55 protein-coding genes, 2 tRNA genes and 1 pseudogene (1 of these 58 running past the window's edge) are annotated in these 54,143 nt (G+C 64.3%); 40 read left to right on the top strand and 18 right to left on the bottom strand.

All coding sequences use genetic code 11. The annotated features are described in order from the left end of the window. The 4 genes from NZ849_RS04785 to NZ849_RS04770 form a co-directional block, all read left to right on the top strand. A protein-coding gene (locus NZ849_RS04785; protein ID WP_295404811.1) for a methyl-accepting chemotaxis protein crosses the window boundary here: on the top strand, positions 1-400 show its 3' end. It extends 1,919 nt beyond the left edge of the window; 400 of the gene's 2,319 nt are visible here — the last part of the coding sequence; the start codon falls outside the window, past its left edge; the stop codon is at positions 398-400. 9 nt (positions 401-409) lie between these two features. Continuing rightward, positions 410-3,142 (top strand): response regulator, encoded by a 2,733-nt coding sequence (locus tag NZ849_RS04780; protein WP_295404809.1) that lies wholly within the window; start codon positions 410-412, stop codon positions 3,140-3,142. Between the two features lie 20 nt (positions 3,143-3,162). Next, positions 3,163-3,888, top strand: coding sequence for a DUF4388 domain-containing protein (locus tag NZ849_RS04775; RefSeq protein WP_295404807.1), 726 nt, complete (start codon positions 3,163-3,165; stop codon positions 3,886-3,888). 98 nt (positions 3,889-3,986) lie between these two features. Further along, the gene (locus NZ849_RS04770; protein ID WP_295404806.1) at positions 3,987-4,781 is read left to right on the top strand and encodes a hybrid sensor histidine kinase/response regulator; all 795 of its coding nucleotides are present in this window, start codon (positions 3,987-3,989) and stop codon (positions 4,779-4,781) included. Here the strand turns inward: NZ849_RS04770 and NZ849_RS04765 are convergent. Continuing rightward, positions 4,768-5,253 carry an NUDIX hydrolase gene (locus NZ849_RS04765; RefSeq protein WP_295404802.1) on the bottom strand — a complete coding sequence of 162 codons (486 nt, stop codon included), beginning with the start codon at positions 5,251-5,253 and terminating at the stop codon, positions 4,768-4,770. The two genes, NZ849_RS04770 and NZ849_RS04765, sit on opposite strands and share 14 nt — an antisense overlap. 186 nt (positions 5,254-5,439) lie before the next feature. On the opposite strand from NZ849_RS04765, the gene NZ849_RS04760 reads away from it, so the two are divergent. The 3 genes from NZ849_RS04760 (at position 5,440) to NZ849_RS04750 (ending at position 9,337) form a co-directional block, all read left to right on the top strand. Further along, entirely contained in the window at positions 5,440-7,254 is a 1,815-nt protein-coding gene (locus NZ849_RS04760; protein WP_295404798.1) for a menaquinone biosynthesis decarboxylase, read from the top strand. An 86-nt stretch (positions 7,255-7,340) separates the two neighbouring features. Next, positions 7,341-8,486 (top strand): aminofutalosine synthase MqnE, encoded by a 1,146-nt coding sequence (gene mqnE / locus NZ849_RS04755; protein WP_295404795.1) that lies wholly within the window; start codon positions 7,341-7,343, stop codon positions 8,484-8,486. A 35-nt stretch (positions 8,487-8,521) separates the two neighbouring features. Further along, entirely contained in the window at positions 8,522-9,337 is an 816-nt protein-coding gene (locus NZ849_RS04750) for a menaquinone biosynthetic enzyme MqnA/MqnD family protein (RefSeq protein WP_295404792.1), read from the top strand. 107 nt (positions 9,338-9,444) lie between these two features. Here the strand turns inward: NZ849_RS04750 and NZ849_RS04745 are convergent, their stop codons facing one another. Together NZ849_RS04745 and NZ849_RS04740 are read right to left on the bottom strand one after the other, a co-directional pair. Next, on the bottom strand, positions 9,445-10,581 hold the full coding sequence (locus NZ849_RS04745; RefSeq protein WP_295404789.1) for an AI-2E family transporter: 1,137 nt from the start codon (positions 10,579-10,581) through the stop codon (positions 9,445-9,447). Between the two features lie 3 nt (positions 10,582-10,584). Beyond that, entirely contained in the window at positions 10,585-11,697 is a 1,113-nt protein-coding gene (locus NZ849_RS04740) for an AI-2E family transporter (RefSeq protein ID WP_295404786.1), read from the bottom strand. Between the two features lie 56 nt (positions 11,698-11,753). Here NZ849_RS04740 and NZ849_RS04735 point away from each other — a divergent pair, with 56 nt between their 5' ends. Next, on the top strand, positions 11,754-12,740 hold the full coding sequence (locus NZ849_RS04735) for a S41 family peptidase (protein WP_295404783.1): 987 nt from the start codon (positions 11,754-11,756) through the stop codon (positions 12,738-12,740). Here NZ849_RS04735 and NZ849_RS04730 read toward each other — a convergent pair. The 3 genes from NZ849_RS04730 to NZ849_RS04720 form a co-directional block, all read right to left on the bottom strand. Beyond that, a complete protein-coding gene (locus tag NZ849_RS04730; RefSeq protein ID WP_295404780.1) occupies positions 12,737-13,531 on the bottom strand; it encodes a class I SAM-dependent methyltransferase in 795 nt (264 codons plus the stop codon). The two genes, NZ849_RS04735 and NZ849_RS04730, sit on opposite strands and share 4 nt — an antisense overlap. 86 nt (positions 13,532-13,617) lie before the next feature. Beyond that, positions 13,618-14,391, bottom strand: a complete 774-nt coding sequence (locus tag NZ849_RS04725) for an SAM-dependent chlorinase/fluorinase (protein ID WP_295404778.1) — start codon at positions 14,389-14,391, stop codon at positions 13,618-13,620. Between the two features lie 14 nt (positions 14,392-14,405). Then, the gene (locus tag NZ849_RS04720) at positions 14,406-15,902 is read right to left on the bottom strand and encodes a tetratricopeptide repeat protein (RefSeq protein ID WP_295404776.1); all 1,497 of its coding nucleotides are present in this window, start codon (positions 15,900-15,902) and stop codon (positions 14,406-14,408) included. Between the two features lie 104 nt (positions 15,903-16,006). Here NZ849_RS04720 and NZ849_RS04715 point away from each other — a divergent pair, with 104 nt between their 5' ends. From NZ849_RS04715 to queA, 3 genes are all read left to right on the top strand, one after another. Next, positions 16,007-16,675, top strand: a complete 669-nt coding sequence (locus NZ849_RS04715; RefSeq protein ID WP_295404876.1) for a hypothetical protein — start codon at positions 16,007-16,009, stop codon at positions 16,673-16,675. Positions 16,676-16,741: 66 nt separating this feature from the next. Beyond that, the gene (locus NZ849_RS04710; protein ID WP_295404774.1) at positions 16,742-17,335 is read left to right on the top strand and encodes an NYN domain-containing protein; all 594 of its coding nucleotides are present in this window, start codon (positions 16,742-16,744) and stop codon (positions 17,333-17,335) included. Further along, positions 17,316-18,326, top strand: coding sequence for a tRNA preQ1(34) S-adenosylmethionine ribosyltransferase-isomerase QueA (queA, locus tag NZ849_RS04705; RefSeq protein WP_295404771.1), 1,011 nt, complete (start codon positions 17,316-17,318; stop codon positions 18,324-18,326). The genes NZ849_RS04710 and queA overlap by 20 nt, the downstream gene beginning before the upstream one ends. A 1-nt stretch (position 18,327) precedes the next feature. Here queA and cysE read toward each other — a convergent pair whose 3' ends face one another. Then, the gene (gene cysE, locus NZ849_RS04700) at positions 18,328-18,870 is read right to left on the bottom strand and encodes a serine O-acetyltransferase (RefSeq protein ID WP_295404768.1); all 543 of its coding nucleotides are present in this window, start codon (positions 18,868-18,870) and stop codon (positions 18,328-18,330) included. 57 nt (positions 18,871-18,927) lie between these two features. After that, the gene (locus NZ849_RS04695; RefSeq protein ID WP_295404766.1) at positions 18,928-19,665 is read right to left on the bottom strand and encodes a YebC/PmpR family DNA-binding transcriptional regulator; all 738 of its coding nucleotides are present in this window, start codon (positions 19,663-19,665) and stop codon (positions 18,928-18,930) included. Between the two features lie 56 nt (positions 19,666-19,721). Between NZ849_RS04695 and NZ849_RS04690 the strand changes: the two genes are divergently transcribed. The 6 genes from NZ849_RS04690 to NZ849_RS04665 all read left to right on the top strand — a co-directional run bounded on the left by NZ849_RS04690 (position 19,722) and on the right by NZ849_RS04665 (position 25,898). Further along, on the top strand, positions 19,722-20,726 hold the full coding sequence (locus NZ849_RS04690; protein ID WP_295404764.1) for an isocitrate/isopropylmalate dehydrogenase family protein: 1,005 nt from the start codon (positions 19,722-19,724) through the stop codon (positions 20,724-20,726). Between the two features lie 209 nt (positions 20,727-20,935). Next, positions 20,936-22,072 (top strand): type IV pilus assembly protein PilM, encoded by a 1,137-nt coding sequence (gene pilM, locus NZ849_RS04685; protein WP_295404760.1) that lies wholly within the window; start codon positions 20,936-20,938, stop codon positions 22,070-22,072. Next, positions 22,065-22,727 (top strand): flagellar protein FliT, encoded by a 663-nt coding sequence (locus NZ849_RS04680; RefSeq protein ID WP_295404757.1) that lies wholly within the window; start codon positions 22,065-22,067, stop codon positions 22,725-22,727. The genes pilM and NZ849_RS04680 overlap by 8 nt, the downstream gene beginning before the upstream one ends. Further along, positions 22,699-23,331: a type 4a pilus biogenesis protein PilO gene (locus tag NZ849_RS04675; protein ID WP_295404754.1), complete on the top strand. Its 633-nt coding sequence runs from the start codon at positions 22,699-22,701 to the stop codon at positions 23,329-23,331. The genes NZ849_RS04680 and NZ849_RS04675 overlap by 29 nt, the downstream gene beginning before the upstream one ends. Next, positions 23,328-24,362 carry a hypothetical protein gene (locus NZ849_RS04670; RefSeq protein WP_295404751.1) on the top strand — a complete coding sequence of 345 codons (1,035 nt, stop codon included), beginning with the start codon at positions 23,328-23,330 and terminating at the stop codon, positions 24,360-24,362. The genes NZ849_RS04675 and NZ849_RS04670 overlap by 4 nt, the downstream gene beginning before the upstream one ends. A 9-nt stretch (positions 24,363-24,371) precedes the next feature. Next, the gene (locus tag NZ849_RS04665) at positions 24,372-25,898 is read left to right on the top strand and encodes a secretin N-terminal domain-containing protein (RefSeq protein ID WP_295404748.1); all 1,527 of its coding nucleotides are present in this window, start codon (positions 24,372-24,374) and stop codon (positions 25,896-25,898) included. A gap of 46 nt (positions 25,899-25,944) precedes the next feature. Here NZ849_RS04665 and NZ849_RS04660 read toward each other — a convergent pair whose 3' ends face one another. Then, complete coding sequence (locus tag NZ849_RS04660) at positions 25,945-26,829, bottom strand: SIS domain-containing protein (protein WP_295404745.1); 885 nt, start codon at positions 26,827-26,829, stop codon at positions 25,945-25,947. Positions 26,830-26,876: 47 nt separating this feature from the next. On the opposite strand from NZ849_RS04660, the gene NZ849_RS04655 reads away from it, so the two are divergent. Further along, complete coding sequence (locus NZ849_RS04655; RefSeq protein WP_295404743.1) at positions 26,877-28,064, top strand: MFS transporter; 1,188 nt, start codon at positions 26,877-26,879, stop codon at positions 28,062-28,064. Between the two features lie 76 nt (positions 28,065-28,140). Then, on the top strand, positions 28,141-29,259 hold the full coding sequence (gene ychF / locus NZ849_RS04650) for a redox-regulated ATPase YchF (protein WP_295404740.1): 1,119 nt from the start codon (positions 28,141-28,143) through the stop codon (positions 29,257-29,259). 7 nt (positions 29,260-29,266) lie between these two features. On the opposite strand, the gene NZ849_RS04645 is transcribed toward ychF, so the two are convergent. After that, on the bottom strand, positions 29,267-29,803 hold the full coding sequence (locus NZ849_RS04645) for a thiamine biosynthesis protein ThiJ (RefSeq protein WP_295404737.1): 537 nt from the start codon (positions 29,801-29,803) through the stop codon (positions 29,267-29,269). A 61-nt stretch (positions 29,804-29,864) separates the two neighbouring features. Here NZ849_RS04645 and NZ849_RS04640 point away from each other — a divergent pair, with 61 nt between their 5' ends. Together NZ849_RS04640 and NZ849_RS04635 are read left to right on the top strand one after the other, a co-directional pair. Beyond that, positions 29,865-30,575, top strand: a complete 711-nt coding sequence (locus NZ849_RS04640; RefSeq protein WP_295404734.1) for a hypothetical protein — start codon at positions 29,865-29,867, stop codon at positions 30,573-30,575. 55 nt (positions 30,576-30,630) lie between these two features. Continuing rightward, the gene (locus NZ849_RS04635) at positions 30,631-31,923 is read left to right on the top strand and encodes a S41 family peptidase (RefSeq protein ID WP_295404732.1); all 1,293 of its coding nucleotides are present in this window, start codon (positions 30,631-30,633) and stop codon (positions 31,921-31,923) included. A gap of 109 nt (positions 31,924-32,032) precedes the next feature. Here the strand turns inward: NZ849_RS04635 and NZ849_RS04630 are convergent, their stop codons facing one another. Continuing rightward, a complete protein-coding gene (locus NZ849_RS04630; protein ID WP_295404730.1) occupies positions 32,033-32,437 on the bottom strand; it encodes a thioesterase family protein in 405 nt (134 codons plus the stop codon). A 58-nt stretch (positions 32,438-32,495) separates the two neighbouring features. Between NZ849_RS04630 and hisG the strand changes: the two genes are divergently transcribed. Then, positions 32,496-33,137 carry an ATP phosphoribosyltransferase gene (gene hisG / locus NZ849_RS04625; RefSeq protein WP_295404727.1) on the top strand — a complete coding sequence of 214 codons (642 nt, stop codon included), beginning with the start codon at positions 32,496-32,498 and terminating at the stop codon, positions 33,135-33,137. Here the strand turns inward: hisG and NZ849_RS04620 are convergent. Further along, the gene (locus NZ849_RS04620; RefSeq protein ID WP_295404724.1) at positions 33,134-34,102 is read right to left on the bottom strand and encodes an NADPH:quinone oxidoreductase family protein; all 969 of its coding nucleotides are present in this window, start codon (positions 34,100-34,102) and stop codon (positions 33,134-33,136) included. The genes hisG and NZ849_RS04620 overlap by 4 nt on opposite strands. 32 nt (positions 34,103-34,134) lie before the next feature. Between NZ849_RS04620 and trmH the strand changes: the two genes are divergently transcribed. Beyond that, positions 34,135-34,761, top strand: a complete 627-nt coding sequence (gene trmH / locus NZ849_RS04615) for a tRNA (guanosine(18)-2'-O)-methyltransferase TrmH (protein WP_295404721.1) — start codon at positions 34,135-34,137, stop codon at positions 34,759-34,761. 341 nt (positions 34,762-35,102) lie between these two features. Here trmH and NZ849_RS04610 read toward each other — a convergent pair whose 3' ends face one another. Genes NZ849_RS04610 through NZ849_RS04600 form a run of 3 tightly spaced genes read right to left on the bottom strand, consistent with a single transcriptional unit; the run spans position 35,103 to position 38,142 of the window. Further along, positions 35,103-36,329, bottom strand: a complete 1,227-nt coding sequence (locus NZ849_RS04610) for a 2,3-bisphosphoglycerate-independent phosphoglycerate mutase (RefSeq protein WP_295404718.1) — start codon at positions 36,327-36,329, stop codon at positions 35,103-35,105. A gap of 60 nt (positions 36,330-36,389) precedes the next feature. Then, on the bottom strand, positions 36,390-37,208 hold the full coding sequence (locus NZ849_RS04605) for a Fumble domain-containing protein (protein ID WP_295404715.1): 819 nt from the start codon (positions 37,206-37,208) through the stop codon (positions 36,390-36,392). A gap of 37 nt (positions 37,209-37,245) precedes the next feature. After that, positions 37,246-38,142, bottom strand: coding sequence for a DMT family transporter (locus NZ849_RS04600; protein WP_295404712.1), 897 nt, complete (start codon positions 38,140-38,142; stop codon positions 37,246-37,248). A gap of 129 nt (positions 38,143-38,271) precedes the next feature. On the opposite strand from NZ849_RS04600, the gene NZ849_RS04595 reads away from it, so the two are divergent. The 5 genes from NZ849_RS04595 to NZ849_RS04575 all read left to right on the top strand — a co-directional run bounded on the left by NZ849_RS04595 (position 38,272) and on the right by NZ849_RS04575 (position 41,693). After that, positions 38,272-39,399, top strand: a complete 1,128-nt coding sequence (locus NZ849_RS04595) for a Re/Si-specific NAD(P)(+) transhydrogenase subunit alpha (protein WP_295404709.1) — start codon at positions 38,272-38,274, stop codon at positions 39,397-39,399. Further along, a complete protein-coding gene (locus NZ849_RS04590) occupies positions 39,399-39,692 on the top strand; it encodes an NAD(P) transhydrogenase subunit alpha (protein ID WP_119360146.1) in 294 nt (97 codons plus the stop codon). The genes NZ849_RS04595 and NZ849_RS04590 overlap by 1 nt, the downstream gene beginning before the upstream one ends. 40 nt (positions 39,693-39,732) lie before the next feature. Beyond that, on the top strand, positions 39,733-41,091 hold the full coding sequence (locus NZ849_RS04585; RefSeq protein ID WP_295404703.1) for an NAD(P)(+) transhydrogenase (Re/Si-specific) subunit beta: 1,359 nt from the start codon (positions 39,733-39,735) through the stop codon (positions 41,089-41,091). 108 nt (positions 41,092-41,199) lie between these two features. Then, the gene (locus NZ849_RS04580) at positions 41,200-41,580 is read left to right on the top strand and encodes a hypothetical protein (RefSeq protein WP_295404700.1); all 381 of its coding nucleotides are present in this window, start codon (positions 41,200-41,202) and stop codon (positions 41,578-41,580) included. A gap of 37 nt (positions 41,581-41,617) precedes the next feature. Continuing rightward, a tRNA-Ala gene (locus NZ849_RS04575) sits at positions 41,618-41,693 on the top strand. 483 nt (positions 41,694-42,176) lie between these two features. Here the strand turns inward: NZ849_RS04575 and NZ849_RS04570 are convergent. After that, the gene (locus NZ849_RS04570) at positions 42,177-42,749 is read right to left on the bottom strand and encodes a thioredoxin family protein (protein WP_295404697.1); all 573 of its coding nucleotides are present in this window, start codon (positions 42,747-42,749) and stop codon (positions 42,177-42,179) included. Positions 42,750-42,841: 92 nt separating this feature from the next. Here NZ849_RS04570 and glmU point away from each other — a divergent pair, with 92 nt between their 5' ends. The 10 genes from glmU to rpsI all read left to right on the top strand — a co-directional run bounded on the left by glmU (position 42,842) and on the right by rpsI (position 51,235). Next, positions 42,842-44,233: a bifunctional UDP-N-acetylglucosamine diphosphorylase/glucosamine-1-phosphate N-acetyltransferase GlmU gene (glmU, locus tag NZ849_RS04565; RefSeq protein ID WP_295404694.1), complete on the top strand. Its 1,392-nt coding sequence runs from the start codon at positions 42,842-42,844 to the stop codon at positions 44,231-44,233. 51 nt (positions 44,234-44,284) lie between these two features. Beyond that, positions 44,285-44,530, top strand: a complete 246-nt coding sequence (locus tag NZ849_RS04560) for a twin-arginine translocase TatA/TatE family subunit (protein WP_295404691.1) — start codon at positions 44,285-44,287, stop codon at positions 44,528-44,530. 3 nt (positions 44,531-44,533) lie between these two features. Next, the gene (gene tatC / locus NZ849_RS04555) at positions 44,534-45,286 is read left to right on the top strand and encodes a twin-arginine translocase subunit TatC (RefSeq protein ID WP_295404688.1); all 753 of its coding nucleotides are present in this window, start codon (positions 44,534-44,536) and stop codon (positions 45,284-45,286) included. Positions 45,287-45,324: 38 nt separating this feature from the next. After that, positions 45,325-46,404 (top strand): bifunctional 3-deoxy-7-phosphoheptulonate synthase/chorismate mutase, encoded by a 1,080-nt coding sequence (locus tag NZ849_RS04550; protein ID WP_295404685.1) that lies wholly within the window; start codon positions 45,325-45,327, stop codon positions 46,402-46,404. Positions 46,405-46,424: 20 nt separating this feature from the next. Then, positions 46,425-47,390, top strand: coding sequence for a 4Fe-4S dicluster domain-containing protein (locus tag NZ849_RS04545; protein WP_295404684.1), 966 nt, complete (start codon positions 46,425-46,427; stop codon positions 47,388-47,390). A gap of 49 nt (positions 47,391-47,439) precedes the next feature. After that, positions 47,440-47,513, top strand: a tRNA-Gln gene (locus NZ849_RS04540). A 79-nt stretch (positions 47,514-47,592) separates the two neighbouring features. Further along, positions 47,593-47,985 (top strand): response regulator, encoded by a 393-nt coding sequence (locus tag NZ849_RS04535; RefSeq protein WP_295404681.1) that lies wholly within the window; start codon positions 47,593-47,595, stop codon positions 47,983-47,985. A 49-nt stretch (positions 47,986-48,034) separates the two neighbouring features. Beyond that, positions 48,035-50,281, top strand: coding sequence for a transglycosylase domain-containing protein (locus NZ849_RS04530; protein ID WP_295404678.1), 2,247 nt, complete (start codon positions 48,035-48,037; stop codon positions 50,279-50,281). A 127-nt stretch (positions 50,282-50,408) separates the two neighbouring features. Beyond that, positions 50,409-50,849 carry a 50S ribosomal protein L13 gene (gene rplM, locus NZ849_RS04525; protein ID WP_295404675.1) on the top strand — a complete coding sequence of 147 codons (441 nt, stop codon included), beginning with the start codon at positions 50,409-50,411 and terminating at the stop codon, positions 50,847-50,849. Further along, positions 50,849-51,235: a 30S ribosomal protein S9 gene (rpsI, locus tag NZ849_RS04520; protein WP_295404672.1), complete on the top strand. Its 387-nt coding sequence runs from the start codon at positions 50,849-50,851 to the stop codon at positions 51,233-51,235. Before rplM ends, rpsI begins: the two co-directional genes overlap by 1 nt. Positions 51,236-51,360: 125 nt before the next feature. Here rpsI and murA read toward each other — a convergent pair whose 3' ends face one another. Then, positions 51,361-52,644, bottom strand: a complete 1,284-nt coding sequence (gene murA / locus NZ849_RS04515) for a UDP-N-acetylglucosamine 1-carboxyvinyltransferase (protein WP_295404669.1) — start codon at positions 52,642-52,644, stop codon at positions 51,361-51,363. Positions 52,645-52,806: 162 nt separating this feature from the next. On the opposite strand from murA, the gene NZ849_RS04510 reads away from it, so the two are divergent. Further along, positions 52,807-53,025 (top strand): transcriptional regulator, encoded by a 219-nt coding sequence (locus NZ849_RS04510; RefSeq protein WP_295404666.1) that lies wholly within the window; start codon positions 52,807-52,809, stop codon positions 53,023-53,025. Positions 53,026-53,088: 63 nt separating this feature from the next. Next, positions 53,089-53,724, top strand: coding sequence for a hypothetical protein (locus NZ849_RS04505; RefSeq protein ID WP_295404662.1), 636 nt, complete (start codon positions 53,089-53,091; stop codon positions 53,722-53,724). On the opposite strand, the pseudogene NZ849_RS04500 reads toward NZ849_RS04505, so the two are convergent. Then, positions 53,721-54,143, bottom strand: a pseudogene (locus NZ849_RS04500) (ribonuclease R); the annotation flags it as partial. The gene NZ849_RS04505 and the pseudogene NZ849_RS04500 overlap by 4 nt on opposite strands.

Below are 54,143 nucleotides of genomic sequence, written 5' to 3'. Positions count from 1 at the left end.
TGAAGAAATCCGCAAGCTGGCCGAAGAATCGGCCCGCGAGACTGCCCGGGTAGGCGCTTTGGTCCAGCAGGTGCAAGGCGAGGTTGAACGGGTGGTGGAACGGGTGCAGGAAGGCGTGCGGGAGGTAACGACCGGCCACACCGTAGCCCAAACCGCGGGAAGCCGCCTGGAGGATATCGCCCGGCTCGCCGCCCAGTCAGCCCACCTAGCCCAGGAAATCTCGAGCCTGGCCCAGATCCAGGTAGGTGCGGTGGAGCGGGTAGATCAGGCCATGCAGAAGATTGCCCAGACCGCCCAGAAAACCAACGAGCAAAGCCAGGAAGGCCGCCGCTCGGCCGAAGGGATGCGCATTCTGGCCGCCCAGCTTGCGGGCAACCTGGCCCGGTTCCGCTTGTCGTAGGGGTTCCACATGTCCACCACAACGCCCGATCTCCTGCAAAGCTTTTTGGACGAGGCCTGGGAGACCGTGGCGGTTTTTGAACAGGCTGCGGAGTTCCTGGCCATTGGGCGGCACGAGCCACTGGTGGTGATGGCCCATCGGCTCAAGGGCTCGGCCGGCCTCTACGGCTTCCCTCAGACCGCCCACCTGGGGGCCCTGACTGAGCGCATCCTGGAAGGCGCCCCGCGCTACACCGAGGCCCAGCGGGAAAAGGTTGTTGAGTTCATGGAGCAAGCGACGGCGGTGCTCACCACCGCCCTGGAGAACATCGCCATCACCGGCAAGGAGGGACCGGTAGGCCTCGAGCTGGGCCGGCTGGGGGCAGCCGCCCTCATCCAAGAGTTGACCGCCCTCAACCCCGAAGCCTTTACCCTCCCAGCAGAAAACGAGGCCGAGCCGCCCCCTCTGCCCCCCCAGGACGGGGGAGTGGTGGCGGAGCTGGTCCGCTTCCACGGGCAAAACCAGGAGTTCTGGGACTTCTTTGCCCCTGAAACCCTGGAAAACCTAGACCTGGCCAGCCAGGCCCTGCTGCAGATGGAAGGAGGGAAAGCTGAGGAGGCTCTCCGAACCCTCTTCCGGGCCATGCACACCGTCAAGGGAGCGGCCTACTCGGTGGGCTGCAGGCCCATCGGCACCCTCGCTCACCGGCTTGAGGACCTGCTGGTAGAGGTCCGCGAGGGCCGCCGGGCTTGGGACCCCGAGACCGCCCAGGTGGTTCTGGAGGGGGTTGAGCTGCTGGGACAGATGGTTGCGGTAGCTGAAGGCAAAGATCCCCAGGCTGCCCTAACCCTTCCGCAGGCCCTGCAGCGAACGCAGGGCCACCTGGACGCCCTGCTGGGCCAGGAGCCCGCCAGCCCAACCCCCACTGAACCCAGCCCGCCTTCCAACCCACCCCCACAAAACCACCCCAGCCGTACCGCCTCGGTACGGGTCAGCCTAGAGCGGCTGGATGCGCTGCTCAACATCGCCGGGGAAGTCCTAGCGGCCCGCTCCCGGCTGGAGCTCCTGGTCCAGCGCTTTGAGGAGCTGGGGGCCCTGCTCGAGACCGCCCGGCAACGCCTGCTCCGCACCACCGCGGACTTTGAGGCCCGCTACCTGAATCCCCGGCTTTCCCCCTCGGCAGAGCCCCCCCAGCCCCCGGCCCCTCAGAACACCCTGGGCAAGACCGTGCGGGAGCTCTTCACCGAACTCGAGTTTGACCGCTACGACGACCTCAACATCCTGGCCCGCTCCATCCAGGAGATGACCAACGACCTATCGGAGGTGGGAAGCGCCCTGGGCGAGCAGATCAGGACCTTCCGGCAGGAAACCGAAGGCTTCGGCAACCTGGCGCAGGCCCTACGGAGGGAGGTGGGCCGGGCCCGGCTGGTGCCCATCGAGCGCTTTTACCAGCGCCTGGCCCGGCAGGTACAACAACTTGCAGGCCCCAAGCAGGTAGAGGTGCGCTTCCATGGAGAGGCGGTGGAGGTGGACTCGGTGGTTCTGGACGGCCTGTCCGAAGCCCTCATCCACCTGGTCAACAACGCGCTTACGCACGGCATCGAAAGCCCCGAGGAGCGGGTAGCCCGGGGCAAGGAGCCCAAGGGCACGCTGACCCTGCGAGCCTACGCCCAGCGCAACGCCCTGGTGGTGGAGGTGAGCGACGATGGACGGGGAATCAACCTGGAGGCCCTCAAGCGGAGGGCTGTGGAGAAGGGGTTGCGCACCCAGGCCGAGGTGGCGGCCCTGAGCCCTGAGGAGGCGCTGGAGCTGATTTTCATCCCCGGGCTTTCTACCGCCGAAAACCCGAGCGACGTGGCCGGGCGGGGGGTAGGGATGGACGTGGTGGCCAGCACGGTGCGCCGCCTGCGGGGGGAGCTGAGCGTGGAAACCCGGGAAGGCTTGGGCACCACCTTTCGGCTGCGCATTCCACAAAACCTGGTGGTCGCCGAGCTGCTCTTGCTCGAGGTGGGCGGTCAGAAACTGGCCCTGCCCCGGGAAAGCCTTCTCACCCTGCTCAGCGCACCCCGGGGCCAGCTCGAGGTGGTCTACGAGGGAGGGCCCGTTCCCATCCTTCCCCTAGCGGCCCTTCTGGGCCTGGCCGAATCGGAAACCTCGGAGGAGTACGCGCTGGCCCTGGTAGAAGGTCGAGGCGGCCGGTGGGTTGCCCTGGCCGCCGACCGGTTCATCGGCCTGGAGCAAGCCCTGGTCAAACCCCTGGGGGCTCCCCTCACCGCACTGCCCCACCTGATGGGGGCCACGCTCTCCCCCACCGGTGAGGTCATCCTGGTCTTAAGCCCCAGCGGGTTGCTCTCCCTTACCACCACTGCCCCTGCCCCCGCTCGAGCCGAGGCCAAAGCCCCCCACCACCTGCCCATCTTGCTGGTGGACGACTCCCTCTCGGTGCGCAAGGTGGTGGCCCAGATGCTGCGCAAAGCCGGCTACCCCGTGGTTACCGCTGCCGATGGACAAGAGGCCCTAGAACTCCTGGAACAGCAACCCTTCCGGGCCATCGTTACCGACCTCGAGATGCCCCGGCTTTCGGGCTTTGAGCTGCTGGAAGAGGTGCGCCGCCGCCCTCACCTGGCCCACCTACCGGTGGCCGTGCTGACCACCCGGGCCTCCCCCAAGCACCGCGACCTGGCCTTGGAGCTGGGGGCCAACGCGTACCTGACCAAACCCGCCAACGAGGTAGAATTGGAGCGTTTCTTGCGGGCCAACTAGCCCCCAAAGGAGCTTCCCAGATGAAGGCCCTGATCCTGACCGGCCAACCCACCCAAGGCGCCTCGCTCAAGGAGAGCTTCGCCCTGTCGGGGTTCGAGGCGCGGATTGAGGACAGCGCCCTCTACGCCATGACCCTGCTGGAGCGCAACCGCCCCGATGTTATCGTGAGCACCCCCACACTCCGCGACCTGAGCGGCCTCGAGTTCTTTGAAATGGTTCGCTCCGACCCTCAGCTCGCCCTGGTGCCCTTCATCCTGCTCTCGGACACACCCCCTGCCCAGACCGGCGAATTTGACCTGGTGTTGCCCACCCACACCCCGGCCGCGGAGGTGGTTCGCAGCGCTTACCGGCTCATCCTGGAGCTTACCCGCAAAACCCACGGCACCGAGCCCGGCAATGGCGGCATCCAGGGCTACCTGGGGGACATGAACCTCTTTGAACTGGCTCAGTGGCTGGCTAAATCGGCCAAGACCGGACGGCTGCGCCTGGAAATTGATAGGGAAAAGGCCACCTGGCTTTTTAGCAAAGGCCAGCTTATCCATGCTGAATACGGCGAGAAAACCGGAGAAGACGCGGTTTTGCAGCTTCTCCTGAAAGCCGAGAACTCCAAGCAAGGTCGCTTCCACTTTGAACCCCTAAGCGAGGCCGACTTTTTCCTAGAACCCATCACCATCCGTAAAAGCACCGACCAGCTGCTCCTTTCGCTAGCGGTGGAAATAGACCACCGACAGCAAGGTTTGCACTGAAAACCCCTGGCACTGCCCGTAATGGTTACACATCACCACCATAACTCCAGCCAGCCCCTACCATTGGCTTAGCTATGCAAGGAGCTAGAGTCTTAGTCGTGGACGACAGCACCAGCGTGCGCAAGGTGCTGGAGCGCCTGCTCTCCACCCGCGGCCTCAGTGTCACCACCAGCGAGACCGCCGAACAAGGCCTCGAAGCCATCCACCGCAACGCTCCCCACTTAGTTATCGCCGACGTGGTCATGCCGGGAATGAGCGGATTTGAGCTTTGTCAGAAGCTAAAGAGCAACCAGGCCACCCAGGGCGTGCCGGTCATCCTCATCTCCGGAATCATCAACGACGGCGTAATCGCCCAAGCCCGTCAAGCCGGGGCCTTTGACGTGGTCTCCAAACCCTTCACGCCCGACGACCTGTTCCCCAAAATTGAACGGGCCCTCAAAGCGAGCTACGCCGCCCCCTCTCCCCCTGCCGAAGTGCCCGAAGCACCCCAGCCCCCTCTCCCTCCACAGGCTTCGGAGCCGCTGGACCGTCTGCAGGAAGAACTCAAACCCTTTCTCGACAAACCCGAGGTGGAGTCCGCGCTGATCATCGGCCCGGGCGGCCAGTTGCGGGCCTGGGCTGGCCAGCCCGTTGAGGAACCCGACCTGCTGGCCACCTACCTACATACCCTGCTCTCCATCGCGGGGGTGCTAGGGGAGAGGTACCAGCTCACCGCGGTGCAGACGATGACCCTGGAGTATCCGGGCAAAACCCTGCTGCTAAGCCGCATCAACCCCCGCTTTACCCTCGTGCTCGCGCTGCGGGGAACCGGGGGCACCGGGGTGGTCCGCTACCTGGTGCTCAAAGGGATGCCCCAGCTCAGGGCAGCCCTGGACCAAACTACTTCGGCTTAGCCCCGGTGGGCACCAAGGCCTCCCAGCAGGCCAGGGCCCGTAGCACCGCATTCCGCTCGTTCTGGTGCACTAGCCGGCGCAAAGCCTCACGCACCGGCACCCAGTCCACCCCGTCCACCTCCTCCTTCTGGGGACGGGGCAGCCCCGCCACGTACCCCATGAGGAAGTGGTGTACCTCCTTGGTCACGGTGGTCTGAACCCCATCGTCCCGCACCGTGAAGTGATACCGGATGCTACCCAAAGGGGCCAGCACCTTTGCCCGGATGCCGGTCTCCTCCCAAACCTCGCGCACGGCGGTCTGCGGGTAGTGCTCCCCTGGCTCCACCTGGCCCTTGGGCAAGCTCCACACCCGCCCGTCCTTGATGGCGATGAGCAAGACCTCCAGTCCTCTACCTCCGGGGCGCTCGCGCAACACCACCCCTCCTGCCGAGGTAACCCGGCGACGGGACCGTGGCACAGTGTTTTGGCGCATGCCGCGCTTGGGTCGGCGGCGGTGTGTTCCGACTGAATAACGCATAGCCGTTCTTTCGGATGCCCCGTAATGGGCTCTTCTCCGTAAGTTTACACGGTTTTCCAGAGGGTGTCGTGCCCAAAGGCACAGAGGCCATCGCAGCATACCCCCATGTTCTGCCCGGAGCCATCGGCTATTCTGTGGCAGATGTACAAGAACCTCCAAGCCTTTATCGCCGACCTCGAGGGACGTGGAGAGCTGGTGCGGGTACGCGAGCCGGTCTCCTGCGAGCTGGAAATCACCGAGATTGCCGACCGGATGGTCAAGGCGGGGGGGCCCGCCTTGCTTTTCGAAAAGGTAAAAGGGCACCGGTTTCCCGTTTTCATCGGTGGCTTTGGCACCGCTGAGCGCACCGCCCGGGCCATGGGGGTTCGAAGCCTGGATGAGCTGGCCGTCCGGGTAGGGAACCTGCTGCGGCTCAACCCTGGCGGGGGTGGGCTGAGGGCCGCCCTAACCTTGCTTCCCAAGCTGGGCCAGCTCAAGGGCTTCTTCCCTCGGCGGGTGCGAGGTGGGCCGGTACAGGAAGTGGTGCTGCGGGGCGAGGCAGTGGACCTCTTCCAGCTTCCCATCCTCAAGTGCTGGCCCCTGGACGGAGGGCCCTACATCACCCTGCCGCTGGTCATCACCAAAGACCCCGAGACCGGGGAGCTCAACCTGGGTATGTACCGCATGCAGGTGCTGGACCGAAGGAGCACCGCCATGCACTGGCAGCTTCACAAGGTGGGTCGGCGGCACTACGAAAAGGCCAAGAGGCTGGGACGGCGGCTCGAGGTGGCCGTAGCCTTAGGCGGCGACCCTATCCTGACCTATGCCGCCACCGCCCCAGTGCCCCCTATCCCGGGCGTCAACGAGTTCAACCTGGCTGGATTTCTCCGGGGAAAGCCGGTCGAGCTGACCCGCGGCGTGACGGTAGACCTGCCCGTCCCCGCCGAGGCCGAGTTCGTCCTGGAGGGCTATGTGGACCCTGCCGAGGACCTGGTGCTGGAGGGGCCCTTTGGGGACCACACCGGCTTCTACACCCCGGAGGACTTCTACCCCCGTTTCCACGTTACCGCCATCACCCACCGCAAAACCCCGGTCTACCCCACCACCATCGTGGGGCGCCCCCCCATGGAGGACGCTTACCTCATAGAGGCTTCCGAACGCCTCTTCCTACCTGCCGCCCAGCTCATCCTCCCGGAGATTCGGGACTACCACATGCCCCCAGCCGGGGTGGCCCACAACTGGGTCAACGTGGGGATAGAAAAAGCCTACCCCGGCCAGGCCTACAAGGTGGCCAACGGCCTGCTGGGCCTGGGCCAGATGATGTTTGCCAAGGTGCTGGTGGTGCTGGATGCCGAAGCCCCCCTCAAGGGCCCAGCCTCCCTCCAGGCTGCCCTCCAGCACGCGCTGCCGGGACGGGATACCCTTATCTCCCGCGGACCCATAGACGTGCTGGACCACAGCAGCCGGGCCATGGGCTACGGCGGAAAACTCATCCTGGACGGAACCCGCAAGCTACCCGAGGAGGGAGGGGAGTTGCCCTTTACGCTCCAGGCCCACCCTCGGCTCCCTGAACTGCCCGGTGTACGGCAGGCCCAGCTTCCCGGCATCTGGATGGCCACCTTTGAGAAGACCCGGCCGCACCAGGCTCGAGCGGTAGCGGAAAGGCTCCTGAGCACCCCCCAAAGCAGGGGCATCCGGCTGATGCTGCTGACCGACGCCGACACCCGCCTGGAGTTTGACGAGGTTATGTGGGCGGTGCTCAACAACATAGATCCCGAGCGGGACGCCTGGGTGATGCAGGGGGTAGAAGGACCGGTGCTGGTACTGGACGGCACCCGGAAGCTGGCTGAGGAGGGCTTTGAGCGCCCCTGGCCACCTAAAATTGCGATGGACCCAAAGGTCGTGCGGCAGGTGGACGAGCGCTGGACTGCCCTGGGCCTGCCCCCCCTACCGACCAAAACGGCGAAGACCCCCTGAAAACCCAGGCTCCCAAGGGCCGCCAACCACCTGTTCCCCCACCAGCTGCACAATCCAAACGGGGCCGGGGTGTTAGGATTTCCCCAATGACGGGCGACCGCTACACCCCTCCCCTGCGCGACCTGCGGCTGGCCCCCATTGTGGACAAGGTCGAAGCCGGCAAGCGCCTGAGCTTTGAGGAGGGCATGCTCCTCTACCAAACCCCCGACTACCCCACCCTGATGTGGCTGGCCAACCGGGTGCGGGAGCAAAAACACGGGCACAAGACCTACTTTGTGCACTCGCTCAGGCTTGAGTTCACCAACATCTGCTACGTGGGCTGCACATTCTGCGCCTTTGCTGCCCGGAAGGGCGACCCCCGGGCCTGGGACTACGACGTGGAGGAGGTGGTGGCTAAGGTGCGGGAAAAGTGGGAACCGGGCCTCACCGAGCTGCACATGTCCAGCGGCCACCACCCCACCCGCCCCTGGAGCTACTACCCAGCCATGGTGCGGGCCCTGAGGGAAAACTTCCCTGGTCTCCAGATCAAGGCCTTTACCGCAGCCGAGATAGAACACCTGTCCAGAATCAGCAAAAAACCGACCCTCGAGGTCCTACGAGAACTCAAGGAAGCGGGCTTAGCCGCCCTGCCCGGGGGGGGCGCGGAAATCTTTGCCGAGCGGGTGCGCCGGCAGATCGCCAAAAACAAGGTCAAGGCCGAGAAGTGGCTGCAAATCCACCGCGAGGCCCATAGCTTGGGCATACGCACCAACGCCACCATGCTCTACGGCCACATCGAAACCCTGGAAGAGCGGCTTGACCACATGGACCGGCTGCGCCGGCTGCAGGACGAAACCGGCGGCTTCTACAGCTTCATTCCCCTGGCCTTCCAGCCCGACGCCAATGCGCTGGCTTTCAACCTAGGCAAGACCGAGTTCACCACTGGCCTGGACGACCTGCGCAATCTGGCCGTGGCCCGGCTCTACCTAGACAACTTTGACCACATCAAAGGCTACTGGGTGATGATCTCCTCTGAACTGGTCCAGGTCTCACTCGACTGGGGGGTCTCCGACATTGACGGCACCATCATCGAGGAGCACATCGCCCACGCCGCCGGAGCCACCAGCCCGCTGGGCCTTTCCAGGCAAAAGATGGTGGAGCTCATCCGGGCAGCCGGCCGAATACCCGTAGAGCGCGATGCCCTCTACAACGAACTGAGGGTTTACGATATGGAGGCTGCCCCAAGCCCCTAGGAATAGGGCCCCAGCGAGAGCCGCTCCTTTCGGATATGAGCTACATCCTCGGGATTCCCCGCTATGCCAACGTGGCTCCCCTGTACCACTTCCTGGAGGAAGGCGATGGTATCGCCTTTCGCTACGGGGTGCCCACCCAGCTTAACCAGTGGCTCTTGGAGGGCTCGGTGGACCTGAGCCTGGTGTCCTCCTACTTCTACCTGAAAAACGCCGACCGGCTCAGACCCCTGCCCGACTTCAGCATCGCCGACCTGGGGCCGGTCTACTCGGTAAACCTCTTTCACCGAAAGCCCTGGGAGGCACTGAAGCACCTAGCCATCACCACCGAAAGCGCTACCTCGGTAGAGCTCCTGCGCTACTTACTAAAAGCCGACGGCGTGAGGGCCGAGCTCATCCCAGAAGGAGGAGGCCTGGAGCTCTTGGAGCGCTATGACGGGGTTTTGCTCATAGGCGACCAGGCCATTGCGGCCTACTGCAGCTTGCTGTCGGTAATTCCCGAGTCGGTGCACCAGGTGCCCAGCGAGCTCGAGGGCATCCGCATCACCGACCTCTCCATGAAGTGGTTTGAGCGGACCCGCCTGCCCTTTGTGTTTGCGGTCTGGACCACCCGGAAAAACGCACCGCCCCCACCGGAAATTGTGCGCAGGCTGCGCCAGGCGCGTTCCTTGGGCCTTGGCAACCTGGCTGCGGTGGCCGGGCGCGAGGCCCAGCGCCTGGGGGTGCCCGAAAGGCTCATGCAGCACTACCTGTGGAACTTCCGCTACCACCTGGAGGTGCCCGACCGCCTGGGCTTACAGGCCTTTGCCCAGGCGGTGGGGCTGCCCTACCCCGACGACTACTGGGATGTCTAAGCGCCCGCACGCCGACTCCCCCCAACCCAGGCCCCGCATGGAGCGTTTGCTGGAAGGCGAAAAGGCCCGTTGATTCAGCTGTGCAAGACCTCTTGCGGGGTGCTTGACTAGCCTTCCCGGTAAAAGCGGCTGCGCAGGTAGTAGTCGGTGTAGAGCAACTTGAGGAAAGCCGCCAATGGCACCGCCAGTAAAGCCCCACCCAGCCCCATAAGAGAGGCTCCGATCAGGACCGCAGCGATACCGGTCACCGGATGCAGGCTGGTGGTTCGGCCCATGATAACTGGCCAGATTATCCCCGAAACCTGGTTGCAAAGCCAAAGGGCCAGGGCCACCACCCCAAAGGCCAGCCAGCCTAGAGGCAGGGCCAGCACCAGGGCCGGAATGGCCGAGATGATCACCCCAAGCACCGGGACGAAGCTGAAAACAAAGGCCAAAAAACCCAGCACCATGGCCTGGGTAAGTACTTCCAGGCCAAAGCCTTGAAAAACCCCAAAGGAGAGGTACATCGCCAAAGCCACCACCCCTCCGTTGGCCACTGCACCCAGAATCGTACCCCGCACATACCCACCAAAGGCCAGGTCGGCCTTCCGGAGCAGCTCCTTCGCCGCAGGCTGAAAAGGCTCGGGAATGGCCCTGAAAATGGCTGCGCCCACCCGGGGTAGGTCGTAGAGCAGGTAAATGGAAATGGTGATCACAGTGAGGAGCTGAAAGGCCCCCCCCAGCAGGGAGGAAAAAAAGCCCAGCAGGTTGCCCCCCTGGGCCAGCACCCCCTGCAGGGCCTGGAGGAGAATTTGGGTAAAAGCCGCGATCAGGTCTTGCAGGTTCAGGGTGGCCTGGGCCAGGGCTTCAAGCAGCACCGGGGGCAGCTCCACCTGGCCTATCTGGTCGGGCAGACCCTGAACCCAGCTCACCAGGGGCTGCAGCAGGCGGGGCAGGCCAGCAGCCAGCCGGGCCAGTTGGCCCACCATACCGGCCAAAAGTACGGTGGAAAAGGCCAGAACAAGAAGCATTCCCACAAAGACCGCCCCCACCCCCAAGGCCCGGCCCAGCCCACGGGCCTCAAACCAGGCCACCACCGGGCTCACCACATACGAAAACACAAAGGCCGCCGCCACGATGCTAAGCGCTCCTCGAGCCCCATTGACCACCCAGGCCAATACAGCAAAACCCAAGCCCGCCAGGGCCAAATAGGCCAAAAGGCGCACCCAAGGGTTCTGCCAAGCCCACACCAGCGTCCCGCGCATACCTCATCCCTCAAGGTAGAAGCGGCTTTTCTGGTAGAACTCCACATAGAGGAGCTTCAGAAATGCCGCCAAGGGCACCGCCAGCAAGGCCCCAACCAGGCCGTAGAGGCTCGAGCCTATCAGAAGGGCAGCGATCACGCTCACCGGGTGCAAGCTGGTGGCCTGGCCCAGGATGCGGGGGCCCAGCAGGTGAGCTTCCACTTGGTTGGCCAGCACCACCACCGCCAGCACTGCCAGCACCTGCGGCCATCCCCCAGCGCTCAAAGCGAGCAAAACCGCGGGTACCGTGGAAATGACGACCCCCACATAGGGGATGATGTTGAACACCCCGGCCAAAAACCCCAGGGCCCCCGCCATCGGCACCCCAAACGCCCAAAATCCCAGCGCTACCAGAAGCCCCACACAGGCCGCCACCACAATCTGCCCCCGGAGATACCCCCCCACCGCGCGGTCCAGCTTGAGCGCCAGGTCAAGGGCCAGCGACTGGTAGGGAAGAGGCACGGCCCCGAGGAGGGTACTGGAGATTTTGGGCAGGTCGTAGAGCAGGTAGATGGAGATAATAAGGGCAGCGAAAAACTGCAGTACCCCCCCCACCAAAGAGGCGAGAAACCCCACCAGGCTTCCCCCCTGGACCAGCAAGGCCTGCAGGGCTTGCAGGAGGGTTTGGGTAAACCCCTGCAGAAGGGTCTGGAGGCTTTGGGCTACCTGGGAAAAGACGCCCTCCAGGGCTGGGGGAATCTCGACCTGGCCCACTCGGGAAGGTAGGTTGTCAATCCAAGCCAACCAGGGCTGCAGCAGCCGGGGTAGCTCCGCGCTAAAGCGGGCCAGCACACCCACCATGTCAGCAATCAGGTAGGAGGAGAGCCCTAGGAAAAGCCCCACCCCCACGTACACCAGGCCCACCCCTACCCCACGGGGCACACGCCAGCGCTCCAAGGCCCGCACGATGGGCGCGGCGAGATAGGCAAAGGCGGAAGCCAAGGCCAAGGTGACCAGCGCCCCCCGGGCCCCACCCAAAAGCAAAAACAGGGCCTGCAAAAGGAGGTAGGCCAGCAAGGCATAAACCGCAAGCCGCACCCAAAGAATCTTCCACACCTCGAGCAGATCCTGGCGCATCGGCTATTACGATACCCCAGGTGCGGCTGGGCCATCCAAAGGCTTATCATGCGGCCATGCGCGGCTGGACGCTCGCCCTGGCCACCCTGCTGGGCCTCGCCTTAGCCCAGCCCCCCCGGGAATTCGCGCTCCGCTTCGAGCAGGCTTGGTGGCTGGTTAGGGAACGCTACTACGACCCTCAGTTCAAAGGGGTGGACTGGGAGCGGGTGGGCCAGGCCTACCGCCAGCGGTTGCCCCAAGCACGAAGCTGGGAGGAGCTGTACCGGCTGCTGGACGAGATGTACGCCGAGCTCGGGGATGCCCACTCCCGGGTACTCAACCCCCAGGAGGCTCGTCGCTACCTGGGCCAGGTGGCGTGCTTGCCGTTGCCCTTCAAAGAGGAAGAGCTGGCGCCACCACCCACCTCCCCCACCGCACCCCTCCCAGCACCCCACCCCAAGGAGCCCAGCCCACCCCCACCGAGCTACGGCTCCTCAGAGGTGCGGGTTGTCAACGGGGTGGTGGTGGTGCGTCTGGGCAACCTGGTGGACCGAAGCGGAATTGAGCTTTTGCGGACGGCTGTCCGTCACCATGAGGGGCAGGCTCGAGGCTACATCCTCGACCTGCGCGGAAACCCTGGTGGGCTGGTGCTGCACATGGCCGAGGCGGCTGGGGTATTCATGCGGGGGGTACCTTGGCGGCTGGTCAGCCGGGGCCTCGGGGCACTTCCCCTTCCCACCATCCCCTTCCTGGGCCCTCCAAACACCCAAAAGCCCCTGGTGGTGCTGATAGACAGCCAAACCCACTCGGCAGCCGAGGGGTTGGCAGGGGCCCTAAAGGGCGCAGGGCGGGCCTACCTGGTGGGCACCCGCAGCGCAGGCAACACCGAGGCCCTGACCCCCTACTGCTTTCCCGACGGGGGGGTGGCGCTGGTTGCGAGCGGGGTACTGGCTCCCCTAAGCGGCCCTACCTGGGAAAGCCGCGGGGTTGAGCCCGACTGGGCAGAACCGAACCCCCAAAGGCAGCTCGAGGTTGCCCTTCAACACCTGCTGGGACCGCGTTAGGGCAGCCGGGTTGTCCGCACCACAAACCTCCAGTGAATCGGGTACTCGAGATCGGGGTCTGGGTAAACCTCGTTCACCCACTGGGCAAGCTCCGCGATGGAGGGGCGGAAAACCTCCTCCGGAACCCCCCAGGTGAAGGAGTAGATGCGCTCGAGCAGCATCTCCAAGCTGGCCCTGGGGCTCCGCATCTCCACCCACTCAGCCACAACCTTGCTCCTCGGCTCCAACCGCCTGCGGAGTAGCTCCCTTTCCACCTCGGCCAGCCGGGCCTGGTGCCGGCCCCGCTCCAGGCGGTACCCCATCCGGGCTAAAATCTCCTGCCACCTCCGCTGAATGCGGCAGTCCTCGCTCTCGCCGTTGGCCTGATCCCAGCCCTCAAACAAAAACCCACCGGGGCGTAGCACCCGCAGGCATTCCTGCAGGGCCCTCCGCCAATCGTCCAAAAGGTGCCAGAGGTGAACCGCAATCACCGCGTGGAGGCTGTGCCGCTCAAAGGGCAGCGCATGAGCATCGGCCTCAACCAACCTGGCCTTTCGGGCTACCCCCGCCACCTTTTGCCGCAAAACCTCAAGCATAGCCGGGTCGTTATCCAAAGCGATGTAGCGGTACCCCCGGGCGATTATGGGCACCGAGATGCGACCCGTACCCGCCCCCACCTCCAGAAACAACGGGTCTCGGAACACCCTCTCTACAGGCGTGGTAATGGCGGTGGCAATTCGTCCAGAAACCTCAGGCGGATGGTAGCGGGTGCGATCGTAGGCAAAGGCCACCCGACTGAAATGAGAGGACATGCTCGGCTTTATGATAGCAACCTACCCTACAAACTGCAAATCATACCGCGAAGCCCCAAGGCAAAGTGTGAAGAAGCGACACTCCCCTAATCCCACCGGTCTTCACAAAGCTCCACCGGGTCGCCCTCCCTCAAGCCAAGCTGCTCCCGGGCGTTGCCCAGATGCACCGCCAGCTCCAACAACCCCGCGCTTCCGATGTAGGCTAGCGCCGCGCCCACCGGCACCTCAGCGTAGTGGGTCGCCACAGGTATACGATGGTAGCGGATGCACACGGCCTTTCCCCGAATCTGAGCTGGCGTGGTCAAGAGGGTGGTAATGGCGTTGCCAAAGCGGTCAAAGGTCAGCACCTCGCCCTGTCGGCCAAAGCTCAGGTGGATGGGCAGGCGCAGCAACTCCCGCACCGGCAGCTCCGGCCCAAAGCGCTGCGGCTCTACCCCCGCTGCCAGGTGAGCCGCCACCGGTCCGAAAACATCCCGGCCATGAAAGGTAGAGGACTTCCGGGGTAGGTGGTACGCGGGGTCTTCCAGCAGGTAGGCCTTCTTGGGCGGGTCTTGCAGGTAGGCCAGGGTCAGCAGCCCATTGTCTGGGGCCACGTAGAAAAGCCGCTCACCCAGCACCAACACCGCCCGCCGGCTCGAGCCCACCCCCGGGTCCACCACCGCCAGCACCACCGCCCCACGGGGCAGGTAGGGCACCGATTCGTACAGGATGTAGCTGGCCCGGCGCAGGTCGCCTGGGGGTAGGTTGTGGGCCAGATCGTGCACCGCAAGCCCAGGCGCCACCTGCCGCATCACCGCCTTGACCACCGCGGCATACGGGTCGGCCAGACCAAAATCGGAGAGAAAGTAGACCTCCCGCACCCTCCCTCCTGTCCTCAGCTACCCAAAAGCGTGCGCACCCAGGGCAGGTTGGCCACCAAGGCCAGCACCACCCCCGCCAGCACCCAGGCCACCGCTCCGGCCAAAGCACCCTTGGTGCGCAGGTAAAGCCAGCCCAAAAACAGGCTCACCACCAGGAAGAAAAGTGTAGGACCGGGGACTGCCAAAGCGAACAACACCGGAATCATGGGGCCTGCAAGCTCCTTGTAGCGCTCCTTGAAGACCGGGTAGCCCACCCCGCGAACCACCAGCTCGAGCAGGGCCAGACCAAAAAAGATGGGGTACATCGTACCCAGACCGGCCAGGTTCAACGGCTTGGCCAAGTAGGCGTAAACCCCCAGCAAGCCCAGCACCACCAGCCCCGCCCAGGTGCCCTCCACCCAGTTGGCCCGGGGTCCCAAAACGCTGGCCATGCCTTCCCTTCCCACGCGCCTGTAGGCCAGCAGAAGGGCAAAGGCCCCCAGAAGGAAGTAGAACACCGGGCGCACCACCTGGCCCTGGTAAGGGGCAAACAAGGCCAGCAAGTTGTGGTAAAGAAGCCACCCCGTCCCCACCGCCGCCAGCCCCGCGAGGCTCAGGCTGAGCAGAAGCCAAAGGTGTAGGGTACCCGGACCAAACCGCCGCTCGCTCCCCATTTCTACCGTACGCATGGGTTCAATCCGGCTCTCCCCGTAGAGCAAAAGCCCCAGATAGATCAAAAACAGCACCAGCCAGGGCCAAACCTTCTCCAACACGTTGCTGGGCAGGCTCACCCGGGAGGAGAGCTGGCGGAGCACCAAGGCGCCCTTATCAAACTCCCCTAGGCCGTAGTAGGCCATGGCCAGAAGCCCCAGCGCACGGGTATAGTCGGCATCCAAGGGCCCCAGCCGGGGCAGAACCTCCTCCAGAGCATCGGCCGCCCGCTGAAGGTCCCCCGTAAGCCACATCAGGCGGGCCTTGAGCACCTGCTCCTTTGGGCTATCCCCCAGCAGGCCAATGGCTTCCTGAGGACGCCCCAGGCGCTCGGCCAGCCGGGCCGCGCCCATCCTGGCCTCCTCGAGGGCAGTGATCCGCCGAAAGAGGGCATAGGCCTCCTCGTAGTTGCCCAGGGCTTCGTTGATCTGCGCCCGCAACAGCACCGACTCAGCGCCGAAGCCCCGCGGCAGGCGGGAGAGGGCCTCTGCCGGGCGTCCGGTCATCAGGAGGTAGCGGGCCGTGAGCAGGGCCACCTCCGGGTCCTGCGGCCCAAGCTCAGCGGCCCGCTGTAGGTAACCCTGGGCTCGCTCGAGGTTGTTGCCCTCTAGGTGAATGCGGACCAGCAGCTTAAGGCTGGGCAGGTGGTTGGGGTTGGCGGTCAGGGCAAGCTCACAGGTGGCCCGGGCGCTGTCTGGGGCGCCTCGCTCGTACAGACCCCTGCACTGGGCGTAGTAGCCACTGGCGTCCATCTGGGCCCATCCCGTGAATGCGAACAGTGCGATTCCCAAGGCGAAAGGAATCGCTCGTAACGCTGCCATGGGGGTAGTGTAACATGAGCATTCCAGGCCCTTGCCCAAAGATGCACATCCAGTAAAATCCAAGCCGGAGGAAAAAACTTATGAAGGGTCTAATTTTTTTATGGATGGCCTCCTTTCTGCTGATGGCCTCTGCTCAAAGCTCCAGCGCGGTGGAGCGCCTCATAGACGAGGGAAGGTTCCTGGAGGCCTATGAAGCTGGGCTACGCCTGGCCAGCGCCGACGGCCTGGCGCTAGCCGCCAAGGCCGCCAGCTACTACGCTGGCTACGTCGCTAAGGACGGCGAGAAGGCCGACTGGTACGGCCGGGCTGAGGCCGCCGCCCGGCGGGCTATCCAAGCCGACAGCGAGAACGCGGAGGCCTACTTTGAGCTGGCCCGCGCCCAGGGCCGCCTCTCGCAGTACCGGGGCATCCTAGAGAGCCTGGGGCTGGCCAGCAGCATCAAGGAAAACCTGGACAAAGCCCTGCGTCTAAACCCCCGCCACGCTGGCGCCCGGGTGGCTTTAGCCCTTTGGCATCACTCGCTCACCTCCAAAAACGTGGGCTGGCTTTACGGGGCCAACAGCAACCAGATTCTGCCCCTCTTCAACGAGGCCATTCAGCTCGAGCCTCAGGCCATCATCCACCGGGTAGAGCTGGCCGGGGTGCTGGCCGCTCAAGGGAAGAAGGACGAGGCCCGCAAGCAGTATGAGGCTGCCTTGGCGCTGACCCCTAAAACCGCGGCCGACCGCTACGACCAGGAACGGGCCCGACGGGAGCTGGCCGGGCTGCGCTAGCCGCGAACGGGGAGCCCGGGGGTGGTACAATTCCCCCTGGGCCTCGCCCTTTTTTGGCCTTTGTTTATGGACGACCCTTTCAACCGCATCCTCGGGCACAACCCAAACCAACGCGTTGGCGTCTTCGTGGACACCCAAAACCTCTACCACTCGGCCCGCGACTACTACGGCCAGAACGTCAACTTTGAAAGCCTGCTGCGCTTTGCAGTGGGGGGACGCCAGCTTGTTCGGGCCACCGCCTACGTGGTGGAAAGGGAGAACGACACCTCAGCCTGGCCCTTCATTTACAAGCTCTCCACCATCGGCTTCCGTGTGCGCCGCATGCACCTTACGCTCAAGGAAACCACCGACGATGGCCGGCCCATCTACGAGGGCAACTGGGATATGGGCATCGCCGCGGATATGGTGCGGCTGATGCATACTCTAGACGTGGTGGTGCTGGGCAGCGGGGACGGGGACTTTGTGGAAATCGTTGAGGTGCTGATGGAAAGGGGCATCCGGGTGGAGGTTATCGCCTTCAAGGAGACCACCTCGCAAAAGCTCATAGACGCGGTAGACCGCTTCATCCACCTACCCGAGATTGAAAACGCCTTTGTGCCCAGCAAAGAGCGCCACCCGACCCCCCGGGGAGAGTCAGGAGATGGACCTCGAGGACTTTGACTACCATCTACCCCCTGAGCTCATCGCCCAAAAAGGCGCCGAGCCCCGCGATGCCTCGCGGCTGATGGTGGTGCACCGGCAAAGCGGCCGGCTCGAGCACCGCATCTTCCGGGACCTGCCCCAGTACCTGCGGCCCGGGGACGTGCTGGTACTCAACGAAAGCAAGGTCATCCCCGCCCGTATCTTCGCCAAAAACCCTCACGGAACCCCCATTGAGGTACTGCTAGTGCGGGAAAAACCAGACCATCCGGGGTACTGGGAGGCCCTGCTCAGGCCCGCCCGGCGGGTCAAGCTAGGGCAGACCCTCTCCTTCTCCAGCGGCCTGACCGCCACCCTAGAAGGCCTGGAGCCTGACGGAAGCCGCGTTCTGCGTTTCCACGGGAACCTCTGGGAGCACCTAGAGCAGATCGGTCAGACCCCCCTACCCCCCTACATCCAAGCCCCTGTGGAACCAGAGCGCTACCAGACGGTCTACGCGCGTACCCCTGGCTCGGTGGCTGCCCCCACCGCCGGGCTGCACTTTACACCAAGGCTTCTCGAGCAGGTCCGCAACATGGGGGTGGAAATTCACTGCATCACCCTACATGTGGGGCCTGGCACATTCAAACCTGTGCGGGGCCCTCTCGAGCAGCACACCCTACACCAGGAGCCCTACGAGGTACCCCCAGAAACTGCCCAGGCCATAAGCCAGGCTAAAACCGAGGGGCGTAGGGTTGTGGCAGTGGGCACCACCGTGGTGCGAACGCTGGAAACCGCCTGGGATGGCAAGGAACTCCGCGCCGGTAGGGGGGAGACCCAGCTTTTCATCCGCCCGGGGTTCCGCTACCAGGTGGTGGACGCCCTGATCACCAACTTCCACCTACCTAGGTCCACCCTCCTGATGTTGGTATCGGCCTTCATGGGCCACGCGCTGATGAAGCAGGCCTACCAGGTGGCGGTCGAGGAGGGCTACCGCTTCTACAGCCTGGGGGACGCCATGCTCATCCTCTAGGTCAAGCCTCCACCACCTCAGGCGCGCGTTCAATGATCCGGGCGGGGTTGCCCACCACCGTGGCCCCAGGGGGCACCGATTTGGTCACCACCGCTCCTGCTCCCACCCGGGCCCCATCCCCTACCTCTATCGGCCCCAACACCACCGCGTGGGCCCCTAGGAGCACCCCTTTGCCAATCGTGGGGTGGCGCTTCTCCCGGGTAAAGCCCGTACCCCCCAGGGTCACCCCGTGGTACATCATCACATCATCCCCCACCTCAGCGGTTTCCCCTATGACGACGCCCATCCCGTGGTCTATGACCACCCGGCGGCCGATGCGGGCCCCCGGGTGAATCTCCACCCCCGTGAACATCCGGGTCAGATGGGCCAAAAAGCGGGCCAGAAGCCTGAAGTTGGCCTTCCAGAGGCGGTGGTTTAGCCGGTGCATCCACAGAGCGTGCATTCCAGGGCTGAACAAAATCGCGTCCAGAGGCCCCCGGGCCGCGGGGTCGCGCTCCAAAACAGCCTGGACATCCTCCCGAAGGTACTCCAGAAGCTTCCACATGATTATCGCCCATTATGGCCCATCGGGGCACCGGGGGCAAACCCACCGGGGGTATTGTCAGGCCTCAACCGAGACGTTCTCCAGGTTGAGGTTGGTGTAGACGTTCTGCACGTCGTCCAGCTCCTCCAGGGCCTCCACCATCTTGAGTACCTTCTCCGCCTCTGCCTGGCTCAGGCTAACGGTGTTCTGAGGGACCATGGTGATCTCGGTGTTTTCGGGCTTGAACCCCCTGGCCTTGAGGGCGCTGGCTACCGCGTAAACTTCCTGAGGGTCGGTGTAGACCTCTATGCCCCCCTCCCCCTCCTGCAGGTCAACTGCCCCCGCCTCAATGGCGGCCTCCTGCGCCGCTTCGGTGTTGGGGGAGATCCAGATATAACCCCGGCGCTCAAACTGCCAGGAAACCGAGCCTGTGGCCCCCAGGCTACCCCCGTGCTTGTTAAAGATGTGGCGCACCTCGGAAGCGGTCCGGTTGCGGTTGTCGGAAAGGGCCTGCACAATCACCGCCACCCCCCCTGGGGCATAGCCCTCGTAGACCACCTCCTCATACTGGGCGCCTTCCTCCTCGCCTCCCGAAAGACGCTTCAGCAAACGCTCGATGTTGTCGCTGGGCACATCGGCATCCCGCGCGGCCTCAATCAGGTTGCGCAGGCTGGGGTTGGCTGCCGGGTCGGTGCTACCCCCAGCCCGCGCAGCCGCAGCAATGAGGCGAAGGTATTTGCTGACGATTTTTCCCTTTTTCAGGTCGTTGGCTGCCTTTTTGCGCTTAATCTGAGCCCATTTGCTATGACCGGCCATACATCACCAGCCTTCAGTATACGAAAGGGGGGCGCTAGAATGGCTGGGGGTGAGCTATGAAAAGCTACAAGATATGCCTAATTGAAGGCGATGGCATCGGACATGAGGTGATCCCCGCAGCCCGACTGGTCCTCGAGGCCACAGGGGTCAGGCTCGAATTTGTGGAGGCCCAGGCAGGCTGGGAAACCTTTGAGCGAACAGGTATCTCCGTGCCCGAAGCCACCCTAGAAGCCATAAAGCACACCGACGCCACCCTTTTCGGCGCAGCCACCAGCCCCACCCGGAAGGTTCCTGGCTTTTTCGGAGCCATCCGGTATCTCCGGCGCAAACTTGACCTCTTCGCCAACGTCCGCCCAGCCAAGCACCACCCGGTACCCGGCTCCAGACCGGGGGTGGATCTGGTGGTGGTACGTGAAAACACCGAGGGGCTTTACGTGGAACAGGAGCGAAGCTACCTAGACGGCGAAATTGCCATCGCCGATACGGTCATTACCCGCCGCGCCAGCGCGCGCATAGGCGAGTATGCAGCCCGGCTGGCCGCTGCCCGCCCACGCAAACAGCTCCACATAGCCCACAAGGCCAATGTCCTGCCTGTAACCCAGGGCCTCTTCATGAACACCGTCCTGGCCGAAGCAGCCCGTTTTCCTGAGCTGAAAACCCAGGACATCATCATTGACAACTGCGCGATGCAACTTGTGCGCAACCCCGAGCGCTTCGACGTCATCGTAACCACCAACCTCTTCGGCGACATCCTCTCCGACCTAACAGCGGGGCTGGTAGGGGGACTGGGCATCGCCGCCAGCGGCAACATAGGCAAGGAACACGCGGTCTTCGAGCCGGTACACGGGAGCGCACCCGACATTGCGGGCAAAGGCATAGCCAACCCCACCGCAGCCATCCTCTCGGCCGCGATGATGCTCGAGTACCTGGGCGAATCTGCGGCAGCTCAACGGATAGAGGCGGCGGTAGACCGGGTGCTCGCAGAAGGTCCCCGCACCCCAGACCTGGGAGGCAGCGCCACTACCCTGGAATTCGCCCAGGCTGTGGCCAAGGCCCTGTGAGGGCTCGAGAGGGGCCATGACCTGGTGCCCTCGCCCGATTTCAGGCTGGAGCCCGACCCGATGCTGGGTTTTCAGCGCTTGACCAACCAGGGTGCGAACCCCCCGTGGGGTACTTGGGGTGTCCTAGATGGTCAATTTGGGGGCAGGCAAGCCGATTTGCCATGTTATACTTACCCCTAGCTTGAGACACATGCGGGAAAGGGGGCAGCGTGCGTGATTTTTTCAGTGGGTTGCTGAGGCCCAGGGTCGAGGCGCTGGGCCTCGAGATCGGCTCGGCCAACATTAAGATGGTGGAGCTCTCGGGAACCCCTCCTAGCCTGAAGGCGCTGAGCATCCGGCCCACACCCCCGGGGGTCATACGCGAGGGTTCTGTGGCGGAGCCTGGGGCCCTGGCCGATACCCTCAAGGAAATGCTGGCCGAGATGCGCACCCGAAAGCGCTACGTGGTCACCGCAGCCAGCAACCTGGCCGTCATTACCCGCACCCTGCAGGTGCCCAAGATGCCCCCCAAGCAGATGGAAGAGGCGGTTCGTTGGGAGGCGGAGCGCTACATTCCCTTCCCCATCGATGAGGTGGTGCTGGACTACGCACCCCTGGACCCGCCGGAGAACATTCCCGAAGGCGAGCAGATGGACGTGGTGGTCGGGGCAGCCCGTCAGGAGACCATAGCCAGCCTGGTGGAGGCCCTCAAGGCAGCGGGGCTGGAACCCCTGATAATAGATGTAAAGCCCTTTGCTGGCCTGCGCACGCTCGAGTCCAGGCTTCGGGCAACTGACCGCGAGCCCATCACGCTCTTCTTGGAAATCGGAGCCGAGACCTCAGCCCTGGTGCTCACCCGCGGGGAGCGGCTCCTTCTGAACCGCGTTATACAGCTGTCTGGCAAGGACTTCACCGCGGCCATCGCCAAGGCTTTCAACCTCGACGTGATGGCCGCTGAAGAGGCCAAAAGGAACTACGGCCTGGCCACCATCCCCACCGAGGATGAAGACCTGCTCCTGGACTTCGATGCTGAGCGGGAGCGCTTCAATCCAGCCCGTATGTACGACGCCATCCGACCGGTTTTGGTTGAGTTCACCACCGAGCTCAGGCGCAGCCTGGAGTTCTTCCGGGTACAGATGGGCGACCTAGGTGTAGACCAGGGCTTCGTGGCCGGGGGAGGAAGCAAACTGCGTAGTCTGGTGCCCCTTCTGGCCGATACGCTGGGCATACCGCTCGAGATGGCCGATCCCTGGCAGGATATCCAGATTGACAAAAGCCGTTTCGACGTGGAACACCTGCGCAGCCTCTCAGCCGAGTTTGCCGTGCCGGTGGGGTTAGCGCTCCGGGGGGTGAACCCGCTTGATTAGGCTCAACCTCCTCCCAAAAGACCTCCGCCGCCGAGTGGAGCCGGGTTGGTGGCGGCTGGCAGCCGTTGCCGTGGTGCTAGCGGTTGCGGCCACCGTAGCCTTCCTGCACCTTTCCACCCTCTCCCAGATTCAGGCCCTCCAAACCCAGCGGGATCAGCTCCAGGTAGAGGTGGACGTACTCAGACCCTTTATCGCCGAGCAAAACCGCCTCAATCAACAGCAACGCGAGCTGGAGCAGCTTCTTTCGGTGCGCAATCAGCTTCGGGAGCGCTTTGTGCCCTGGTCGGACAATCTAGCTCTGGTTATCAACCAAATTCCCCGGGAGGGCCGTCGCTTCGGGATTGCTCTACGCAGCATTGGTACCCGGGCTCTGACCCCCCAAGAGGTTCAGGCCAACGTGCAAAACGGCGTCTACGACGGGAAACCCGTCAACATCGAGTTCAGCCTACAAGGCGAGGCCATAGGTCAGAACGCCCTGGTTCGTTTTGTGGAGGCTTTTGAAAACTCCCCCCGCTTTGGTATAAACTTCCAAAGCGCAAGCCTAGATCAACAGCGGCAAATTTACACCTTTGGGGCCACGGTGGGCTTGGTAAGCCAGCCCCAGGCCACCGCCAATAGCACAGGAGGTGAAGGCAGTGGTAGCCCTTCTCGCTAGAATGGGCCAGCGCGAGTGGGCCATCGTGGCCATGGTAGCGGCCCTCCTCCTCGGGATGCTCTGGTACTTCTTCATAACTCAGCCCCTACAAGGCCGCATCCCCGAATTACAGGCTGAGATAGACCGGCTAACCATTGAGCGCGACCGCGGTCGGGCCGCCCAACGGGCCTTGCCCCAACTTCGGGAGACCATCGCCCGCCTCGAAGCCGAACGCCAGCAGTTCCTAAGGGAACTCCCACCTACCGAGCAGCTCGGCCGGGTTCTGGCTGGGCTGGCCCAGACCGCCCGAGAGAGCGGGGTGGTACTGCGCGCGCTGAACCGCAGCCCCGGAGACAACCAGGGTGTGGCCAACGTGCGGGCCACCAACCTGGCCTTGCAGGTGGAGTCTCCCTTCCCTGAACTCTATGTCTTCCTGCGCAACCTGGAGGCTTTCCAGCGCTTTGCCACCATCTCTGGGCTGAACCTGTCCTTAGGGGGCGCCGGTGGGGCCAGTGCCGCCGATCCCACCAACCCCACCATCAACACCAGCCTGACCATGACGGTCTACACCTACACTGGCCAGACCCAGCAAGGAGGCCAGCCGAGCGGCGGAGGTCGGCCATGAACCTGCTCCAGCGCATGCCCCAATCGGCTAAGGTGGCCCTAGTGGCTGGTCTATTGGTGCTCGCCGTGGTCATCTGGTACCTGGGCTTCTTCCGCCCCAACCAGGCCGTCCAGGCCCCCCCTACCCCGGCCCCCTCCGTCCCCCCTCCTCCCACCGCCACCGCCCGGCCCCTCGAGGTGCTCCCCCTCCCCTTCCTGGTCACCGAGGCCACCCGTCCCAACGAGACCGGGCAGCCTGGAGAGCCCGGGCTCGCTGCCCAGGCAACCCCACCCCGCATCACCGTCCCGCCCAACCCGTTCATACCGCTGGTGGTCGAAGCCCCAGCTTCCCCCTCGTCGGCTCCGGCTGCCCCGGCGACCGGAGCCCCCGCCCCACCGGTAACTGCTCAGCCCATTCCCACCCAGACCGCTCGGGTGCAGGTGCGCCAGCCCGCCGCTCCCCTACCCACCCCCAGCCTGCCCGGAACCCGGCCGACCACGCCCACACCTCCCCTCCCTGCAGCAACGCAACCCCCCTCCGCAGAAGCCCCACCCGCAGGTCAGGCCCGGCTGGCCCAGGGCACTGCCCGCACCAACCCACCTGCCCCCATCGCTTTGAACACCGGAGCTCTGCCCATCCGGCTGACCCCGTTGGAGCGCGAGCTGGCCGCTCCTAGCGAAACCCCGCAGGTTCCCCCTGCTCTTGACCTGAGCGCCGATATCTCTAGCCCCAGCGCGCTGGAATTCGCTCGAGCCGAGCTAAACTTCCGCACCGCACAGGCTTTGGAGCTCCGCGCAACCCCTCCGCGAAGCCCGGAGGCTCCGCGGGAAAGCCCCCTGGCCCGCTTCGTGCGGGAGCAGAACCTCAGGCTCTCGGGGGTGGTGCTGGGCCCCACCAGCGTCGCAATCTTTCAGGGCAGGGACGGCTTTATCGTCCTCCCCGTAGGCCGCACCCTCCCCGGCAGCGACGTGCTCCTGAAGAGCCTGAGCGCAAAGGAAGCCCTGCTGGTTCAAGGTTCGGAAAGCCTCACCCTCTCCATAGAGAAACCCTAGGCGGTGAATATGAAGCGTCTGATCTCCCTTCTGGTGCTGTTGAGTCTGGCCCTGGCCCAGGGCACCCTACCCCGGGATGCCCGCTTTGACCAGCCCGTAAGCAATATCGGCGCCAACCTGCCGCTGGCCGCCTTGCTGGACGCCCTGGCCCGCAGCATCGGCCTCTCCCCCATCCTGCGCGACGTACCCAACGTCACGGTCACGGCCGACATCGACAACAAGCCTTTCCGCCAAGTCTGGGACCTGCTCATCAACACCTACGGGGACGGGCGGATCACCTATGCCCTTCTGGAAAACAACGTGATCGTCGTGGGGCCCCGGGAGGTGGTGGAGCGGGCTCGAGGACAAGCAACACAGCCTGCTCCCACACCCAGTACGCCCAGTGAACCAACCGTCCGGGAGTTCTACCAGGTGCGCTCCGGCGACCCGGCCGCCCTGGCCGCCTTCGTCCAGCAGGAGCTACCTGGCGTCACGGTGCGGGCTGTACCAGGACAGAGCGTGCTCTCCATAAGCGGTCCGGCCCGGCTGGTGAACGAGGCCCTAAGCCTCCTCCAGCGCATAGACGTCCCCAGAACCGCAGCCCCCACCACCCCGGTGGTGCAGAAGTCCTTCGCCCTATCCCACGCCCGCGCCACCGAGCTGGCCGATGTGCTGAGCAAGGCCATTGCCGCCCAGTCGCAGGTCCAGGCCCCCCCCGGGCAGGCGCAGGCCCAGACCACCCCCCAGGTCACGGTGGTGGCCGAACCCCGGACCAACACCCTCATCGTCACCGGCTCAGCGGAGCAGATTACCTTGGCTGAGCGGCTCATCCCAAGCCTCGACCGGCCGGTTCAACAAGTCCAGCTCCAAATCCGGGTGCAGGCCGTGCAAAGCGAGGTCATCCGCAACCTAGGCATCAAATGGGAAACCGTCTCGGGTGGGAACCTGGTAGCCAGCTTCCTCTCCACCGGGCTAAACCTGATTTTTGACGTTACCCGTAGCCTAACCTCGCTCAACATCCGCGCAGTTCTGGACGCACTGGAGCAGCAAAACCTCTCCCGGCGGCTCAGCGACGCCAACGTGCTGGTGGAGGACAACTACGGGGCCGACACCACCGACCTGCGGGCCACAGGGGCCAAGGGCGCGGAGATAAAGGTGGGCGGGCGGCTACTGATCCCGATCACCGTCGGCGACCAGATTAGCGTACGGGAGTTCGACTACGGCCTGCTGGTGCGGGTGCGTCCCCAGATTACCGCCGACGGGAACATCCTCCTCGAGGTCTTCACCCAAACCGGCGGCGACCCCGCGGCCGGCCCCTCAAACAGCATTCGGATTCCTCAGCAGACCACCCTCTCCAAGCTGCGCATCCGCAACGGCCAGACCGTGGTGCTGGGCGGGCTGATTCAGAAGGTCACCGACACCTCCGACATCAAGATTCCCCTGCTGGGGGATATACCCCTGCTGGGAGAGCTCTTCAAGCAACGCACCTCGAGCGTGAAAGACGACGAGCTTATCGTTATCATCACCGGAAGCATCGTCCAAGACGCCAGCCGGTGAGCAGGCCACCCACCCCCCGGGCCCTCGCTGGGGGGCTAGGCCCCAGTCAGGTGGCCTGGCGCAGGTGCTCCAACACCTCCCAGTCCCCGGGCTCAACCCCGTACAGAAGGGCCAGGTAGTAGCTGGCCCAGGCCACCCGGTACCAGTAGCAAAGGGCCTTGGCCAGGGTACCCTCGGCCTCTGGCTCGGGAAGCTCAACCAGGGTATCTACGCGGCTTTCCAGTATCTCCTGTGCGTACCGCTTGCGCTCATCCTCCCCCAGCAAAACCGCAACGATGGGGTCGCCCTGCTCATGGCGGGCCTCCAGAGAAGTCACGAAAAACTCCAGGGCCGAAGGGGGCGGGGTGATGGACAGGCTTTTGCTAATGCGACCAAAGGTCTGCTGAAGGGCCTGGGCCAGCCCCGGGTAGCGCTCCGGCACCACCCAAAGCGGCGTTCGCTCTAGGAGGGTGTAGGCCAGAAACTTGGCCGGGTTCTTCTCCAGGCCTACCTCCGGCCGCAAGCGCTCCCGCTCCAGGAGCAGGGCCTGGTCTATGCGCTCGAGCTCGGCCCGGTTCCCTGTGGCCAGGAGCAAAAAGCGCAGGTAGCGGTAGGTGGACAGGGGGTGGGCCCGAACCTCCACCTCTGCGTTCTCACGAAAACCCAACCGCACCACCTCTGCCCCACCCGCCGAGGCGTATAATCCAGCCCCGGTCGCTCCACCCAGATCGTAGCCCCCCTCGAGGACGAACTGGGTACCCTTTGCGGTAAACTCCGATGCAAAATCCCGGGCGAGCAGGGCCGCCCACCAAGCCTCGCCAAACCCCACCACCCCGTAGGGCGGGGCATAGCGGACTGCTGGCACCGGTCCACTACCCACCAGATCCCGCAGGTCAAAGGCCAGCCCAAAGCGGTCGGTCAAATAGGTTTCCTGAGCATCCAAGTCGCGCATTCTCCCCAGTTTACCCCTGGGGTTGCCCTGGGGTAGCCTAGACGCGCATGTCGCCCTGGACCGTCCTCGCCGCCGCCATGACCGCCGGAACCGCCGTTTCCCTAATCGGACAGGCCTACCCTATCCTGGCCCCCTACATCCGGGCCGACCTGGGGCTTTCCCTGGCCGCGGTGGGCCTGCTTAACACCTTCATCTACACGGGAACCATGCTGGGTTCCCTCCCCTCAGGCTGGCTCACCGACAAGCTGGGCAGCCGGAAGGTGATGATTGCTGGAACCCTCATAGGAGCAGGACTAGCCCTGGCTGTGGCCCTGTTTGTAAAATCGCAATGGGCGTTTATTCCCTTTCTGTTCCTGGTGGGTTTGGTGGTGGCTTCCGCTACCCCGGCTGGGTCGCAAGCGGTGGCTCGTTCATTTCCCCCCGAGCGGCGCGGTTTGGTCATCGGCCTGCGGCAGATGGCGGTTCCTCTGGGAGGAACCCTAGCCGCAGCTGTCCTACCAGCAGTGGCCCACCTCTCGAGCTGGCGCTGGGCCTCCGCTGTGGCCGCTCTTCTGGGGGTGCTGGCGGCCTGGGTAACGGCCCGGCTCTACCAGGAACCCTCCTCCAGCCCAACCCCTATCCCAGGGCCTCGTCCGCGGTTGCGCCAGGTGCTGCAGGAACGCAACATCCTGCTGGCCTCGGTGGCTGGGGTTACGTTGCCCACCGGGCAGTTCGTGATGATCACCTACCTGATCCTCTTCCTCAAGGAGCGGCTGGGCGTGCCCGAGCTAACCGGAGCCGCCCTGCTTACCGCAGCGCAGCTCGCCGGCGCTCTGAGCCGTGTCTTCTGGTCCTGGCTGTCCGATGCGCTGGGAGGACAGCGCAAACCCCTCCTAGTAACCATGGTGGCCATGGCCGGTCTCTGCGCCTTGGTGCTAGCCTGGCTCCCGCCTGGCACCCCCCTTTTTCTCAAGACCCTGGTGGTGGTGCTCTATGGGGCCACCGCACTGGGGTGGCAGGGGCTGCACTTCTCGTTGATGACCGAACTCTCCCCCCCAGGGTGGGAAGGGCGGGTGGTGGGCTTTGCCCTGGTCTTCACCTCCATCGGCATTGCCCTAGCACCCCCCCTTTTCGGCCTGCTGGTGGACCTCAGCCAAAACTACGCCCTAGGCTGGCTCGCCCAGGCCGCGGTTTTCGGCCTGGGGGCCTGGTTGCTCTCCAACGTGGCCGAGCCGAAAGGAGCCAGAAGGGGCTAGGCAACACCACCGCGGAACAGCATCCCGTGGTTTAGAATGGGCGCTCGGTGCGCAGGACCAGCCTGCGGGAGGGACTATGGCATCTTTGGGTGTCGGTATCGTAGGTCTACCCAACGTGGGCAAGTCCACCTTGTTCAACGCCATCACCAAAGCAGGGGCACTGGCAGCCAACTACCCCTTCGCCACCATTGACAAGAATGTGGGGGTGGTAGCCCTCCCGGACGAACGGCTATCAGCCCTCCAGAGGGTCTTCACAAAAGGTGAGCGGATACCCCCGGTTGTGCCCACCCACGTGGAGTTCGTGGACATCGCCGGGCTGGTCAAGGGAGCCCACAAGGGCGAGGGGCTCGGCAACCAGTTTCTGGCCCACATCCGCGAGGTGGCCGCTATTGCCCACGTGGTTCGCTGCTTTGAGGACCCCAACGTGGTGCACGTCTCGGGCCGGGTGGACCCCCTGGACGATCTGCAGACCATCAACACCGAGCTAGCCCTGGCTGATCTGCAGACCCTGGAAAGGCGGCTGGAAAAGCTGCGCAAGAGCGCCAAGTCCCACAAGGAGGACCAGGCCCTCCTCGCAGTGCTAGAACCCCTTCTACCCCACCTTTCGGAGGGCCACCCCATCCGCACCCACACCAGCCTCGAGCCCGAAGTTCTGGCCAAGGCAGCCCGCGAGATGGGGCTTCTCACCCACAAGCCCATCATATACGTCTGCAACGTGGCCGAAGAGGACCTACCGGATGGGGCCCATAACCCCCACGTAGCCCGGGTACGGGCAACAGCGGAGCAAGAGGGGGCCGAAGTGGTCGTGGTCTCGGCCAAGATTGAGGCAGAACTGGCCGAGCTTTCCGAAACCGAGGCGCAGGAATACCTGGCAAGCCTGGGGCTAAAGGAGTCGGGGCTAAACCGGCTGGTGCGGGTGGCCTATCGCACCCTAGGGCTTATCACCTTCTTCACTGCCGGGGAAAAGGAGGTGCGGGCCTGGACGGTGCGCAAGGGCACCAAGGCCCCTCAGGCGGCCGGAGAGATTCACTCCGACCTCGAGCGCGGCTTCATCCGGGCGGAGGTGGTGGAGTGGAACCGGCTGGTGGAGGCGGGTGGCTGGGCCCAGGCCAGGGAACGAGGCTGGGTACGCACCGAGGGAAAAGACTACGAGGTACAGGACGGGGATGTGGTCCTGGTGCTCTTCAACGTGTAAGGCCCGGCTACCTGGGCTTTGGCCTCCCCCCAAGGCCCAGGTGGACCTTCGCCTCCTCAGAAAAGCCCGCCCAATCCAGCAGGGCCTCCACCAGGGCCAAGTAGCCCCGGGTGGTGCAGAGCTTACCCTGCCAGGAGTAGGGGGCTCCGACGGGCTCCAAGGCCGCTGCCCGCAGCGCGGCGTGGGCCACCGGGTGGGCGGCTGGAGGGCTCGACAGGTAGCCCGCCTCGAGCCAGAACAGGGCCGCGTTGGCCCCTCCCAAGGCCGCCCGTAATCCTTCCCATACCTCGGCCAGCCAAGCCTGATGGGCCGCATCGCGCCCGAGCTTGCGCATGTTGGCCCCTCCAGGAACCACCAGCACATCCAACTGAGGCCTGGCAGCAAAGGTATAGCGCGGTGTCCAGACCGCACCCGCACCCCCCTCCAAAGCTGTGCGCCCCCGGGCTAGGGTAAACCCCTCCCAGCCCAAAAGCCGAGCCGCCTCCAGCGCCAAGGCCGCTTCGGCCTCCAAAAAGCCCGGTGTGAGCAGAACGCCCATTCGCATGCCCTCATGCTAACAGCGCCCTTATCCAACCCAAAAAAATCCGCGCTAGGCTAGGGCGGAAATGAACGGAAGACGCCTCATCGCCGCCTCCCTCCTGTGCACCCTTGCGCTCGCTCAGGTGAATCCGGAAGCGGCCCGGCTTTTGGAAAAGGTTCGCCTGGCCCACGGCGGCCCTTCGCTGACCGGGCTTCGCACCTATCAGGAAACCGCCACCCTAACCACCTTTTCCGGGACTGAGGCTGAACGCACCCTGACGGTGGTCTCCTACGCAGACTTCACCCAAGGCCGCCTGAGGGTGGAGTACAGGGATGGACCCCACCTCATCCAGGTAGTCCAGGTCTCTCCCAGCGAAGGGGAAAGCTGGAGCACCCTGGGGGGGAGAAAGGCCCTCGAACCAGCTTTTGCCCAGGAGCTGCGGCGCGGGCTCCACCAGACCTGGTACGGCCTGAGGCTGGGGGGCAGCGGACGGGAGATAGCCCAAATCCTGGGAAAACGCACCTTCGGCGATGTGAGTGGGCAGGCTGTTCTGGTGCGAACCCGGGGAAGCCAGACCACCTACCTGGTCAATTCGCAAAACCAACTCATCGCCGAGCGCTACGAGAGCACGCAGGGAACCATAACGGTACTCTACGCCGACCTGCGCAGGGTATCCGGGGTCCTCATTCCCTTCCAGGCTCGGCTCTACGCCAACGGGGTACTCTTTGCCGAAACCCGGGTACAGCAGGCCCTGGTCAACCCTCCCCTAGGCTCCAAGACCTTCCAGCTGCCCTGACCACTTCGTGAGCCAAACAACCCAAAAAAACACCCCCTCAGGGCGAAAATGGGGCATGCTCAAACGAGGCTTCTGGGGGTTTAGCCTCCTGCTCTGGCTAGGGCTGGGCCTTGCCAGCCCGGCCCAGGACTTGTTTGATGAGGCCAACCGGTTGCTCCACACCTACTACGGGGGATTTGCCCAGCTCAGGGCTGAAGAACTCAGGAGCAAGTACCAGCTGGAGCTGGACAAGGCGTGCGCCCAGGAGGTGACCTGCCCAACCCAGCGGGCCCATTCGGTGATACAGGCCCTGGTCGCCGAGATTGGCGACCGGCACACCCGCTACTTCACCCCAGAGGAGTACGCCGAAATCCAGCAGCGCCTCTCCGGCGGCAACAGCAGCCGTCCTCAGCTTGGGGTGCAGCTCCGCGTGGTCCCCGGCCTGGAAGGCCTCCTGGTGGTGGACGTGCTGAGCGAAACCCCCGCTGAGGAGGCCGGGCTGCGCCGCGGCGACCGGATTCTGGCCATCAACGGCGAAGCGCTGCCCGCAGCAGAAGCAGAGCGCATGGGCTTTCTACGCGAGCGGGTCAGCGAAGCCCCCCTCACCCTTACCATCCAGCGAGCCCAAGCGCGCCTACAGGTGGTGCTCTATCCCCGGATTATCTCCCTACGCCAGCTCCCAAAGCTCAGCCTGCGGCCAGATGGGGTGGCCGTGCTCCACATCCCCTCCTTCAGCGGCTACCAGCAGGTCGGTCCCCGCATTCACGCGCTGGTTCGGCAGGCCCAGTCGGCCGGGGCCAGGGCTATGGTCGTTGACCTTCGCAACAACGGCGGGGGTCTCCTGAGCGAGTGCCTGGTGGGCGCAGGAGCTTTCGTGGGGGAAACCTACCGCCGCCTGCAGGACAACCTGCGGGTCAGCGAGCAAGGCTACAAGGACGGCTACTATTACCACCGCGCTGGGGGTCGCGACCGGCCCCAGTACCTGGTGGAACCTGCTCAATGGAGCGGTCCAGTGGTGGTGCTGGTCAACGAGCGCACCGCCTCATGCGCCGAGTACTTTACCTTTGACCTGCAGGAAAACCGCAAGGCCATAGTGGTAGGCCAGGCTACCGCCGGGGTGGGCAACACCGCCACCACCTTCCTACGGCTTTCCGACGGCTCTGGCCTGCAGATCACCACCGCCAAGGCCCAGCGCAAAGACGGCAGCTTCTACCCTGAGCGCGTCATCCCCGACCTCATCTTGGCCGAAGACTGGCAAGCGCTGGCAGAGGGGCGGGACCTGCTCCTGGAGAAGGCGTTGGAGCTTCTGGACACCTCACCGAAAGCCGGGGGTTACGGCCGGGTGCGGGCGGCTTTGCCCTCCGGCTGATTCCCCCTCCCTAGGACCTCCACAGCAGGTGCCGGCTGGGGCACCAACACTGGCAGACTCCCTGATGGACAGCCACCCGTAGGATACCCAGCTCGAGCGCGGATGCGGGTTAGAGCCCTTCCACCGGCTCTACCTCGAGCCTCCGAATTCCCTGGCGCAGCCATTCGGGCACCGGGGCGGGCTTTCCCTCCTCGAGCCAGACCACCACCACCCGGGTCTGGGCCGCAAGCTGGCCATCGGCCCAGGTCTCGCTGTAGGTGCGGAAGCTCGAGCGGCCCACCCGCTCCACCCGCAGGGCCACCTCCACCCGCTGGCCGAAAAGAATGGGCCTTATGTAGTCCACCTCGGCCCTAGCCATCACAAAGTTACCGCTGTCTATAGCGGCTCCAACCCGACGTAGGTAGTGGCCGCGGGCCATCTCGTCGTAAGTCAGGTAGACTGCGTTGTTGACGTGCTTTAGGGTATCCAGGTCGCTGAAGCGCACCTCAATAGGGACGCGCACGGGAAAGCGCATGGGAGAGATTCTATCCCAGCTTTCACCGATGGGAGGGGTCTGTGATATAAGGGCAGGGATGATTCGCGGACGCTACACCCTGGTGGTGGCCCTGCCCAAGGGGCGCAACTTCACCGACGGCTACAAAGCCCTCCTCGAGGCCGGGCTGGAGCTGCCCCCCTTGGGCAATGAGCGAGCCCTGCTCCACGGCCAGGAGGGGGGCGTGGCGCTTCTGGAGCTGCGCAACCACGACGTGCCCACTTACGTAGATCTGGGCATCGCCGACGTAGGGGTGGTGGGCAAGGACGTCCTCCTGGAATCTGGGAGGGATGTGTATGAGCCGGTAGATCTGGGCACAGGGGCCTGCCGGCTCTCCCTCATCCGCCACCCCAGGGCCAACGGCCCCCTCCGGCGCATTGCCACCAAGTACCCCCGGTTCACCGCCCAGGTTTTGCGGGAGCGCGGCTGGGCGGCCGATGTAATACCGCTTTCCGGAAACGTGGAGCTGGCCGCCCTGACTGGCCTAGCCGACGCCGTGGTCGACGTGGTACAGACCGGGGCCACCCTGCGGGCTGCGGGGCTGGTGGAGCTCGAGGTGCTGGCCCATTCAACCGCTCGCTTCATCGTCAACCGGCAGGCCCTAAAGCTGAAGCGCGAACTGCTGCGCCCTTTGATTGACCGGCTTCGGGCCAACGCCCAAAGGCACCCTGCTGGAACCTAGGGGTACAGCAGGATCTTCCCTATGCTGCGCCGGCTCTCCATAAGGGCGTGGGCCTGGCTGGCCTCACTCAGGTGGAAACGAGCCCCTATTTGGAGCCGAACCTTCCCCTGACGCAGCAAGGAAAACACCGCCTCTACGCTGGGCCTAAGCCGCTCCGGACGGCTTCTTCGGTAGTGCCCACTGCTGTAGCCCACCACGGCCTTGGTCTGGCGATGCAAGGGGCGGGTCTCAAAGCGGCCAGGCTGTCCGCTGGCATGGCCGAAGACCACCAGCCGGCCAAAGGGAGCCAAGCAGCGCAGGCCTTCCTCAAAAACCGAACCCGCCACCGAGTCTAAAATCAGGTCCACCCCGTCTTGGTTCGTAAGCTCGAGCACCCGCTCGGCCAAGCCTCCATAGGTCAGAACCGCATCGGCCCCCAGCCCACGCACAAACTCTGCCTTTTCCGCTTGACCTACTGCGCCGAGGACTAGACCTGCACCCAGGGCCTTGGCCATCTGCACCGCAGTACTGCCCACCCCACCGGCAGCGGCCTGAACCAAGACCCGCTCCCCCGGTTCCATCCTCCCTGCCCAGACCAGGGTGTTGTAGGCTGTAACCAGCACGGTAAGACCCGCCACCGCCTCATCGGGCAAATCGGGGGGCAACGGATAGGTGAGCACCGCCTTGGCGAGTACCTTCTCCGCGTACGAGCCCCCGGTGGCAAACGCGACCACCCGCTGCCCCACCCGAAGCCCCTCCACCCCCTCGCCCAACGCCTCTACGACCCCCACCACGTCCAACCCTGGGATGAAAGGGGGAACAGCCCCTGCCTCGTACCCCCCTCGGCGGGCCAGTACGTCGGCAAAGTTAAGGCTCGTGAGGGTAGTGCGGATGAGTACCTCCCCCAATCCGGGGCTGGGGTCGGGTACCTCCCGGTAGCGAAGCGCCTCGGGCGGACCATTTTGTTCAACCAAAACGGCTTTCATGGGGCCATTTTGACACGGTAGAATCCTCTGGCGTGACGCCTGAGCGACTGGCCCGGATGCGCGCGGTACTGGACAAACGGCAACCCGACCTCACGGTGCTGATGGAGCGGGTGCACAAGCCCCACAACTTCTCGGCCATCCTTCGTTCCTGCGACGCGGTAGGGGTGCTGGAGGCCCATGCAGTCCCAGCCAAGCACGGCCTGCCCGAGGTGGAGGAGGGGCTCGAGCTCGGGGGGAAAACCCACCTCGAGACCTCCGGCTCTGCCATCAAGTGGATAGGCCTCAAGGTACATGAGGACACCCCTTCCGCCCTCGCCTACCTGAAAGCCCAGGGGTTCCAGGTGCTCGCCGCCCACCTCTCCGAGCAAGCGGTTGACTACCGCGAGGCCGACTACACCCAGCCCACCTGCATCCTGCTGGGCACCGAAAAGTGGGGGGTTTCCCCCGAGGCCGCGGCCCTGGCCGACGGACATGTGCGGATCCCCATGCTGGGCATGGTCCAAAGCCTGAACGTCTCGGTAGCCGCAGCGGTTATACTCTTCGAGGCCCAGCGGCAACGCCTCAAGGCCGGGTTCTACGACCGGGTGCGGCTTACCCCCGAACAGTACGCGGCGGTGCTCGAGGGATGGATAACTCGACACGAGCGGGGCCGGGGTTAGGTGCCACAGGCTCAAGAAGGCTTGGAGCCCAGACCAGCGGGCACCCGGCCACCCTGCCAATTCCAGGCCGGAACCCACGCACCTTTGACGCTGAGGACCGCTCCATCGGCGGAGCGGTCCAGCTCGTCCAAGCCACACCCGACCTGCCGGCGCCCTATCCTGCAGACCGGGCCACCGCGAAGGCCCACCGCACCACTCGCCTTACCGATGACCGGCTGATTCAGGACACCCCATCCAGCCTGGGAGAGAACCCGGCTCAGGCCGGGACGGCCCAATCATCGCCAAGGCCGACAATACCCCAAATTCATCGCCTGCCCAGACCACCAAGAACAATCAGCAGCTCAGGCCCCATACTTCTGCAGCTTGCCCGCATGGGCCATCAGCAAAGGCATCAGCTCTACCCCGCGCAGGTGCCCCAGGCTGCCGCGGGCCGCCTCATCCTCTGTAAAACGCTGGGCCGGGTCGTTGCGCAGCCAGGGGGCTCGCAGCAAAAGGGGCACTGGATGCCAAGAGTGGGCCTTGAGGACCGAAGGGGTGGCGTGATCGCCGGTAATGGCGAGCACCTCGGGTTTTAGGGCTAGAAGCTCGGGCAGTAGTCGGTCGAAAGCCTCTATCTTTCGAACCTTCTCCGCAAAGTTGCCATCTTCCCCGGTGGCATCGGTCTTCTTGAAATGCAGGTAGAAAAAGTCAAAGCGGCTCCAGTTCTCCCGGAGGGCCTTCAGCTTACCTTCTGGGGCATCCTCCGCCCCCTCCACGGGGAGAACCTCCATCCCCACCAGGCTGGCCAGCCCCTTGTACATCGGATAGCTGGCGATACAGGCTGGCCTAAGCTGGTACACCTCGGACATCTGGGGAAAGCGGGGCCTGAGGGAAACCCCCCGGAAAAGCGCTCCGTTGATCCTCGGCTCATCGGAGAGCACCGCCCGGATGCGCTCGGTCAGAAGGTTGAGCACCTGGGCGGTGCGCTGGCTGGGGGCATCGCTCGCCCTAGCCTGGGCCAAAAGGGGGGCTACCCCCGTCCTCTGGGGGTCGGTATCGGTAACCTGCTCGCCCAGCCCCTCCCCTCGCAGGACCACCAAAAAGCGGTGCTCGGACTCTGTGTAAAAGCTTACCTGCACGCCCTCTAGCCCTTGAATAGCCGACCGAAGCTTGCTCACCACCCGGGCGTTCTCCTCGTCGCTGGGGCGGCCCGCCCGGCGGTCCACCACCCGACCGGCCTCATCCAAGGTGGCGAAGTTGCCCCGCACCGCCACATCGCCATCCCTAAAGTCGGCCCCTATGCCGATGGCCGAGAGGGCCCCCCGACCCACCCGATAGCGAAAGGGGTCGTAGCCAAAAAGCGCCAGGTGGCCCGGCCCCGAGCCAGGGGCGAGGCCGGGGTACACCGGTGTGAGAAGCCCTAGCGCACCCTCTCTAGCCAGCCCATCCAGGTTGGGGGTGTGGGCCGCGGCCAGTTCAGTAGGGCCGCCGGGTTCCTGGGGTAGCCCGCCCACGCCATCCAGCACGACCAGGAGAATCTTGGAAGGGGTTTTTTGGGCCAGCTCAGCGACAACCTGAAGCATGTCCATGGGCCCTATTCTAAAGGGCGGCCAGGGATACCCTAACCGCATCCTCCAGCCCTGCGGTGGCTACCCCAGGCTGCACAGGACCGCGCCGTAGGCTGTGGCAAGGCCCGCTTTGGGGGGGATGAGGGGCCTGGGCTCCACCTGATAGAAGCGCCAGACCCTCTCCAAAGCGGCGCGGACGGGGGCCAGATCAGTCAGATGACCCACCAGCACAATCCGGGACAGACCTGCAGCTTTTGCTGCATTGAGGGCAATTACAGCGATTACCTGGCCCACCAGGGTAACCAGCCCTGCAGCCAGGTCCTCGGGGCGGGGAGGGGCTTCCCGCACCAGGCGTCCTAGGTTGACTGCGGTGGCATCGGGAGGCAGGTGGCCTATACCACCCCCAATCGCATCCAGAAGGGTGGAGTCCACCCGGCTAGGGTCGCCCCTTTCGGCCAGATAGGCTACCTCCAGGGGGTCGGCGGTACCCAACAGCAGCCGGGAAAGCCCAAGCAGCGTACCCCCGCCCACCGCCGAGCCAGTGAAGTGCTGAGCGCTGTTGCCTCGAGCCGCAACCATGGCGGTTCCGGTCCCAGCGGAGACCACCAAAGCCTCGGAAAACCCGGCCAGGGCCAGGCCTCCACGGCCCACCGCTAGGGCCTCCCCAACCTTCTCCAGCCGCAGCCCCTCGAAGTCGTCGGGCAGGCGGCGGGAAAGGCCGCCCGTACAAGCGACAAGCTCCAGTTGAGCGGGTTGTAACCCTAGAACCTCCAACGCCTGGTGAAGGGCCTCGAGGCTGGCTGGGCCGGTTTGCAGGGTCCTCTCGGCAACAATCCGATGGCCTTCAACCAGAACCACATCGGTGTTGGTCAGCCCAAAGTCCACGCCCAGCCGCAACATCGGCTTCAGGATAACTCAAAAAACCGCCCAGGCAGCCTCATCCCCGATTCCCCCAAACGGCCAGCCCTACCCCCACCAGCAACAACACCCCTCCCCACACCACCTGAACGGAGGGCACCTCGGCAAAAATGAGCAAGGCTAGCAGGCTAGCCCCCACGGGTTCCAAAAGGGTTACCAAGCTCACCAGCACAGGGTGGATTCGGCGCATGGCCCAGTTCAGGCTGGTGTGGCCCAAAAGCTGGGGAAACAACGCCATCAGGGCAATCCAAAGGTAGGTGAGAGGGGGGTAACCCAGGTAGCCTGCCCCCAACAGGGGGGGCAGGGGCAGTAAAAGAAGGGCCGCGGTGGTGTAGGCCACCGCGATGTAGACCCCAATGCCCATTCCCCGCCGTTGGGCCTCGCGGCCTAGAATCAGGTAAACCGCCGCCGCCAGAGCCCCACACAAGGCCAACAAATTGCCCAGCAGAGGGTCTTTGGCCGGGCTGTTGCCCGCATCGGCCAGCCCCACCACCGCCGCTCCTCCCAGGGCTATCCCGATGGCTAGAAGGGTCAGGCGGCTGGGAGGTAGGCCAAGCCACCACCAGGAAAACAAGGCCATCCAGACCGGGGTAGAGGTGACCAACACGGTGCTGGCAGCGATGCTGGTAAGGCCTAAAGAGGTGATCCAGGTAGCGAAGTGGAGGGCGAGAAAGAGACCAGCCCCTAAGGCGTGGGGCCAGGGGTTCCGGTGGGCCTTAAGGGTCCGCAAACCCCACCAAGCTGGAAGCAGGAGCAGGCTAGCAATGCCCATCCGCAGGGCACTCATCACCAGACTGAACCCTAGGCCGCTCTCCCCCGCACTTTGGCTGGCCAGCCGCACAAAGATAGAGCCAAACGAGATGGCCGCTATACCTACCGAAAGCACCGCCACAACCGTGAGGGCCCCTGCTCGCATGCTGCGATTCTAACCAAGCCAAGCACGCACATAAGGGGCCCGTTCCCCCCGTGGGCCTGGTATACTGCCGCTTGTGTCCCAATGGGGAACCCCTTGGGCTGGGACCTAAGGGCTGAGTGTGGAGGTGGAATGGTTCAGATTGCAGTCCCCAAGGAGACCACGCCGGGCGAGCGCCGGGTGGCCCTGACCCCAGAGGTGGTGGGCCGGCTGGTCAAGGAGGGTGTAAGGGTACGCCTGGAAACCGGAGCAGGGGCTGGGGCCTACTTCCCCGACGAGGCCTACCAAAAGGCAGGGGCCGAGGTGGTGGACCGGGAGGGGCTTTTTTCCGGGGCTCAGGTGGTCTTCACCGTGCAACCCCTTCCAACCCCGGAGCTTTCCCGGCTCGAGGCCGGCACCATCGTGGTGGGCCTGATGTACCCACACCGCGACCCAGAACGGGTCAGGGCTATGGCCCATGGCAACCTTACCGCCCTGGCCATGGAGCTCATCCCCCGCATCACCCGGGCCCAGAGCATGGATGTCCTCTCATCCCAGGCCACGGTGGCAGGGTATGTGGCGGCGCTGATCGCCGCCCGCGAGAGCAGCCGCTTCTTCCCCATGCTCACCACCGCGGCAGGCACCATTCGCCCGGCCAAGGTGATGGTGATGGGCGTAGGGGTGGCCGGCCTTCAAGCCATCGCCACAGCCCGCCGCCTGGGGGCCAATGTCTGGGCCTACGACGTGCGCAAAGCCGCCGCCGAGCAGGCCCTTTCCCTGGGGGCTAGGGTGATTGAACTGCCCATCAGCGCCGAGGGCGAGGGAGGCTATGCCCGTGAGCTCACCGAAGAGGAGAGGAAAATCCAGCACGAGGCCCTAGCCAAGGAGGTGGGGGGCATGGACGCGGTGATCACCACCGCCCAGGTACCAGGCCGCAGAGCTCCCGTGCTCATCACCGCCGACATGGTGGGGCGGATGAGCCCTGGCGCGGTGGTGGTGGACCTGGCCGCTGAATCAGGGGGCAACTGCGAGCTAACCCGTCCCGGGGAGACCGTGGAGGTCAACGGGGTCAAGGTCGTGGGGCCTTTGAACCTGCCCAGCGCGCTTTCAGTGCACGCCAGCGAGATGTACGCCAAAAATCTCTACAACCTCTCCAAGCTCCTCATCAAGGAGGGTCGGCTCGAGCCCGACTGGAGCGATGAGATTCTGGCTGGAGCCCTTCTGACCCACCAAGGCCAGATTGCCCACGCGCCCACCCGGGCGCTTCTTGGAGGTTCATGATGGACGCAACCTGGGCTGCGCTCTACATCTTCTTGTTGGCCGCTTTTACTGGGTATGAGGTAATCAGCCGGGTACCGGTCATCCTGCACACCCCCCTGATGTCCGGCTCCAACTTCATCCACGGCATCGTGGTGGTAGGGGCCATGGTGGTGCTGGGTCATGCCGAGACCCCCCTCGAGCAGGCCATCGGCTTTTTCGGCGTGGTCTTGGGGGCAGCCAACGCCGCCGGGGGCTACGCGGTAACCGAGCGCATGCTGGAAATGTTTGAGCGAAAGCCGAAAGGGGGTCAGTAACCAGCAACCGGCGGTGCGTCGGTCTTCGCTGTTTCCAGCCATGGAAAACTTCGTTCAGCTCGTCTACTTCGCCACTGCTTTGCTTTTCATTCTCGGCCTCAAGCGCATGTCCTCCCCCAATACCGCCCGCAGTGGGGTGGTCTGGGCCGGGGTGGCTATGGTAGCGGCCACGGCGGTCACCTTTCTCCTGCCAGACATGCGCAACCAAGGCCTGATGCTTCTCGCCATCGCCATCGGCACGGTCGTAGCCTGGATTGCCGCCAAACGGGTGCAGATGACCGACATGCCCCAGATGGTGGCCATCTACAACGGCATGGGGGGCGGCGCGGCAGGGGCCATCGCGGCGGTAGAGCTTCTGCGGGGGGAGTTCAGCGAGGCTCAAGGGCTCAAGCTGCTGGCCATCCTGGGGGCCCTCATCGGCTCCGTTTCCTTTACAGGGAGCCTGATCGCCTTTGCCAAGCTCCAGGGCCTGATGTCAAGCCGGCCCATCCAGTTTCCCTCCCAGCAGGTGGTCAATGCGGGGGTTGGCATCGCCGCGCTCCTTTTTGCCCTGGTGGTGCTTCTGACCGAGCCTGGGCCCACGGTGCTGCTCTTCTTTCTGTTGGCCCTGGCCTTTGGGGTGCTGATGACCCTGCCCATTGGGGGGGGGGACATGCCAGTGGTCATCTCCCTCTACAACGCTTTCACTGGCCTTGCCGTGGGTTTTGAGGGCTTTGCCATTGGCAATGCGGCCCTGATCGTGGCGGGTACGGTGGTGGGGGCTGCGGGCACCCTGCTCACCTTCCTGATGGCCAAGGCCATGAACCGCAGCCTGTGGAGCGTTTTGGTAGGGGGCTTCGGGGTAGAGCAGGACTCCGGCGAGGTCAAAGGCAGCCTCAAGCCCATCGACCTGGAGGATGCTGCGGTGATGCTGGCCTACGCCTCCAAGGTCATCTTCGTACCCGGATACGGGATGGCGGTGGCCCAGGCCCAACACAAGCTGCGCGAGCTGGCCGACGTGCTCGAGGGCAGGGGGGTAGAGGTTAAGTTCGCCATCCACCCGGTGGCAGGCCGGATGCCCGGCCATATGAACGTCCTCCTGGCAGAAGCGGGGGTAGCCTACGAGAAGCTATTTGACCTGGAGGACATCAACCCCGAGTTCCCCCAGGCCGACGTGGCGGTGGTAATTGGGGCCAACGACGTGGTCAACCCCGCGGCTAGGCGCAAGGGCTCTCCCCTTTACGGCATGCCCATCCTGGAGGTGGACAAGGCCAGAAACGCCATCGTCATCAAACGCGGTCAGGGCAGGGGGTTTGCCGGGGTGGAGAACGAGCTTTTCTACGCTGAGAACACCCGCATGCTCTACGGCGACGCGCAAAGCGTCCTGGGCCAGCTCGTGCAAGCCCTGAAGAAGCTTTAGGTTCGGGGCGGCGGGCCCCCCGCGCGCCTGCTGAAAAGGGCAGTCCTTTACCCTGGCTTTAGGGGGCTCACATCCCAAACCGCACCCGCAGTGGCTAGGATAGAAGGCATGGTTCGCCACGTTCTTCTCGCGCTAACCGGTCTGGCCCTTGTCTCCTTCTCGTGGGGGCAAATCCGCGTTACGGTGGAGGCCCCGCCCCCGCCTGTTCTGGTCATCAGCGCCGAACTGAGGGTTGCCCTGGCACCGGGAGTAGCGGTGGTTGAAAGAGCGACCGAACCCCAGGGGATCCTGGTGGTGTACCGGAGCGACCGCATTGCTGAGGTCTACGAGCACCACCACCGTGACCTAACGAACCGGGGCTGGGTTAGGGTAAAGCACCAGGTAAGCCCAGGGCGCTACAAGTCGGAGTACCGGCGCGGCAACGCCAAGGCTCGGCTCGAGGTGCAGGAGCGCCGGGGTCGCCTGGAGGTACGCGTCAAGGAAGGCTAGACAGACGGCGAATTCCCGGCTAGACTGTCCAATGCTTGGGGCCGTGGCGCAGCTGGGAGCGCGCTTGAATCGCACTCAAGAGGTCGGGGGTTCGAGTCCCCTCGGCTCCACCAGCCCCGGGGAAACCCCCGGGTTTTTCCTTTTTCCCTCCTTCAGCCCCAAAAGCTGTCCAAACAGCGCCATGTAACGGTATACCCAGGCTGACCGCTACACCACCCTTTTAGAGCCTTTTTGTGTAACGAGGAAAACAGTACAAACGTAGCGGTGTACGCTGTGTGGTATACCTACATCCTTGAGTGTAGGAATCTTTAGTAGACATCTACTCCTAGAAACACCACTTCGGCTACCCTAGGGGCACAGGGAGGTCAACCGTGGAAAGCACCCTTACCGCTAGCCGTTCAGCCCCAGGGCCGCTTCTTCGTTCGCCGCAGCAGCCCGTCCGCCTGGTGCTCCACCGCCCCCAGCCCAAGTGCACGGTCAGGGTGGCCTGGGAGGCCTTCCGCATGAGCAAGGCCTGGGGCGAGGCAATGGAACTCTACGGGCTCCAGCAGGGTGCCTGAAAGGGCAAGACGGCGGGGCTCACCCCGCCGTTTTCTTCACCGCTGGCCAATGCTCACGGTTGGTTCGTTGCCCGGCTTCCACTTGATGGTGCAACCGATGGCGTCGGCCTGGGCCACCGGGGGCTCCTTCCCCTGGAGGAGGGCTTCAAGCACAGCCTCCAAGGTATGGTCGGTAACCTCGCTCGGGTTTTTGGGCTGGTCGTTAACCCGCCCGCGGTAGCGCAGGTTACGCTCCGCGTCAAAAACGAACACCTCTGGGGTACGCAGGGCCCTATAGGCCTTGGCCGTAGACTGGCTCTCGTCCAGCAGGTAGGGAAAAGAAACCCCGTGTTCCTGCGCAAAGGCCCGCATACCCTCCGGGGAGTCCTCGGGGTAGCGGGTGTAATCGTTGGGGTTGATGCCCACAAAGGCCGCTTTACCCGCGTACTTCCTCGCAAGCCCCACAATCTCCACAATGGAGCCCTTCACATAGGGGCAGTGGTTGCACATGAAGAGCACCACCAGGAGGGGTTCTCTGAACTCAGAGAGCCTGCGCAAACGCCCCTCCAGGTCGGGCAACTCAGCGTCGATGAGGGGGGTGCCTAAGGGGAGCTGGTCGTACTGAAGCATAGGCCCATGCTAGCGAATCTGCCCCCTTGCGTCCAAGCCCCCTGACCCACCTTCCGCACCCATCCTCAGGTTTCCGAATAAAATCAGGGGGTATGGCGCACGCTGTGGTCATCCTCGCCGCGGGTCTGGGCACCCGGATGAAGTCAAAGCTGCCCAAGGTGCTGCACCCCCTCCTGGGCCGGCCGTTGGTGGGCTACTGCATCGAAACCGCGTTCAAGAGCGGGGCCGAGCGGGTGGTGGTGGTGGTGGGCCATGGGGCCGAACAGGTACGGCAGGCTTTCGCGGACCATCCGGGCCTCACCTTCGTAGAGCAGAGGGAGCAGCTCGGCACCGCCCATGCCCTGGCCCAGGCTGAAAGCGTCCTGGCCGGCTTTCCAGGGCCCATCGTGGTGACCCAGGGGGATACGCCGCTCACCCGGGTGGAGACGCTGAAGGGGCTGGTGGAGGTCTTGAGGCGGGAGAAGGCGGGAATGGCCCTGCTGACCATGCGGCTGGCCGACCCCACCGGCTATGGCCGAATCGTGCGGGATGAAAGGGGGGAAATTCTGCGCAACGTGGAGCAAAAGGACGCCACCCCCGAAGAACAGGCCATTCAGGAGATTAATCCCGGCGTTTACTGCTTTGATAGCACCCTCTGGGAAAGGCTGAAGCAGGTAGACAACCGCAACGCCGCCAACGAGTACTACCTGCCCGATCTAATCCGCATCTACCGAGAAGCCGGACAGAAGGTGGCCTCGGTGGAGTCCAAGGACCCAGAGGAGCTGCTCGGGATCAACTCCCGCGCCCAGCTGGCCCAGGTGGAGAGGGTCTTGCTGGAGCGGCTGAGGGCCCACTGGATGACCCAAGGGGTGCGGATGGTCCTTCCGGAGAGCATCTACCTCGAGCCCAGCGTGGAACTAGCTCCAGACGTAACCCTCTGGCCAGGGGTCATCCTGCGGGGCAGAACCCGGCTGGGCGAGGGGGTGGAGGTGGGGGCCTACGCCGTGCTGAGCGACACCGTGGTGGAGCCCTACGCCAAGGTTCGGTCGCACAGCGTGTGCGAGGGAGCCTATATTGAGAGCGGCGCCGACGCGGGCCCCTTTGCCCGGTTGCGCCCCGGGGCCCACCTGGAGGAAGGGGCCCACGTGGGCAACTTTGTGGAGCTGAAAAACGCCCGCTTGGGGCGCAGAGCCAAAGCCGGCCACCTGGCCTATCTGGGCGACGCCGAAGTGGGGGAGGAATCGAACATTGGCGCAGGGGTCATCACCGCCAACTACGACGGCAAGCGCAAGCACAAAACCACCATCGGCCGGCGGGTCTTTGTGGGCTCCAACAGCGTCTTGATCGCCCCTGTGACCCTGGCTGACGGGGCCTTCGTCGCTGGGGGAAGCGCCATCAACCAAGATGTCCCCGAAGGCGCCTTGGCCATTGCCCGAATGCGCCAGCGCAACATCGAGGGCTACGTCAAGCGCAAGGAGGCGGAAACCACAGCCCAGCAGGGCTAATTCAGGTAGGCTTCAGCCACAAGGAGTAAACTGAGGGGAAAGGGGTTGAAGATGAACCTAGGAATGACCGAGATCCTGATCATCCTGCTCATCGCCCTCCTGCTCTTCGGACCGCGCAAGCTACCGGAGCTGGGGCGCAGCCTGGGGCAAAGCATCCGGGAGTTCCAGCGGGGGGTGAAGAGCGTACGGGAGGAGTTTGAAAAGGCCGCCGAGGTAAAGGAGATCAAGGAGATTAAGGAGGAGCTCAGCAAGCCCGTAGAGGAGCTTAGCAAACCCATCGAGGGTACCAAGAGGTAGGCCATGCGCGAAGCCCCTCTGATGGAGCACCTCGAGGAGCTGCGCAACCGGCTCATCTGGTCTATTGTGGCCTGGGCGGTCATGACCGCGGTGGCCTTCACCTTTCGAGTGCAGATCCTGGCCGCCTTGAAGCGGCCGCTGGACGCCTACAACGCCAGCGCCTCCGTTAAGGCCGAGCTCATCGTGCTCAACATCACCGAGCCCTTTCTCACGGCCTTCAAGGTGGCCGCCTTCGGAGGGCTGGCGCTGGCCCTCCCCTTCATCGTCTACCAAGTCTGGGCTTTCATCGCCCCGGGTCTCTACGACCACGAACGCCGCTTGGCCGTTCCCTTCATCCTTGGCGCAGGCTTCAGCTTTGCCCTGGGTGCGGTTTTCGCCTACTTCGTGCTGCTCCCCTTCGCGGTCCCCTTCCTCCTGGGCTTTCTGGGGGACGTGGTGACCCCCCAGATTTCCATCGGCATGTACATGGGCCAGGTGGTCACCTTCCTGGCCCTAATGGGCATCCTCTTTGAGATGCCGGTGGTCAGCTACCTGCTGGCCAAGCTGGGTCTCCTCACCAGCCGCTTCCTGATCAACAACTGGCGCATTGCGGTGGTGCTGCTGGTCACTCTGGCGGCCATCATCACCCCAACCGTGGACGTGGTCAACCTGAGCCTGGTTTCCATCCCGCTGATGGTGCTCTACGGGGTTTCCATCCTGCTGGTCAAGTGGGCTGAGCGGAAGCAGCCCAAGGAGGCTGAGGCCAGCCCTGCCTAGCTTGTGCCGGCTCCCCTCGGTCTGGTATACCATTGAGCATGGATCAACGCATCCTAGACCTTCGAAAAGAGGTGGACCGCGTCAACCGGGAGCTGCTCCGGCTCCTCTCGGAGCGGGGCAGGCTGGTCAGCGAGATCGGGCGGGTGCAGACCGAGCTGGGGATTCCCCACTACGACCCCAAGCGAGAGGAAGAGATGCTGGCCTACCTCACCCAGGAGAATCCCGGCCCATTCCCTGCTGAAACCATCAAGCGGCTGTTCAAGGAAATCTTCAAGGCCTCGCTCGAGCTGGAGGAACGCCAGGACGAGCGGAAATTCCTCTATTCTCGCAAGGTCAAGCCCGACGACACCAAGGTACGGGTTGGAAATGTGGTTTTTGGAGAGGGGAAGGTGCTGGTGGCAGGCCCCTGCTCCATCGAGTCGGAGGAGCAGATGCTCTCCACCGCGCGCTTCCTAGCCAGCCATGGGGTCAGGGTACTGCGGGGGGGCGCGTACAAACCCCGCACCTCGCCCTACGGCTTCCAGGGGCTGGGGGAGACCGGCCTCAGGCTAGGTCGTCAGGCTGCGGATGCCTTCGGGATGGTCTTCGTCACCGAGGTGATGGACACCCGCGATGTGGAACTGGTGGCCCAGTACGCCGACATCCTCCAGATAGGGACCCGCAATGCCCAGAACTTCGCCCTGCTGCGGGAGGTGGGCCGGGCCAACAAGCCGGTGTTGCTCAAGCGAGGGTTCGCGCAGACCGTGGAGGAGTGGTTCTACAGCGCCGAATACGTCCTCTCTCAGGGCAACGCTGAGGTGATCCTGTGCGAGCGGGGCATCCGCACCTTTGAACGCTGGACCCGCAACACCCTTGACCTATCGGCGGCCGTGTTGGCCAAGCAGCTCAGCCATCTGCCGGTCATCGTGGATGTAACCCATGCCGCAGGCCGCCGCGACCTGCTGGCCCCGCTGGCCCGAGCTGCACTGGCCGCCGGGCTGGACGGGGTGCATGTGGAGGTCCACCCCAACCCCAAGGTAGCCCTCTCCGACAACGAGCAACAGCTCGACTTCGCCCAATTTGAGGGTTTCTTGCGGGCCATAGAGGACCTGTTGCCCAAGGCCACCTCGAGGGCCTAACCTGCCGTAGGCTGGTAGCTGTGGGACTACTGGACAACCTTGTGGGGGCTTTCCTCAAGCTCACCGACCCCACCCCTGATTACACCGGGCCGCGCTGCCTCCTGGAGCGGAATAGCGTAGGGGGGTGCGACAGATGCCAGCAGGCCTGCCCTCACCAGGCCATCCGCCTGGAGAACTTCACGGTGGAGATAGACGAGGTTCGGTGCACGAGCTGTGGCCTTTGCACCTCAGCCTGCCCTGGGCTGGCCTTGGAGTTTCCCTTGGGGTCAATTCAGGAAAAGCTCCACCGGGGCAAAGGGCAGCTCCGCTGCTCCAGGGCACCGGGGGCCGGGGATGAGGTGTACTGCTTGGGCCAGCTCACCCCGGGCCTGCTCGCCGAAGCCAGCGCGCGGTTTGGCCCCCTCACCCTAGCCCACGGCGACTGCGCCAGCTGCAAGATCGGCGGCCCTTCCATTCCCGAGCGGGTGCTGCAAATCGCCGAGGAAGGCCGCCGCTACTTCCCGGGCCTGGAGGTCCGGCTCCAGCAGGAGCCCTTGGCTGGCGCTGAGGTGGGCCGCCGGGAATTCTTCGGGGCGCTCTTTGGCGGGGCCAAGCGCTCTGCCGCCGAGCTGATGCCCAGCCTACCCCTGCTCCCGGAGGAGCCCTACGAGGACAAACGGGCCGAGCGGCCTGCTGAGCTGCGGCTACGCCGGGCAGCGGCAATTCGGGCCCAAAGCGTGCGCTGGCCCCGGATTGCGGTGGGAGAGGGATGCACCCTGTGCCCGGTGTGCAGCAACGTATGCCCCACCAAGGCGGTAGAACGGGAACGCAGCCCCAGCGGCGAAGAGTATGTACTGAAGCTGGACGTGTCGGCCTGCACAGGGTGTGGGGCCTGCGTGGAAAGCTGTCCACCCCAGGTGATTACCCTGGCCGAGGCCGACCGGGCCGAGGTGCTGGGTGGCCCCATTGAGCTCTACCGGGGCGTTCCCCCTTGGTACGACCTATAGCCCTTTGACAGCCGGTGTTCAGAGCCCTAAAATACCCTTGCTGTCCCGCTGGGGCATCGTCTAATGGCAGGACAGCGGTCTTTGGAACCGCCGGTCGTGGTTCGAGTCCACGTGCCCCAGCCAGAAACCCCTGGGCCCACCGGGGGTTTTACTGTGACGTTTGTGCCTCTCGCCTCTGTTGGCTTTGCTAATATCGGGTCATATGTCATCCGCACCGCAGACCGAAAAGATTCTGGTGGTCACCTCGAGCCCGGCCCTGCGGGCTCTGCTGGAACTCTGTTTAGAGGAGCAGGGCTTTCAAGGGGAGTTCTACGAAAGGGCCCAGCAAGCCCTGGAGTTTCTAAAGGCCCAAACTCCGCGGGCCATCGTTCTGGACGACGCGATTGAGATAGACCCTTTCTCCATCGCCTCCCGCCTCAAGATGAGCCGGCGTCTTCGGGAGGTACCGGTGGTGCTGCTCCTCAGCGACAGCGACGAGCGGGCCAAGCTAACCGCGGAGTTCGTCCGGGTAGAGCACGTCCTCTCCAAGCCTCTAGACCGCAAAGCTCTCTCAAACATCCTGCGCGGCCTGCCCCAACGGCAACCTAGCCTGTAGCCGCCCAGGTTACAGCAAGGCCTAACCCCCGGCTGATAGACTGGGGTTCGTGCGAGGTTTGTTCCGAATTCTCAAGGTGGTTCTTGCTGCAGCCCTTCTGGGCGGCCTGGCGGGGACAGCTTATGTTATCTGGCTGCTCACCCGTGACCTCCCCAGCCTCGAGGCCCTGGACAACCTTCGCTTCACCGCCACCTCAACCTTCTACACCCGCGACGGCGTTCCCATTGCCGACCTGGCCTCGGTGGAGGACGGCCGGGCCATTGCGCGGCAGCTTGTACGGCTAAGCGAGGTGTCCCCAGCGGTGGTGGTGGCCGTGGTGGTCTCCGAAGACCAGCGCTTTTTCAGGCACTACGGCGTTGACCCCGTGCGGCTTTTAGGGGGGCTTTACTACACCCTGCGGGGGGACCTGCAAGGGGGCTCCACCATCACCACCCAGGTCGTCAAGAACACCCTGTTGCGCGAGCTGGCGCTGGAAAGGCGGGGCATAAGCGGGCTCGAGCGGAAGCTAAAGGAATTCCCCCTGGCCCTGCAGGTTGAACGCCGCTATTCCAAGGAGGAAATCCTGGAGATGTACCTCAACGTGGTGCCCTGGGGAGGAAATGCGCAGGGCATCTGGGCCGCTGCCCAAGCCTACTTCGGCAAGGAACCCTCCGAGCTCAACCTGGCCGAGGGAGCCTACCTGGCGGTGCTCATTCCCGCGCCCAACACCCGCTACCTGGACTACCCCTCCACCCGCCGCCGGATGCGGGTGCTGCTCAACAACATGGTGGCCGAGGGGTGGATTAGCCCTGAGGAAGCCGAAAACGCCTGGCGCTACAAGCTGGTCCCCAAGGGCTGGGAGGTGAGCTACGACGAGGCCGGAAACCTGAAAAGCGCCGCGCTCAAAGACCCCAGCGCCCGCGTCATCCCGGAACGCAATGTGCGGATGGCCCCCTACTTCGTGTACGAGGTCCAGCGCTACCTGAAGGACAAGATTGGCTCCGATAAGCTCAGGAACCAAGGCGGTCTGCGCGTCATCACCACCCTTGACCTCCGCATGCAAGCAGCCGCGGAGAAGGCGGTTAGCGGCCGGCGCCTTCCCGACCAGGCCCAGCTTGCCCTAGTAGCCCTCGAGCCCAACTCAGGGGAGGTCCTGGCCATGGTAGGCGCCCGTCCGGGCACCGAGGGTGAGTTCAACCGGGCCACGCAGGCCTGGCGCAGCCCCGGCTCGGCCATCAAGCCGTTCACCTACGGCGTGGCCCTGGAAGCGGGGTGGACCCAGGCCACCACCGTACTGGACGCCCCCATCGAGTACCGCACCCCCCAGGGTGTCTGGCGCCCCAAGAACTTCGACGGAACCTACCTCAACCGCCCGGTCAGCATCCGCTACGCCTTCGACCGCTCGCTCAACCTCCCCGCCATTCGCACCGCTGAAGCCATCGGGGTACAGCGTCTGGGCGATAAGCTTCGCGCCGCAGGCTTCCGCTTGACCGGCAATATGGCCGTTCTGGCCAACGCCATCGGCGGGGGAGCGGAGATCACCCCCATAGGGCTGGCTGCAGCCTATGCCAGCTTCGTCAACGGCGGCTACTGGGTAGAACCGCGCCTGGTGTTGCGCGTAGAGGACAGCGAGGGCCGTATTATCTACCAGCCTGAGGGGAAGAAGACCCTGCTCTGGAGCCCTCAGGTAGCCTACCAGATATGGGATATGCTCAAGGGATACGTATACGACGTACCCCCGGGTTTTCGCAACAGCCTGGCGTGGCAGGCCCGCATCCCTGGCCGCGTTGTCGGAGGCAAAACGGGGACCAGCGATCAAGCCATCGACCTGTGGTTTGCCGGGGCTACTCGAGGCCTGGTGGCCGCACTCTGGGTAGGCCGGGACGACCACAAGCCTCAGCGCATGGGTGGAGTGGAGCCCAGCAGCTCGCTGGTCAATCCCCCCATCTGGCGCGACTTCGTAGAGGAAGCCCTTCGCGGCCGGCCTGCGGGCGATTTTCCCCAGCCACCCGGGCTGGTCCAGGCCAGCTTTGACCTGCTCACCGGTAATCCAAGCGCAAGCGGTGTAACCGCTGTCTTCCCAGCCTCTCAAGCTGAACGGCTTCTGAGCGCAAGCCCACAAAGCACCCCCACGGCCGGACCAAGCTCCCCCACCTACACCGCTCGGCCCGGGTCGGCTGTGGCCAGCGGCAGCACCTACCAAACCATTGCCCTAGACCGCGACACCGGCTGCTTAGCCACCCCAGAAACCCCCACCGACCGCCTGGTGTGGCTTCAGGTCTCCGAAAACCAGCTCAGCACCTACCGCTGCCGTTAGCTTTGTTGCAAAGGGGCAAAAAGCTATGCTATACTCCGCGGTGGCGCTTTTTCAGGCCGGTGCCCCCGAGCCGGCCTAGAGAAAGCAGAGAATACCCTGCGGGAGCGATGGTAGGCGCTCTCGGAACATGGAGATGGCTGTGTTCAAGACCTATGTTCCCAAACCTCAAGAACCCGGCTGGGTTCTGATCGACGCAGCGGGCCAGCCCCTCGGCCGGGTGGCTTCGAGGATTGCCGCCCTGCTGCGCGGCAAGCACAAGCCCCACTTCACCCCCAACATGGCCGTGGGCGACTGCGTGGTGGTTATCAACGCCGACAAGGTGGTCCTCAAGGGCTCCAGGCTCCGCACCAAGGTCTACACCCGCTACTCCGGCTACCCAGGCGGCCTCAAGCGCATCCCCGCTTCGGTCATGCTGGCTCAAAAACCCGTCAAGGTGGTGGAACACGCGGTGAAGGGCATGCTGCCTAAAGGCCCCCTAGGGCGGGTGATGTTCCGCCGTCTGAAGGTGTACGCCGGCCCGCAGCACCCCCATGCGGCCCAAAAGCCGGTCAAGATGGAGGTCAAGTGATGGAGCAGTACTATGGCACTGGCCGGCGCAAAACCAGCGTGGCCCGGGTCTTCCTGCGCCCAGGCAACGGCAACATCAAGGTCAACGGTCTTCCCTTCGACGAGTACTTCGGCGGTCTGGTCAAGGCGGTTTCTGCACTAGAGCCTCTGCGCCGGACGGACGCCGCCAACCGCTTTGATGCCTACATCACCGTAAAGGGCGGGGGCAAGTCAGGACAAATTGACGCCATTCAACTTGGCATCGCTCGAGCCCTGGTCAACTACGACAGCGACCTGAGGACCAAGCTGAAACCCGCCGGTCTGCTTACCCGCGACCCCCGCGAGGTTGAGCGGAAAAAGTACGGGAAGCACAAGGCTCGCCGAGCCCCTCAGTACAGCAAGCGCTAACCTCCCTCCTTACCCCAGCCCCGCCCGTGGGCGGGGCTTTTGCTGTTGGGGAAAAATGCGAAGTTGTCATCCCGCGGACCACCCCCGCCCTCTGCTGTGGCCCACCCGACCAGCTTCCATCGACTTTAGTCCGCAGCTAAAGCCAGCTCGGGCTGCTGCAACCCCACCTGGGCCCCTAGGCTTCTCAAGCGGTTTTCCACATCCTCGTAGCCGCGCTCAATGTGGTGCAGACCGGCAATGTGGGTCTCCCCTTCAGCGGCCAAGGCGGCAATAATCAGGCTTCCTCCAGCGCGTATATCCCGGGCCTCTACCGCGGCCCCGCTCAGGGGACGGCCCTGGATGATGAGGGTGCGGTCCTTGAGGGTGATATTGGCACCCATGCGGGCCAGCTCGCCCGCGTGGGTGAAGCGATCCGGGTAGATTCGGTCGGAAACCAGCGAGGTGCCAGGCACTGTGCACAGGTAGGCCGTGGCAGGGGGCTGGAGGTCGGTGACAAAGCCGGGATACTCGCGGGCCTCGAGGTTGAAAGGCTGGGGGTCGGGCACAGCCTCCAGACGAACCCAATCGCGCCCCATGGTGATGCGGTGCCCCGACTGCCTGAGCTTCTCCAAAAGGGCGTCCATATGGAAGGGCTCCACGTGGGTCAGGGTAATGGAGCCCCGGGTGGCTGCTGCAGCCAGGAGGTAGGTGCCGGCCTCTATTCGGTCGGGGATGACCCGGTAGCGCACACCCCTCAAGCGGGGCCTGCCCCTGATGTGGAGGATGCCGCTGCCGATGCCTTCAATCTCCACCCCCATGCGCACCAAGAAACGGCACAGGTCCACTATCTCGGGTTCTTGAGGGGTGTTGACCAGCACCGCCTCACCCCCTAGGGCCGCTGCTAGAAGGGCCTGCTCGGTTCCGCCCAGGGTGGGCAGGTCGTAGACCACCCGGCCCGAAGCCGGCCCAACCCGGCGGGCGGTATAGGCCATCCCCCCCTCGGTGACCTGGGCGACAACCTCAAAACCCAGGGCCCGCAGGGCCTTGATGTGCTGGTCCACCGGCCGCTCCGCAAAGGTGCAGCCCCCCGGAAGGGGCACCGTGCCCTCCCCGGCTCGAGCCGCCAAGGCCCCCAGGAGATTGAAGCTGGCCCGCATTTTGCTCACCAGTTCAAAGGGCGCCTGGGTAGAGCGAATCTCAGGGGTATGAAGGTGAAGGGTGCGGCCCTCCCAGGCATGACGGGTACCCAGGTGGCCCAGGAGTTCCAGCATGACGTCTATATCGCGCAGGCGAGGAACTTCCTCCAGCACCACCGGCTCATCCGTAAGCAGGCTGGCGGCCATCAGCTTGAGGGCAGAGTTTTTCGCTGGAAGGACCCGGAGCTCCCCCCTGAGGGGAACGCCACCACGAACCACAAGGACTCGACCCATAGGGGACCTCGGCTCTTGTCGGGGGGGAAAGTTGTTGCTTGTGTTACACACAATACTCACTATGAGTGTAGTGAGTCATAGCAGTGTTGTCAAGCACAAATGCAACGTGCTAAACTGATACCAGAAACGCACGCAGCGGTTCGCGCCCAGCGAAAATTCGCCATGCCCAAGAAGGAGAAAAAACGCCTACAAGTGGTTATCAGCGATGAGCAAGACGCGCTCCTGACCCGTCTGGCCTACGAGCTTTCCAGCCCCGAGCAGCTCGTATCCAAATCGGAGGTGGTGCGGCTGGCCATCGAAAAGCTGGCGGATGGCCTGGGGGAAGGCCAGGAAAAAGCTCGCCTGAAGGAGCTTCTTAGGAAGCTCGAGGCGGAGGAGTAAGGCCTACCCAGATTGCGTCCAAACCCCCATTCCCGCACCTCATCCCATGCCATTTTAAACCCTATGGCCCGATGGCTCGCGCTTGGACTGCTCGGTCTATCGCTTTTTCTGGTCCTGGGGGGCTGGGCGGCCTACGTCTTCCTGGTGCGGCCAGCCCAAAACCTGGTCAACGAGCTGCGCCAGGTCATCGTTATGGACCAAGGGGTGAAAAACCAAAGTCCCTACCGCCCCCCCGCCGATGACCGCCTTAGCAAGGAGCAGGTGGAGCAGCTGCTTAGGGTTCAGCGGCAGGTCAAGCAGGGGCTAGGGGAGCGCTACCAGCGTATCGCCGCCCGCCTAGACCAACTGGCAAGGCAGCAGGTAGGCCAGTTCACCTTGGACTACCGCACCGCTCTTGACCTGTTCCGAGACTCCAGTGCCCTTATCGTAGAGGCCAAGCGCCTCCAGGTGGAGGCGTTAAACCAAGAAGGGCTGTCGCCGGAGGAGTACGCCTGGATTAAGCGGCAGGTCTACAGCGCCTTAGGCCTTGGCCTACCGCAGCTCGATCCCAGCGAGGTGCTACGCCAGATTGGGGCCGGCGACTTCAACCCCCGCGTAGAGATGGAGCGGCCTCAAGCCTCTTCAGACAACGAAAAGTTGGTGGAGCCCCACCGAGAGGAACTCCTATCCTACTACCCCTTCACCTGGTTTGGCCTTTAGGACTTCTTCCGCCTACGGCGCTTTTTCTTGACCGGAGGCGGCTCAGCCGGAGCCTCTCCTCCCCAAGCGCCAAAGTAGATTCTCTGCACCCTGACCTTTACCGGCTTGACGAAGCCCCGGCGTTCCTCCGGCGGACCCACCACCCGCCGCGGCCGGGCCTTCGCATGAGGCGGTAAACCCTTCGGTTCGGTAGACCCCACCTTCCGGCGGGCCTTTGTCTCCCTCTTGGGCGGCTTCTTGCCCGCGACGGGGGCGCCTGTTCCTACCTCAAGAAAACGCTCGGTCGGCACAAGGTCAATCTGCCGTGCGGCGGGGTCAGCCCCCTCGATTTTCACTTCCATCTCATCTCCTATGCAAATACGGCGTTTGCTCCGCAGGCCCTCCAGGGCCAGCAGGTCCTCATGATAGTGGTACTGGTC

Origin of the sequence: Meiothermus sp., assembly GCF_025060375.1 — a bacterium.
In the GTDB taxonomy this organism is placed as follows: Bacteria; Deinococcota; Deinococci; order Deinococcales; family Thermaceae; genus Meiothermus.
The sequence above is the reverse complement of the archived record's forward strand: the minus strand, read 5'-3'. Positions and strand labels throughout refer to the sequence as shown.

What these genes read in the sequence shown, in the direction of transcription:
- rpsI (WP_295404672.1), top strand. Translation starts at nt 50,849, where the DNA reads ATGGAGCAGTACTATGGCACTGGCCGGCGCAAAACCAGCGTGGCCCGG.
- NZ849_RS04595 (WP_295404709.1), top strand. Translation starts at nt 38,272, where the DNA reads ATGGTTCAGATTGCAGTCCCCAAGGAGACCACGCCGGGCGAGCGCCGG.
- glmU (WP_295404694.1), top strand. Translation starts at nt 42,842, where the DNA reads ATGGCGCACGCTGTGGTCATCCTCGCCGCGGGTCTGGGCACCCGGATG.
- NZ849_RS04660 (WP_295404745.1), bottom strand. Translation starts at nt 26,829, where the DNA reads ATGCGCGACTTGGATGCTCAGGAAACCTATTTGACCGACCGCTTTGGG.
- NZ849_RS04610 (WP_295404718.1), bottom strand. Translation starts at nt 36,329, where the DNA reads ATGGACATGCTTCAGGTTGTCGCTGAGCTGGCCCAAAAAACCCCTTCC.
- NZ849_RS04765 (WP_295404802.1), bottom strand. Translation starts at nt 5,253, where the DNA reads ATGCGCCAAAACACTGTGCCACGGTCCCGTCGCCGGGTTACCTCGGCA.
- NZ849_RS04695 (WP_295404766.1), bottom strand. Translation starts at nt 19,665, where the DNA reads ATGGCCGGTCATAGCAAATGGGCTCAGATTAAGCGCAAAAAGGCAGCC.
- NZ849_RS04550 (WP_295404685.1), top strand. Translation starts at nt 45,325, where the DNA reads ATGGATCAACGCATCCTAGACCTTCGAAAAGAGGTGGACCGCGTCAAC.
- ychF (WP_295404740.1), top strand. Translation starts at nt 28,141, where the DNA reads ATGGCATCTTTGGGTGTCGGTATCGTAGGTCTACCCAACGTGGGCAAG.
- NZ849_RS04640 (WP_295404734.1), top strand. Translation starts at nt 29,865, where the DNA reads ATGAACGGAAGACGCCTCATCGCCGCCTCCCTCCTGTGCACCCTTGCG.
- NZ849_RS04655 (WP_295404743.1), top strand. Translation starts at nt 26,877, where the DNA reads ATGTCGCCCTGGACCGTCCTCGCCGCCGCCATGACCGCCGGAACCGCC.
- NZ849_RS04715 (WP_295404876.1), top strand. Translation starts at nt 16,007, where the DNA reads ATGGCCTCCTTTCTGCTGATGGCCTCTGCTCAAAGCTCCAGCGCGGTG.
- NZ849_RS04585 (WP_295404703.1), top strand. Translation starts at nt 39,733, where the DNA reads ATGGAAAACTTCGTTCAGCTCGTCTACTTCGCCACTGCTTTGCTTTTC.
- NZ849_RS04620 (WP_295404724.1), bottom strand. Translation starts at nt 34,102, where the DNA reads ATGAAAGCCGTTTTGGTTGAACAAAATGGTCCGCCCGAGGCGCTTCGC.
- NZ849_RS04570 (WP_295404697.1), bottom strand. Translation starts at nt 42,749, where the DNA reads ATGCTTCAGTACGACCAGCTCCCCTTAGGCACCCCCCTCATCGACGCT.
- NZ849_RS04760 (WP_295404798.1), top strand. Translation starts at nt 5,440, where the DNA reads ATGTACAAGAACCTCCAAGCCTTTATCGCCGACCTCGAGGGACGTGGA.
- NZ849_RS04740 (WP_295404786.1), bottom strand. Translation starts at nt 11,697, where the DNA reads ATGCGCCAGGATCTGCTCGAGGTGTGGAAGATTCTTTGGGTGCGGCTT.
- NZ849_RS04510 (WP_295404666.1), top strand. Translation starts at nt 52,807, where the DNA reads ATGCCCAAGAAGGAGAAAAAACGCCTACAAGTGGTTATCAGCGATGAG.
- NZ849_RS04560 (WP_295404691.1), top strand. Translation starts at nt 44,285, where the DNA reads ATGAACCTAGGAATGACCGAGATCCTGATCATCCTGCTCATCGCCCTC.
- queA (WP_295404771.1), top strand. Translation starts at nt 17,316, where the DNA reads ATGGACCTCGAGGACTTTGACTACCATCTACCCCCTGAGCTCATCGCC.
- NZ849_RS04600 (WP_295404712.1), bottom strand. Translation starts at nt 38,142, where the DNA reads ATGCGAGCAGGGGCCCTCACGGTTGTGGCGGTGCTTTCGGTAGGTATA.
- NZ849_RS04710 (WP_295404774.1), top strand. Translation starts at nt 16,742, where the DNA reads ATGGACGACCCTTTCAACCGCATCCTCGGGCACAACCCAAACCAACGC.
- NZ849_RS04720 (WP_295404776.1), bottom strand. Translation starts at nt 15,902, where the DNA reads ATGGCAGCGTTACGAGCGATTCCTTTCGCCTTGGGAATCGCACTGTTC.
- NZ849_RS04635 (WP_295404732.1), top strand. Translation starts at nt 30,631, where the DNA reads ATGCTCAAACGAGGCTTCTGGGGGTTTAGCCTCCTGCTCTGGCTAGGG.
- NZ849_RS04775 (WP_295404807.1), top strand. Translation starts at nt 3,163, where the DNA reads ATGAAGGCCCTGATCCTGACCGGCCAACCCACCCAAGGCGCCTCGCTC.
- NZ849_RS04590 (WP_119360146.1), top strand. Translation starts at nt 39,399, where the DNA reads ATGGACGCAACCTGGGCTGCGCTCTACATCTTCTTGTTGGCCGCTTTT.
- cysE (WP_295404768.1), bottom strand. Translation starts at nt 18,870, where the DNA reads ATGTGGAAGCTTCTGGAGTACCTTCGGGAGGATGTCCAGGCTGTTTTG.
- NZ849_RS04735 (WP_295404783.1), top strand. Translation starts at nt 11,754, where the DNA reads ATGCGCGGCTGGACGCTCGCCCTGGCCACCCTGCTGGGCCTCGCCTTA.
- murA (WP_295404669.1), bottom strand. Translation starts at nt 52,644, where the DNA reads ATGGGTCGAGTCCTTGTGGTTCGTGGTGGCGTTCCCCTCAGGGGGGAG.
- NZ849_RS04605 (WP_295404715.1), bottom strand. Translation starts at nt 37,208, where the DNA reads ATGTTGCGGCTGGGCGTGGACTTTGGGCTGACCAACACCGATGTGGTT.
- NZ849_RS04535 (WP_295404681.1), top strand. Translation starts at nt 47,593, where the DNA reads ATGTCATCCGCACCGCAGACCGAAAAGATTCTGGTGGTCACCTCGAGC.
- NZ849_RS04630 (WP_295404730.1), bottom strand. Translation starts at nt 32,437, where the DNA reads ATGCGCTTTCCCGTGCGCGTCCCTATTGAGGTGCGCTTCAGCGACCTG.
- NZ849_RS04505 (WP_295404662.1), top strand. Translation starts at nt 53,089, where the DNA reads ATGGCCCGATGGCTCGCGCTTGGACTGCTCGGTCTATCGCTTTTTCTG.
- NZ849_RS04780 (WP_295404809.1), top strand. Translation starts at nt 410, where the DNA reads ATGTCCACCACAACGCCCGATCTCCTGCAAAGCTTTTTGGACGAGGCC.
- hisG (WP_295404727.1), top strand. Translation starts at nt 32,496, where the DNA reads ATGATTCGCGGACGCTACACCCTGGTGGTGGCCCTGCCCAAGGGGCGC.
- NZ849_RS04645 (WP_295404737.1), bottom strand. Translation starts at nt 29,803, where the DNA reads ATGCGAATGGGCGTTCTGCTCACACCGGGCTTTTTGGAGGCCGAAGCG.
- NZ849_RS04665 (WP_295404748.1), top strand. Translation starts at nt 24,372, where the DNA reads ATGAAGCGTCTGATCTCCCTTCTGGTGCTGTTGAGTCTGGCCCTGGCC.
- mqnE (WP_295404795.1), top strand. Translation starts at nt 7,341, where the DNA reads ATGACGGGCGACCGCTACACCCCTCCCCTGCGCGACCTGCGGCTGGCC.
- NZ849_RS04730 (WP_295404780.1), bottom strand. Translation starts at nt 13,531, where the DNA reads ATGTCCTCTCATTTCAGTCGGGTGGCCTTTGCCTACGATCGCACCCGC.
- NZ849_RS04670 (WP_295404751.1), top strand. Translation starts at nt 23,328, where the DNA reads ATGAACCTGCTCCAGCGCATGCCCCAATCGGCTAAGGTGGCCCTAGTG.
- NZ849_RS04750 (WP_295404792.1), top strand. Translation starts at nt 8,522, where the DNA reads ATGAGCTACATCCTCGGGATTCCCCGCTATGCCAACGTGGCTCCCCTG.
- NZ849_RS04690 (WP_295404764.1), top strand. Translation starts at nt 19,722, where the DNA reads ATGAAAAGCTACAAGATATGCCTAATTGAAGGCGATGGCATCGGACAT.
- NZ849_RS04580 (WP_295404700.1), top strand. Translation starts at nt 41,200, where the DNA reads ATGGTTCGCCACGTTCTTCTCGCGCTAACCGGTCTGGCCCTTGTCTCC.
- tatC (WP_295404688.1), top strand. Translation starts at nt 44,534, where the DNA reads ATGCGCGAAGCCCCTCTGATGGAGCACCTCGAGGAGCTGCGCAACCGG.
- rplM (WP_295404675.1), top strand. Translation starts at nt 50,409, where the DNA reads ATGGAGATGGCTGTGTTCAAGACCTATGTTCCCAAACCTCAAGAACCC.
- NZ849_RS04745 (WP_295404789.1), bottom strand. Translation starts at nt 10,581, where the DNA reads ATGCGCGGGACGCTGGTGTGGGCTTGGCAGAACCCTTGGGTGCGCCTT.